Genomic DNA, 55755 nt, shown 5'->3' on the forward strand with positions numbered 1-55755 from the left:
CAATAATGTCGCTGCAGTAGTACCCGCAGGTCCAGCTCCGGCAATAATAACATCGTACTTCTGTTGTTCCACTCAGTATCTCTCTTAAGCTTTTTTAATTCCCTCTACAAGGAAATATACTGTAGAGCGGACTTTAGTCCGCTCTACCACGATTTATTTTTTAGCGACTGGTGAAGTTAAACTTCAAGCAGGCTCGTCCAGATAGGCACTTTTATATTTAACGGCACTATACACGGTTGCTTATGTTGCAAGGCAAGTAACAATGGAATCACCGCCGCTGCTGGTGCTGCTTTTGTAAGCTTAACCCAGTCAGCCTGTAAAGCTTGCTCCTTCTGCTGTGAAACCTGAGGCAGCGTTATCGCCCCTATCGATTGATCAGGCTCTGCGCTCAACACAAATGCACAGGCGAAAGCTATTTTCCCTATAGGCGGCGTCAGATATTGCGGCCATAGTTCATCATAGCAAACCAACAAGCGCTCGCCACTACTTTGTTGCAACTGCGCCCACACTTCTATCAAGCCCATAGCAAAAGTATCATCGGCTGCAGCAATTGCTGTAGCCGGAGCCTGGCACTGATTTAGAATACTCCAGTAACCCGCCGTGGTATTATGCACTGAGTTATGAAACTGGGTCGGAGAAAGCAGTTCATTCTTATCAGGCAGTAAGCGACAAAGCGCATCGGTGACTTGTATCTCGCCACCTAATGATGCAAAAATCGAGGCCAGGTTTTGAGTACCCACATCAGCCTGTACACACGCGAGTTTTGCTGCAGTAATTGCGATGCGCGTAGTGACGCTTGTCCGTCTGCGCATGCCTGCTGGAATCAGGCTTTTATCTATATCACTGCCTTGTAGATTAAAAGCAGCTAATACCTTACTGTCAGGACAACAAACTGCAGCTGATTTAATATATAACTGATTCATCATAGCGCTACTATCACACTGGCATTATTACCGCCAAAGCCAAATGAATTACTCATTGCAATTTGCATGTTTTTTGTCTGTAGGGGGAATTGAATAACCTGACACTGGCATTCGTCATCAAGTTCCTGTAATCCCTGAGTGCCAGGAATAAACTGTTGCTGTAATGCAGTCAGTGCAATAATGGTTTCTAATGCCCCAGCCGCACCTAAGGTATGCCCGGTAATGCCTTTGGTGCCACTACAGGGAACAGAATCACCAAAGACGCTAAATACAGCTCTACCTTCCACGCTATCATTTATTTTAGTAGCTGTGGCATGTAAATTCAGATAATCAATTTTGTCAGCCTTTAAACCTGCCAGTTGTAATGCGTTCTTCATAGCCAATACCGCACCTTTACCTTCGGGGTGCGGGGTACTCATATGATGGGCATCCGAAGATTCACCTACAGCTAATACTTTCATTGCATCAGCATTATCCGCGCCACATTTTTCTAAAACTAATAAACCTGCTGCTTCTCCAATACTAATTCCATTTCGATTTTTATCCATGGGAGTGCATGGCTGATTTGAGACCAACTCCAGACTACGAAAGCCACGCAGAGTTAAGCGGCATAAGGTATCAACACCACCCACTATTACTGCATCACAGAGTCCACCGTTAATTAGGCGTTGCCCGGCGGCAATGGCTTTAGCACCAGAGGAACAGGCTGTAGATATTGCATAACATACGCCCGTTAAGCCTAATTCCAATTGTACAAATCGTGCGGTTGCCTGATAGGCGTGTTCAGTGACAAAATGAAAATCATCGGGCATATCACCTGTTTCTAGTAACACCCCATATGCTGATTCGGTTTCATATAGTCCCGAGGTACTAGTACCAATAATAACGCCGATTCGGTGTGCGCCATACCTATCTTTCGCAGTTTCAACAGCTGCTCGCACACCGCCTTCTGCATCATTTAATGCGGTTAAAGCCACTCTTGCATTACGGCAGTTGTATTCTGCCAGTTGCTCGCGAATATCCAGTAAAGGCTGTTTTATTTCACCGACAAATGCTGGAAACGAGATACTAAATAATGATAAAGGAGCTAACTGTGATTGATTATCAGCTAGGGATTGGTATAACGCTTTATTGCCCATTCCACACGTACTCAAGGCTGAAAAAGCTTTAATTGCTACAGGCTTTATGACGGTAAGATTATTTTTCATTGCTCCCCATAATCAATACTTTCAATATTTTCAGGTTTTTCAAACTAAAGAACCATTCAGCTAGGCCTCAATAATAGCAACATCATATTGAGCTACAAGCTTATCTCTTGTTACTAGCGTAAGTTTTTCAATTTTGGCTTGCGCTATTAACATTCGATCAAAAGGGTCTTTGTGAATATTAGGTAACTTTCCAGCCAGTTGGGCATGTTGAGAATTAATACCCAACTGCGTGAATCGATGCAGATCAATTTCCTCAAGCAAATTATCAGGTATTTCAAGTCTTCCCAGTGATTGCTTAATACTCAATTCCCATACTGTAGCAGAACTAATAAAAATCAGATTTTTACCCTCTAATAATTGCATTACGTGCTGGAACAGAAAGCGTCGAGTTATTTTCTAATGCCCAGATAAGAACATGCGTGTCTAGAAGTAAATTCATTCTACATCTGGAAAAATAGTAGAATTATAAAAAAGATCTATTGAATCATCACTAGACCTGAATTCGTATAATAAGTGCATAACCCTCTGCAAGTATTGGCTAGACTAACACCTGTTGAATTAAGACAAGACATAGGTGTAAAGTAAACAGCTACCAAACAATTTACAGAGGCTACAAATGAGCTATACACACCTATGTCCTGAAGAAAGATATTATATAGAAATTGAATTAAAAAAGGGAACTTCACAGAATAAAATAGCAGAAGCCTTAGAACGAAGCCAAAGCAATATTTCACGCGAGATTAAACGCAATACAGGTCAAAGAGGCTACAGGCATAAACAAGCAGAAGATTTTGCCCAAGAACGACACAAAAACAAGCCTAAAGAGGTTAAATTAACGGATGAAATAAAAGGCATTGTTAATGTTCGCATTGAGGATGACTGGAGTCCTGAGCAGATTGCAGGGCGGTTAAAACAAGAAGGTATAATTAGTCTTCATCATGAAACAATCTACCAGCATATTCTGGCGGACAAAAAGGCAGGGGGTGAACTATACAAGCATCTTCGGCATCAGAACAAAACCTATCGCAAGCGGTATGGGTCAGCCCATAATAGGACAGGAATCCCTAATAGAGTCGATATAGATGAGCGTCCTGAAGAGGTCAACAACCGTAAGCGTATAGGTGATTGGGAGGCAGATACAATCATTGGGAAAAATCACAAAGGGGCGATTGTAACGTTGGATGAGCGAGTCTCTAAATTACGGTTGGCCTTCCCTTTAGCGGGGAAAAAGGCTCAATATGTATTAGACGCAACTATTTTAATGCTTGATCCTATAAAAAGCTTTGTTAAAACAATTACTTTTGATAACGGGAAAGAGTTTACCCTGCATGAAAAAATAGCAGAAGCACTAGGCTGTGATACGTATTTTGCGACTCCCTACAGCTCTTGGGAAAGAGGGCAAAATGAGAACGCTAATGGCTTATTAAGACAGTATTTCCCTAAAGTAATGGAGTTGATTGATGTTACGATAAAAGAGGTTTTTATAGCCGTTGATAAGCTAAATAGTCGCCCTAAAAAGTGTCTCAATTACAAAACACCTTATGAGGTATTTGAAGAGCTGACTGGGATAGATATGAAAAATTTATTGGGTTATGTACTTATGACTTGAATTCAGGAGACTCATCAAAATCATCCATTACTTTTACCTTCCCCTCCCAGCTTCCGCCTAGTGTTCGAGGAGTTAGGTTATCCTTATACGCAGAAAGAATAGCAACGGGATTGCCTGCTTTACCTATAATAATAGGCTCTTTGGTTTCTTGAACAATTTTTATCAGCTTAGACAAACTGGCCTTTGCATCAGAAATATTAGTAATTTGCATGTCAGACTTTTGTTTTTAACTCATTCGAATATTTATTCTAGTCTGGTCTGGTCTTTTATGCCAATACTTGAATCTCAAATAAATAAGATGCCTAAATTCTTCTATGAAACATCTACTACTATTTCTTTTATCAATAAACACGTGCTATTTTATTAGGCACTTGGAAATAAATAATCGTCCAAAATTTGAGCCGGATTAGTTGTTTCCAGGAGCCTTAGTCTTAATCAAAATCGGACACAATAAAAACCCCAATATCACCCCACAACTAACCACCTTTGCCAAGGTCTGTAACATCGAGGTCTGGGCAAAAATCAGACAACCAAAGACCAGAGCACTGGTCAGCATAGAAGCTGCCATCGCCTGATAGGTTAAGGTCAAATGGCCACTGCGATTTTCCTGATAAAAAATCCCATAATCGACACAGATAGCCACCGCTAATAAAACCCCGACTAAATGTAAAAAGCTGATTGCCTCTCCCGTCCAGGCCCAGAGAGCCAGAATCATTAAGGCTGATAAAACAGCCGGTGATAAGGTTTGTACGGTTTTAATAATGCTTTTATAACGCAGCCATAATAATAATGTGATCAACGCCAGACCTGATAACAGCGTAATTTCGGCACGACGCTGATAGTCTACCGCCATACGATTGAGCCTATCGCGCTGACTAAAATATTGCACATGCGGTAAATCAGCTAAAGCACTTTGAATGGCTTCTGGCTGGTGTTCGCTCAACCAGATGGTTAATAAGGCTCGCTGCCCTGTTACAATGATTTGATTACTGACTAACCTGGCGATAGGAGATTGCAAAACCTGCTGTAAGCTTAATATGTTACTCTGGGTATAATCCAGTTCGCCTAATCGACTAATGGATAAACCCGCATCGTGCAATGCATTACGCCAATACTGACGTTGCCGATCATTTAAAGCAGATAATAAATAATGCTGATTTTCTAATTGCTGCTGCCCGGACAAAAGCCAGGGATAAAGCCCAAAATAATCCTCCACATCGCCCGATGCTTTTAGCTCATCCAGACGCCGATAAACCTGCTCAGCGCTTTGTAGAGTCTGTTCTACTGTCACAGCACTGACGAGTACAAAGCGCCCCGGTTCCATATTCACCATACGCTGGCGAATTTTTTTATCAGTGACTTTTAAGAAATCCAGTTCCGGGGTTAATTGCTGTAAGTCCTGCATCCACTGTAAGCGGTCTAATTGTACTGCACCTGCAGCGGACAATAACACGACCACAGTTAATAGAATTAAGCGGTAACGCTGACAAAAGCGAGTCCAGAAAACGATAAACCGAAAGGGCTGAATGGTTTTTGCTTCCCCGGTCATCAATAGCGGAAATAAATAACGGGTCAATAATAACGAGGCAATGATGCCAGTCGAAGTATACACAGCCACTTGCTGAAATCCAGGATAACCAGATAGACCCAATGCTATATAACCAATCAGCGTGGTCACACCGCCCATAAGCAAGCTAGGAAAAATACGCTTTATCACCGTAAGCCTCTGCGCCTGTGCCAAGCATTGCGCATGGACAATTGCATGAATCGGATAATCTATGCAGATCCCGATTAAGGTCGAGCCTATTGCGATAGTCATGCCATGCACCGAACCAAACGCCAGGTTAGTGACTAATACCGCCAGCGTCATCACCATCATCAGCAGAGAAAATACCCAGAATAATACCTGGAATGAGCGAAACAGAAGCAGAAATAACAACATCAATACCAGGGTAGAAAAAATACTGATAAATTTAATATCCGCTTCTATCATAGTCTGGGTCGCGACGGCGAACAGCGGCACGCCGGTCATTTCCAGCTGATAGTCAGTATTGTGCGCTGCAGCGGTAAAAGCCTGCTTGATTTGCTGCTGAATTTTTAACTGTGCTGGCACATCCATGCCTGACATTTGGGTTTCTAATATAAAATTAGCAAACTGGGAGGATTTTGATTGTTGCTTTTGAAATTGCGCAGCAAAGGACTTAAATCCGCTCAGGGATAATAATAACGGATCCTGCACAGCTATTTTCTTTATCAGCCGCGCCTGCGGAGAAAGCAGCGCCTGCTTTAAGCCAGCTGCTCGTTCAGCCAGAGCTTGCTCAGTTAATATGTCAGCTAATGCCTGTTCTGGATATAGACTGTATAAATGCGCCCCGTGTTGGGCATATAAATCGGATAAGGCACCCCAGGCACCTTTTTCTTCATCTGTCATCCAGACATCAACTACACCAGAAATGGTCTTTATCTGCCGTAACCAGGCCAGAATAAATCCCTGGGATACCTGTTTATTCTCACCCGCATCAATTGACAAAATATAACGTCGGGATAAAGTGCCGGATTGTATTTCACTGGCTAGTAAAATTTCTTCGGCATTATCGCCCGCAATAACAAAAGCAGAAATATCTGTTTTAAATTGTGTCGTATAAAAAGCCAGGGCAATCAGCAAAGGCAAACACAGAAAGAAAACTAATGCAGGAATCGAGCGACGCACAGCTAATGGCTTTTGAGTGACTGCAATAATTCCTGCAAGTGTTGTCGAATTGCTTGCCCCTGCTGAGGCTGGTTTAAAACATACGAACTACGGTCACCGTCGGGCAAAGTTACGACCATTTTACTTGCCGCCTGCTCGCTGATTCCCTGCATAATAATTTTAAGTGGCTGCTCGTCTGGCTCATGCTTCTTTGCTGTCATTTCTAGCTTCCAGGATAACTCCGAAGAGCTAAATTTTAGCTGATAAAGCTGGCGCAAAGCAGCAAGATTACCCGTCAGCATGGCTTTGAATGCTACCAGGCTCGCCATCATCGGATTACTTTCATCTAACTGAGTGTGGTGGTAGGTTCGTGTGCTTGGCTTATGGTAAATCAGCTGATTTCCATCAGCCGCCATGAGTTCAATTTCTGGTTTTAATTGCTGTTTCAGCATGCTATCAGGAAGCGCAGCGTACAAAAAACCGCTGCCCTGCCAGTCGGCATCAAATAAGCCCATAGTACGCGTTTCCTGGTACGCTATTTGCACCGCCGGTTCTGGCTTCATGCGCTGCATAACGCTTTCTATACTGTCATCAGCCAGACACACTAGCGACAAACAGTATAAAAACAAGGTGCATACTTTTTTTGTCATTATTTAACTCGCTTGCACATCCAGCCAGATTTTGCGCCCATTAACAACCATATTCCTGGCGGAATCTTTAAATCCTGGAATTTGGTCAAAGGGCAGATCTTGCGACCGAAAATAAATATGGCGCCAAAAATATTCCGCAACCATCAGTAATACGGATAACAGAAAAATCAGTACGCCGGTAAAAACCGCCCACCACTCTACAGGTGCAAACAGCGCCAGTACAACACAAGTGACGACATTGAAAGCAAAAAAACCTGCCCAAACCAGCGTTAGATTACGACAGTAATTAACCAATATTAAGGGCATGGGCTGATCAGGAAAGTCAAGCCGCGCAAAGCGCTCTACTAATGACGGGCCTTTACCTTTTAATAAAGTTTTACCAAAAAACAACATTAAAGTCAGTTGAATAATGATAGGAATCAGCTTTGCGACTAGTTCCTGATAAAAAATAGTCCCCACCAACAAGCTTAATACAATCACCAGCTTTTGTACTCGCACGGGTGTTTTTCGTGTTTTTACCGCCTGATAAAAATATATGCCGGCAATCACAGCATGCGCAAACCACACACCTCCTTCCTGCACTCCCCTGTAGACCAGGAAAGGATAGAGCAAAACGACAACACTAATAATGATGCGCAGTATGATTTGCATGAGGAAACTATTTGCTTCTATTTTCCGCTACAAACTTAGCCAGCGAATTGACTGAAGCAAAAATCTCCTGATTACGATCATCTTCCGAGGTAATTTTAACCCCATATTTCCGATCTAACAGCACAACGATTTCCAACGCATCTATTGAATCCAGCCCTAAACCTTCGCCAAACAGTGGCTCGTCAGGAATAATTTCCTCAGGTGTAACATCTTCTAAATGCAAACCATCAATAAATAATGTTTTTAATTCCGCTACTAATTCTTGAGACATACTTCCTTTTCCAGACTAAAAATAAATAGCGGGTATTTTACCTTATTTTCCCTAAGAGATCGTTAATGAAATAATTTTCAGATGGGAAATTGGCTTTAGCAGTAGACTGGGATGGGGCTTGTGCCGCAGCGTGTTACGTTAATGGATAGAGTTGTTAGTATACTTTTTATTTAACGTTAAAGTTCATTTAGGCAACTTTCCAAAACTATGCAGCACTGGAGTAATCCCAGCATTATTGTTGCTGGATTTCGTACTTCAACCCAGCCTACGCATACTCTTATTGCGCATCAGTAATTTTGGCAGGCGCAATAAAAAATCGCATAATAAGCGAATATGCATACCTGTCAGCAGCATATTATCCCGGCCATATTTAAACCGACTAACGCCACCTTCCTGTTTAGAAATATAGCGTACCGGGGTAGCGATATTAACCACTGGCACGCCGCGCCAAGCCATACGTACCGCCACCTCAGGTTCAAAATCAAAGCGCCTGGCCCAACGGGTTGAATGCATGACCGCAACTAAATCTGCAATAGGATAGACACGCATTCCGAACAAAGAATCATGGATACCCCAGTTCATGGTTTCCAGATTAACCCACCAGTTTGAAATTTGTCGTCCTTTAACACGTATCATAGGCGCTGAATCATCAAATAGCGGTTCACCTAAAACCATAAATTCAGGGTTTTCAACTGAAGCCTGCATGTACTGCCTGATGAAGCTGGCCGGGTGCTGATAATCCGCGTCCATAGTGAGTATATGTGTATAACCTTGCTGCTGTGCCTGGATAATGCCTGCTAACACTGCAGCACCTTTACCGCTGTTTTCACTATACTTTATGACTCGCAAGGTACCAGAATACTGTATTTGCAACGGCTGCAACAGGGCATCACTACCGTCATCACTACCATCAATAATCACCCAGACGGGCAACCACTGTTGTAGTGCCTCAGTTACCGTATCTTTTAATAAAGCCCCAGTGTTGTAACTGGGAATTAACAGCAGATGAGTCGCTGACACCTTATGTTTATCCTTCATACTAAAGCTATGATTTTCTACGCAATGAGTGTGGTTTGGAAAGTTCATCATGATAAATTCCCTCCAATCGATGAACAAACTCTTGTGCAGACTCGTTAGCTCGAATAACAACCGGCTCACCGACATGAACACTCATTCTTAAGGGAAAAACCGGCTTTTTATACAGTGGCCAGCCCTTTTCAAAGAATCGGGAGTTGCTACGAATATAAACCGGAATGATAGGCACAGAAGTTTGTTTCGCCAGCAAGGCTACACCGCCTTGTATCTGGTTCATCCATTGCGCATCGGTTTTTGTTCGCGTCCCTTCAGGAAACATGAGTAACTGATTATTTTTTAATAAGCACTGCCTGGCCAGCTTTATCATTTGGCTAATTGAGTTTACCGGGATATAGCCAGCGAGGCGTCCCGCCTGCCCTCCAAATAACGGGTTTTTCAAGATACTCTCTTTCATGATAATGATAAGTTTTGGCACTTGAGCCACAATAAAAACTACATCCCATAAAGCGATATGATTGGGGGCGACAATCATTGCTCCCTGCCTTTCTGCCAGTGCTTTTAATTGCTCATCCTCCAGAATAAGTAAACCAGTTATTTTCAATATAAAAATAAACAACTGAAAGTCTTTTTGTATCAGCAAACGCCCAATCGCTAGTGCGTACTTTGGCGGCAGTATTAGGTACAACAAAGTTCCTAACAGAGAAACAAATATCGATGTTACTGCCCAATATATGAGCATAAAACAGTAAGCAACCCAATCCCAACAATACTTAATCACAAACACTCCTGCTCTGAGTCACGGGCATAGAATGGTGCTTTACTCATCCAAATCATAATAGTCAAAAACAAGGCCAGCATACTAATACTAAAAACAATCAATGTACTATCAAAATCCAGTAACCATAAGGAAGTACCTAACTCTAAACAAATTAATGCGATTAACAAATAGCGTATCTTCAGGTAATGCATACGACTACAAAAATAAGCCCCCAAGGGTGCACCCACAACGACAACAGGAACCGCAGATAACCAATAGGCTTGCACCTGGGGGTTGATGCCATCCAAAAAATACATTTGCAACAAAATCCCAAAAACTGAACTAATTGCCATCAAAATAACCGATGTAGATGTAGCGATGCTTTCGCTGATACGAAATAATAAAACCAGTACCGAAAAGCAAAGCATATCAATACCACTGCCCACCAAACCCGACACCGTTCCACCGGCCACACCTACCAATAGCAATATACCCACTTCCCCTAAATTTATTTCCGGCATGCTGATATGATTAAGCCGGAAACTAATGCTTAAGCGAATCAGCGTAAATGCCAGACTAACCGCCATCACAGTAAATAGCATACGAATAATATCAGATGCCAAAACAGGTGCTAATAAGACAGACCCTATAAATAACCCAACAACCCCGCCCAGGCTCACCCAGACTATCACTCGCCATAACACCTGAACGCGCATCATTATTATAGCAATGGAAGCGGCAACCATACCCACACTTTGTATCGCCAGAGAAAAAACTTTTGCATCCCCCGGGGCGATATGTAACATTTTGGTAAACACAGGAAAAGCAATCGCGCCACCGCCTTCACTGGTAGCACCAGCAATAATGGAGCCAAATATCATGGTCACTGAGATTTGCCAATAATCTTGAAAAATTCGCCAGTGTTCGGGGTAGGTATAAACAAGCCATGCAGCCCAAACGACAGACGCAAATAGTAAGCTTACTAAATAAGGAGAGAACGCTTTTTTTACTGCCATATGATGTTGAGTGGTTACATTGTATACAAGCAAGAGCGCTATGATAGAGAAGGTCAGGAAAAATGCAACCATCAGACTGGCAATGCATCATAAGTGATCTATATTTGTTCTCTGGGCAGAACTAGACAGATATTTTAAATCGATTACTCCCAGATCACCTCGGTAACTGAATCGAGACAAGCAAACAATTCATAGCGCGTATAAAACCTTAGCCATGAAATACAATATTATGCCTGGGAAGCCTAGCAAATGATAATGGAAAAATCTGAATGTGCATCAATAGATAAGGCACTTGAACCCCTGAGCAATGCAAAAAAAGTATTTATGGTTATATCAGAATGGGATATATTATGATTTATCTAAAATAAAATCCCACAAAATCTCTAGCAGGGTAAGAGATGGTTTCGCTTCAGTTCTTACCATGTATCATGGTTTTGCTAACATTAAATACACCTTCTACTAATGCTTAATAAAGAGATGTCCAAACTCAACACTCTAAAATATTTTTGTCGTAGTAATCATTTCCCCATTTTGACGAGCGCAAATTATACCCGGGTTGGTTGAAAAACATGATGTTTGCGTTATTTCTAATGTGACTGGTGATGTAAACACAGTGTCTGTCGTAGCCTGAAGAACACCAACCACAGTTTGTAATGATACTCTATTATCATTCCGTTTTCCTAACCAGGCTCCCCAAGTTAATAATGTCTCCTTGCAACACGATAAGAACCAATTGACCATTATTCTCATGAATACTCAGGTACCCGATATCAACATTTTGATATTGTGCTGCCCATATACCATCATAAATTCCAGCCGCTGCAATAGGAAAATTCACTACAACTCGATGTTCAAGTTTTTTAACTGATTGATTTTATTGATAATTTTACTGACAAAGAAAGCATCAACATCATTGTAAATCAATCACTTATAAAACAAAGCCGGAAAAATTTACTTTTCTTAGCCCAGTTATAGCTGAAAACTTGAACATCGAGTACAAGCAAAACAACCATTAATATTTTTTCATATTTTTATCCACATCACTTAAAAATGAAATTGAGTGAGATTCCCTCTTCACAGTGTCAACCTGTACCGAAGGAACCGTCTTAAAAAGTGACGGTTCACTACTCAACTGAAGTTTCCCAATTATTGAGTAGCTGAAATACACAATGCTGGTGTATCGAGGTTTATTTTAGGTGGTTTTGCCATGTTTATCATCAGTGTTCCCATTGAAAGAAGAAGTACCTAAACAAAGCAGCCTATAACCTACCTGAAGGTAGCACCACTCGAATATTTCCATCTTTTTGATTTTAATCACTTATAACAGCAAATAGACACTCTGTAGGCACCGTAAAAAAACAACAAATAATTTCAAATAAAGCTTGCAATTGCCGAAGAAATTTTCTAAAAATTTCCGTTTTAATCACCTCATAAACGGATATCACCCATGCTTAAAGACCTACCACTCTCTGAACATATTCACCAACACTGCAATGAAAGTATGGAACGTGCCCTGTTAGCAGAGCGTCATCCTTTGTGGTCTCGTTCATGCCCAGAGTTGAAGGATATCGACTTTATTCGCCTTGGGTTATTACGCTGTATCAGTGTAGTCGATAGTGGTCGCCATTTCTTCCAAACCAATGAACAGATTTATGGCCAGCTGCTTCCCCACTCAACGTATTTTAAATCACTGAAGTCGCATAGACGAACAAGTATGCTTGAGGCATTTGAACAGCAGAGCTATCATCTTCACGCTGAAACACTGCTATCGCAAGGCATTGATTATCTTAAAGCATTCCCAGAACTTGACGAATACACCATAGAAGCAGCGGATGGACATTTTATTGATCATGCCTGCCATACTGAAAAAAACAGCAAGGGGAAAGTTTATGCGGCCGGGGGGATTTACGCGTTGAATCTCAGAAGTGGGTTGCTCAGATTTCTTTGTCTGGTGACAAACGGAACTCAGAGACATCAAGAAATACCTGTGTTACGAGATCATATTGAAAAGCAAAACAAGGGAAATAACAGCTCTCAGAAACATCTCTATGTCTACGATAAAGCCGTCACCGACGCTGAAAATCATGGAAACGTAGCTTAGCGAAGTGGTGATTTTTAGTCCCTGATAGGCGACAGGGCAATTCGCTGATTCGACGTGTACTAGCCGCACGCGAGAGGAGCAAGAATTGCATTCCGAATAGCCGTCCAGCCAGTGAGGTAGTAATGACGAAGCGGCTTTTGTGCGTAGTCGTTGCGGACGCAGGGCGTTCAGGGCATCTCCCATCCGCTGCGTAGGTGAACGAATTATGGCGACAGGAGTCCCGGAATTTCGTGAGGTAGCATGGCGCGCCTGAAAATCACTTAAAAAACATCATGTTTTAAGCTGACAGTCAAGTATTACTAGTTTAATCCAGCTATTTCCATGCTAGAATACAATGCTTACTAACGACCTAATCAGCTAAGCTAATAATTATTAGCTATAGACTTTCACTCGATGTTCAAGTTTTCAGCTATAACTGGGCTAAGAAAAGTAAATTTTTCCGGCTTTGTTTTATAAGTGATTGATTTACAATGATGTTGATGCTTTCTTTGTCAGTAGAATTATCAATAAAATCAATCAGTTAAAAAACTTGAACATCGAGTTTCAGAAAATTAATTTCCGAACAAACAAAAACGACAGAGGGGAAACTGGCTTATAATTTTCGTCCCAACACTAACGGAAACAGTCAAAAATGGTATCCCTCACTTTTTCAAAGTCAATTGTAGACCGACTAAAAAAAAATATGGCGACAGCTCTCAAGCTAAGTAATATTTGTTTATATCGATTAACTCAAGCTCTACTCTGGTTCAGTGAATGCATGGGAATCAAAGAAATAGCACGCCTAATGTGAGTCTGTGAAAAAACCATTATAAATTGGCTGAAAACATTCATGCATAAAGGTGTCGGTTGGTTAATAGGGCAACACTATCAAGGATGTGGTCGGAAGTCAAAGTTAACTAAAGACCAGAAAAATAGATTGGTTGAGTTGATAAAGAAAGGCCCAGAAGACAATGGATTTCATTGTGGAATATGGAATACTGCGATGATTGCCGAGCTTATTTGGTTAAAATTTGAAGTTCGTTATAACTTGAACTATTTATCAAGCCTAATGAAAAAACTGGGCTTCAGTTATCAAAAAGCTCGTTTTGTGACTGATCGCCAAGAAGAAGAAAAGTACGAGCTTGAAAGAAAAACGTGGCTGGAAGAAACATTGCCTGCCATTATGGAAAAGGCGGTAGAAGAAAAGAGTGTCGTTTTATTCGGTGATGAGGTGTCATTTGCTATGTGGGGTTCATTGGCACGAACCTGGGCTCCAATAGGAGAGCAACCCACAGTGAAAACATCAGGGATTCGAAAAGGGTTGAAAATGTTTGGTACGATCGAACTCGAAGGAGGGAGTTTTCAATACCGAGAATCATTGGCTTATGAGATAAAACCAAAGTCACTTAGACTTTTAAAAGAAGCTGGGCTGCCTCAAGAATTTTTAGCTATTCTTAAAAGCTTAAAAAATGAGAAATATCCAACACAGAAGCTTTTTATGGAAGCGATATATTCTATTGCCGACAACGTCTTAATCGAGAGTTATAAGCCAATGATATTACAACACGCTGAAACATCTGGGCGTTTTAATGGTGAAAGCTATGTTGAGTTTTTAACACAATTGCTGGCTTATTATAAAGGCAAGATTATTCTAATTGAAGATGGTGCCCCGTATCATGGAAGCGGTGTTATTAAGGAATTTAAGTTAGCTAATGTAGATCGTTTGACAGTAGAACGTCTCCCTGCGTTCTCGCCGGATTTTAATCCGATTGAGAAATTATGGAAAAATACGAAACGCGATTCGACTCATATGAAGTATTTTAAGACTTTTGAAGATCTTCATGATTCAGTTGTGCAAACTTTTAACACTTATATGTATGATGCCAGTAAAGTGATTTGTGTTATGCAAAAATTGCGGGAAGATTTCGTTGTTACCGCCTAAGTTTAAGCTCTCCAAATTTGGAAATTATTTATCTGAGAAACTATACATGAAAAAAAATAGTCTTTTCATTCGTTTCAAATGCTATTGCCTAAGGGGAATTAAGTAGGGGTTTGCTATAAACATGGCAAAACCACCTAAAATAAACCTCGATACACCAGCATTGTGTATTTCAGCTACTCAATAATTGGGAAACTTCAGTTATATGAAACAACTAAACTTATTTCCCTTATTGTTGGTGTTGTTTGTTACTGCCTGCGCTAATACTGGCTTTAGTTAATACAACTGCTGTTGAAAATCAATCTGTTAGCTATACCGGAACGGGCACATTAAATATTGCCCCGGTTATTTTTGCCAAGGATTTGCAAGTAAGAGAGGCGGTACGTAAGGAATGTCAGCTATTAACTAAATTACCTGGTTTTGTGCAAAGCTATGCGCAAGATCAATACGCGAGTATAAATTTAGATGCAAAGAGATCAACAAACGCTGAAAATCATGGAAACGTAGCTTAGCGAAGTGGTGATTTTTAGTCCCTGATAGGCGACAGGGCAATTTGCTGATTCGACGTGTGCTAGCAGCACGCGAGAGGAGCAAGAATTGCATTCCGAATAGCCGTCCAGCCAGTGAGGTAGTAATGACGAAGCGTCTTTTGTGCGTAGTCGTTGCGGACGCAGGGCGTTCAGGGCAGTGGGTAACAATCAAAGGTTCCTTGCTCAGAAAAGGAAAAAAGACACGTACATTTACTGCCAATCGAGGCTTTATGGGAGCCTATAAAGGCACTTGCGCATTATTAGGGCGTTGCACTAAGGCATTAGGCAAAGATATTGCTGAATGGCTTAATAATCCAGTCGGTGGAGCTTCTTTAGGCGATATGTGATGATCGAGAGATAAATATAATAATGGCAGATTTACTACCTGAAAAATGTACCGTACTAGTTATCGGCGGTGGCCCTGCCGGAAGTAGTGCTGCAACACAGTTGGCAAAAAGAGGTATTGATGTCGTGTTGCTGGAGCGCGCAAAATTCCCACGTAACCAGGTCGGTGAAAGCCTGATTCCGCATTTCTGGAAATTCACCGATCAACTGGGTGTTACTGAAAAAATTCAGCAACAAGGGTTTCTTAGTAAAGCAGGTGGTATTACCGTCTGGAATAATAAAATTCATCAGATTCTGTTTTCAGATTATGGCTATACCCGGCCAGGTTTGCATATCGAGCGGGATGTTTTTGACCAGCTCTTGCTTGAGCATTCTGAGCAGCAAGGTGCGCAGGTTTTTAACCAGGTGGTGGTTAAAAAAGTTGATCTATCCCAATCTCAACCTATTGTTGCCTATACCGATACCCGTGGCACTTCAAATCAACAAGGCACGATACAATGTCAATATCTAATTGATGCTAGTGGACATAGTTCTTTATTAGCACATCAGTTAGAAACTCGGCAAACCATTAGTTCGGAAATGAACTTCTTGTCTCTTTGGGGCTATTTCAAAAGTTCGCGCTTTGTCGGTGTCGATCGTCAAAGTCACTCTCATGCAGAATTAAAGACGATGGCTCCCGTGACTTTTGTGATGACACATGATGATGGCTGGTTATGGCATATTATTTTGCGTGAGAAAACCAGCGTTGGTCTGATCGTACATACCGATAAATTAACCGGTATGAATAAGATCCAGCGTGAAGCATATTTTATACACAGTTGCGCGCGGATACCTTACTTAAAGGATTTATTAAGAGATGCCGAGTTTATTGCGGGTTCTTTGCAGTATCGTCCTGATTATTCCTATTATGCCAGCCAGGCCTGTAGGGAAAATTATTATTGCATCGGTGATGCGGCGGGCTTTGTAGATCCTATATTTTCGCACGGGGTACAGAATGCTTTTTATAATGCGGCAGTGGCTTCTCTGGCTATTAGCGAATCGTTAAAAAATACGAAAAAAGCGGCGCGTTTTGCAGCTTTATGTGAAAACCGTATGCAGCAGTTTTATAGCTTTTCCAGGGCGCTTTCTCTGGGAGATTTTGGTTGTAATGGAGTGCATAGGGATCTGGTTAAATCATTGATGAAATCAATGCCACCGCTGGAATTAGAGTTGATGCTGGTGGCTTCTGAAATGACCAATCGTTCGGAAAATTTCAAGCAGCTTGCTCGTGAAGCAGGTGTCTGGGAGCAATTTTCAGAACAGTTTGAACAGCAAAAAAAGGGCGTGATAGCAGAGCTTAATTTTTAATTACTGAAGTTTCCCAATTATTGAGTAGCTGAAATACACAATGCTGGTGTATCGAGGTTTATTTTAGGTGGTTTTGCCATGTTTATAGCAAACCCCTACTTAATTCCCCTTAGGCAATAGCATTTGAAACGAATGAAAAGACTATTTTTTTTCATATAGTTGTAGCATAGTTTCAATTTTACCATAAATAATTATTGGGAAACTTCAGTCGCTGTCAGCCCCGGACGGGCTGATAGTCTCCAGAAGGCGCAGGGAAATTTGCCAATCCGAAGTGCGCGATAGCGCGCGAGGGAGGCTAAAATTTTATCCCGAATAGCCGTAGAGCCATTTGTGGTAGCCATGACTGAGCTGCTTTGTGCTCAGTCTGTGGCGGACGCAGGGCGGCTGGAGCATCTCCTATTCGCTGCGTAGGTGAACGAATTACGGCGACAGGAGTCCCGGAATTTCGTGAGGTAGCATGGCGCGCCTGTTAAAAAACACTTACGACTAAAAGACGGTCAACTATAATGATCCCCAAAAACTAGACCAGCATTTAAGATAGAATCTTGCCCTCAAAACTGAGGATTAAGAAATGACCATAAATCGGAAGAAGCATAGTATGCAAACCAAAGTAAAAGTGGTATTAGACGTACTAAAAGGGGAAAAGACAAGAGCTGAAATTACCGCGAAATATGGTATTCATGCAACACAAATCAACAATTGGAAAAAAGCTGTATTAGAGGTTATTCCTGAAGCATTCTCGACTAAAAGGAAACAACAGGATAATGACCAGCAGGCTTTAGTTGACGATCTGTACAAGCAGATAGGGCAACTGGAAGTAGAGAATGATTTTCTAAAAAAAATCTATGACTCTTCCACTTGCGACTCGAAAAATGTGGATAGAGCCAGGTCATTCAGAGTTAAGTATCAGAAAGCAGTGTTGCTTGTTGAGCATCAACAGGTCAAGTTTATATTACCGACCCGTTGGCATAGATGACTATACCCTGATGCTGATGCATGAATTGGATAAACAATATACCGAAACACCCTTTTACGGTGTCTTGAAAATGACGGAGCATTTGAGATCTCAAGGGCACCAGGTCAATCCGAAGCGAGTGAGACGGTTACTAAGGCAGATGGGGCTGGAAGCGGTATATCCAAAGCCAAGACTAAGTCATGGCAACTCAGAGCATAAGATCTATCCTTATTTACTGAGGAACCTGCAGATCGAGCGATGCAATCAGGTCTGGAGTACGGATATTACCTACATCCGCATGAAGCATGCGCTGAAAATCATGGAAACGGAGCTTAGCGAAGTGGTGATTTTTAGTCCCTGAAAGGCGACAGGGCAATTCGCTGATTCGACGTGTGCTAGCAGCACGCGAGAGGAGCAAGAATTGCATTCCGAATAGCCGTCCAGCCAGTGAGGTAGTAATGACGAAGCGGCTTTTGTGCGTAGTCGTTGCGGACGCAGGGCGTTCAGGGCATCTCCCATCCGCTGCGTAGGTGAACGAATTATGGCGACAGGAGTCCCGGAATTTCGTGAGGTAGCATGGCGCGCCTGGTTTTGTCTATCTGATGGCCATTATTGACTGGCATAGCCAATATGTACTTAATTGGGCGTTAAGTACGACAATGGACGCAGACTTTGCATAGCAGCCCTTAATGAAACACTAAGTTCATCACAGTGTGAAATCTTTAATACGGACCAGGGAAGTCAATTCACAACGAATCGATTTACAGGGTCCTTATTGGAGAAAGGAATCCGTGTTAGCATGAATGGCAGAGGCCGCGCATTGGATAATATTTTTGTTGAACGATTGTGGCGATCAGTCAAGTATGAAAAGGTCTATCTGAATGACTTTCAGGCAGTGAATGAAGCATATTTAGGGCTGAAAGACTATTTTGAATTTTACAATCACAGGCGAATTCATCAGTCCTTGGACTATCGAACGCCAGCGGAGGTTTATTATAAAAAAAACGGTCTATACGTGAGAGTCCCTGCAGGCGGACTCCATGTGGACAAAGCGTGAATTTCCTACGGAACGTGTGGATAAGCTGATGGAAAACGATAAAGCCGTTTCCCACGAACTTACCCGCACTAATTCACCCTTTGACCACATTTCACCGCAGTCGGCAAAGAGTAGTATCAAAACGCCTGCGGCGCAATAATAACAAATTATTAATATAAAAAGGGAAGGGCTATCTTAACTATTTAATAAATTGGTCTGGACAATGGGGAGTATTATAATATTCTGTAATTTTGTATCAGCAGATATTAAAGGCACTTTATTAACTGAAGTTTCCCAATAATTATTTATGGTAAAATTGAAACTATGCTACAACTATATGAAAAAAACAGTCTTTTCATTCGTTTCAAATGCTATTGCCTAAGGGGAATTAAGTAGGGGTTTGCTATAAACATGGCAAAACCACCTAAAATAAACCTCGATACACCAGCATTGTGTGTTTCAGCTACTCAATAATTGGGAAACTTCAGTTTATTAACTATTGCAGTTGATGCGATTAATCGATTAGAGGGGGCTTTATGGATAAATATATTTTCCTGTGACATAGTCGCAATTTTGGGTGTCACTGGCAGCACATTGAGTGACATAGCTTGGGTGATATCATCCATATACTGCCCGGCAGGAACGTCATCTCTTAAGCGCCCCGCTTTGAATAACATCGCTATTTCCCAAAAAGAAATATCAGAACATGCCAGAGACTTTGTTGCTAATGAGTTTTCTACTGCTTGCGCTGCTTTTGAAGATAAGCGATTGGGTGCGTCCTGCCAAAAAATCAAAATATGGGTATCACAAATTGTCAGCATCGGCACTCCACTCGTTGTCTAGTGGCTGCAGAATATCGCCAACTATCATGGTGCCGCGCAGTGCATTCAGCCTTTTTTTTGCTGCATCCACTTGATTAATTTCTGGAATAATTCTGGCAATGGTTTTTCCGTGGCTGGTAATTTGAATTTGTTCGCCATTGCTAACTTTCTTCAAAAATCAGGCAGATGAGCTCTTAAGTCAGTAATTTTAACTTGTAGCATAATGGAGCGTCTTTCTGTACATAAATTATGTACAATTATAAGCAGTGGGTAAGCAATAGCAAATAGTTTAATTTTTTATTTGGCCCTTAAACCCCGTCCCAGTGCCAATTAATGCCGCAATGATATTCTTCTGTATTTCCGAAGAACCAGAAAATAATCTGCTGGCCATGGCATCCTGAACCAGTGTCGTCATTTTACTTTCCGCGATCAAGCCCTCAGCTCCCATGATGTGAGCGGCATCCAGGCTGGATTGTAAAAATGCTTCACTGGCAAATAATTTGGTCTGCGCACTGGCTAGGCTAATACGCTTGCCTGAGTCTTTTAATCTGGCGCATTCATTAACCCAGAGTAAGCAGCTTTCCTGGCGGCACTTCATATCGGCAATTTTATGGCTGATAGCCTGATTAGCACCTAAATGAGCACCATTTACATAACGATGCCTAGAGTGTTGAATTACTTGCTCTAGTTGCCATTGCATAATGCCAATAATCCCAGCGAATATAAACGCTCTTTCTAGCTCGAGAGCATTTTGGATCATCATGCCACCTACACCGGTTTTGCCTAGCTGACGACCGATTGGAATCTGACAGCTGCTTAGGATAATATCGCCCATCGTAGCAGTAGTACAGCCTGCTACATTAGGCTTGTCGGTAAAGTCTGCGCCTGAATCTGTTTGTTTAACCAGGAATGCAGAAAGTTTACCCTCTAGTTTTGCATAGATCAGCAATACATCGGCAATCGGAGTGTTGGTGATAAAGCGCTTATGCCCATTGAGCACAAAGCCTGAGTCTGTTTGTAATGCTATAGTTTCTATAGCATTAACGTCTGAGCCAGCCTGAGGTTCAGTAATGGCATGACCGCCGATCATATCACCCGAGAGTAGTGCAGGGAGCCAGTTTTGTTGCTGCTCTTCTGTGCCATACAATATTAATGGGAAGATTGAGCCCCAGAGATGTGCATTAATGGACAGGATTAAGCCAGTATCCTGGCACTGCTTGCCTAATTGTAAGTGCGCGTTAACCAGTTCCTGAAATCCATCTCCTTGTCCGCCTAGCTGAGCGCTAATGGCATGTTTTAGAAGGTTTTGTTGTGCGCAGAATTGTAAGCGCTGTTTCGATGCGAGAATATTGCTGCTAGGCGGGAGTTGCTGGTATTGGGTCATAAGGGAGTAAGTAGTGCGGACTTTAGTCCGCTAGAGCCTTTAATATAGTCGAGAGCAAAGCACTGAAACTATCGCATAGCTGGCTACGTAACGGTTTCAGCAACGTAGCTATTAGCAAAAACTCAGCCGCTAGAAAGCCACAGTCGTGACCGTGCGAAGTATAACTACCCAGATAATTGTACTTATTATGTCATGTTAACAAGGATATTAAGATTTTCTTAATCCTCTCGCTGGAAATCATGGAAACGGAGCTTAGCGAAGTGGTGATTTTTAGTCCCTGATAGGCGACAGGGCAATTCGCTGATTCGACGTGTGCTAGCAGCGCACGAGAGGAGCAAGAATTGCATTCCGAATAGCCGTTCAGCCAGTGAGGTAGCAATGACGAAGCGGCTTTTGTGCGTAGTCGTTGCGGACGCAGGGCGTTCAGGGCATCTCCCATCCGCTGCGTAGGTGAACGAATTATGGCGACAGGAGTCCCGGAATTTCGTGAGGTAGCATGGCGCGCCTGCTATTGGTGTTTGTAAAAGGGAATAACTTGCTTAATGAAACAATACGAAATTCAACCTCATTTCTTAACCTATCTTCGTGACATATACAGTCAATTTCCCATTATTTCAATGAGTTAAATTTTTCAATCGGCCCCAGTTGGCACTACAGGTTTCATATCAACGATCGTTTTAACTTTTCCAATCGGGTCGGGGTTAATATTCAACGCAGTGTATATTTGTTTTTGTCTGGTTTCTGCTTTGCTTGTGGTTCGCAGGTGAATGATTGTATCGTTATCCGTGGGTAAAGTAATGGTCATGCGTTGCTGGGTCGACATCCTGTTGCGAATGCTTTCCCAGCTTAGATGGGTGTCCTGCAATCTAAGTTGATAACGCAGTACATGTACCAGGTGGTAAGCTAATAATGTGATGAATAGGTGTCCGGTAACCCGCTCTTCTTTTTTGTGATACTCGATGTTCAAGTTTTTGATATTGAGAAGGTAAAACCAGGTATTCTGAGGTTGTTGTAATTTTATCGGTGTAAGCCCATGTTAATGAATGCCCCAGCCACCTTTATCCAGAGCTATATTGACGATTTAAATGATGCGCTCAATCAGCTAAAACCCGGAGCCGCTTTGACACGGATTCAAGCCGTTTGGTTGGGCACTTGTTTAACGGGCATACTGCTAATGAACTCTGTTTGCTGGGCTAAGTTTGAGCGAGCAAGCCTTGGAGATTGCAAAGTAGCCGCATTATCCTGGGTGTTTCGTAAAGCAAGTATACCCTGGGACTGGTTGCTACGGGTGAGTGTGGTCTTAATTTTAAAACGTTATGGCATTACTGAAGGTGTGTTGGCCTTTGATGAATCAGACCGAGCACGATCTAAGTCTACAAAACGTATTTATAACTCGATGTTCAAGTTTTTCCATCCCATTGCCATCAAACTCTTACCTTCACCCAGTAGAACAATACTTTAATGATGCTGTTGGCCCTAAGCGCCCTAAATCTCTGCCAATCATATGTTTTCCTGATGGCAGCAGTTGAAACACATCCTTTATTAATTCACCTAACTCTTTCAGCTTATCACCAGGATCTGGAAACTCTAGCAATGACGTGATGAACTCAAGCAGTACATCCATTTGAGACTTGCGCTGTAAGCTTCCTACGGTATACGCAGGTAGTTTGCTTTCAATGCGGGCTATTTGCTCTGGGTGAAGGAGGAGGCAATGGTCAAACAAAAGACTCAGAATCAGGCCACGGCTTGATCCCTCTTCATCTAATTGTTTGGCCTCACGCCCCCATCCTTCATAAAGCTTCCAGTCCTCAAAGAAAACCTCAATCAGCCATCTCAACGTATAGGCTTGAATAATATCTTGTGTGCGCCAAGTCAGGTCTGTCGCCACTAAATAGCGATAGTCGTTTTCACCGTCATATTTTAAGGCAATGACAAAGCGTTTTTTACTGTGTGAACTCACCTTTAATCGTGCACTGCTGACAGTCACTTTAATCTCTTTTCCGCCACGTACACGTATTATCTGATCAATGCCTTTGTTAATCGAATTAAAGTAGCTCTCGACTGACCTTATTCTACCTCTATATTCAATATTTTGGTTTTTACGTAATTGGCTAATCACCTGCGAGCCTCCAGATTCTTTAGCGGCTTCGTCCATAAAGGCTTTTTCACCATACAGCGCATCAGCCAGTACGCCTTTAATTTTAATCAGGCTATGCGCAACTTTAAACTCTTTTAATAAGCCTAATGCAATCTCTGTTTTGGTCGGGTAGGCACTGTCACGTTCAGGCTTAATAGGCCGATCTTTTTTTGCTATACCGCTCTTTTTCAACCGTTTATCTTCTTTATCCCACTGCTTTAAGGCTGGATCCGGCATATAAAAGAAAAAACCGACAGGCACTGTAATGGATGAGGTAACTAGCAGCAATAATACTATCGTTTGTCCATTAACATACCCGCCGGAGCCTTTGTGTTTCTGCTTGTAAACCTTATAAATACGTTTTGTAGACTTAGATCGTGCTCGGTCTGATTCATCAAAGGCCAACACACCTTCAGTAATGCCATAACGTTTTAAAATTAAGACCACACTCACCCGTAGCAACCAGTCCCAGGGTATACTTGCTTTACGAAACACCCAGGATAATGCGGCTACTTTGCAATCTCCAAGGCTTGCTCGCTCAAACTTAGCCCAGCAAACAGAGTTCATTAGCAGTATGCACGTTAAACAAGTGCCCAACCAAGCGGCTTGAATCCGTGTCAAAGCGGCTCCGGGTTTTAGCTGATTGAGCGCATCATTTAAATCGTCAATATAGCTTTGGATAAAGGTGGCTGGGGCATTCATTAACATGGGCTTACACCGATAAAATTACAACAACCTCAGAATACCTGATTTTACCTTCTCAATATCAAAAACTTGAACATCGAGTTTTAAGAATAGCTAAAAATTCTTGAGGCAGCCCAGCTTCTTTTAAAAGTCTAAGTGACTTTGGTTTTATCTCATAAGCCAATGATTCTCGGTATTGAAAACTCCCTCCTTCGAGTTCGATCGTACCAAACATTTTCAACCCTTTTCGAATCCCTGATGTTTTCACTGTGGGTTGCTCTCCTATTGGAGCCCAGGTTCGTGCCAATGAACCCCACATAGCAAATGACACCTCATCACCGAATAAAACGACACTCTTTTCTTCCAGCCACGTTTTTCTTTCAAGCTCGTACTTTTCTTCTTCTTGGCGATCAGTCACAAAACGAGCTTTTTGATAACTGAAGCCCAGTTTTTTCATTAGGCTTGATAAATAGTTCAAGTTATAACGAACTTCAAATTTTAACCAAATAAGCTCGGCAATCATCGCAGTATTCCATATTCCACAATGAAATCCATTGTCTTCTGGGCCTTTCTTTATCAACTCAACCAATCTATTTTTCTGGTCTTTAGTTAACTTTGACTTCCGACCACGTCCTTGATAGTGTTGCCCTATTAACCAACCGACACCTTTATGCATGAATGTTTTCAGCCAATTTATAATGGTTTTTTCACAGACTCCCATTAGGCGTGCTATTTCTTTGATTCCCATGCATTCACTGAACCAGAGTAGAGCTTGAGTTAATCGATATAAACGAATATTACTTAGCTTGAGAGCTGTCGCCATATTTTTTTTAGTCGGTCTACAATTGACTTTGAAAAAGTGAGGGATACCATTTTTGACTGTTTCCGTTAGTGTTGGGACGAAAATTATAAGCCAGTTTCCCCTCTGTCGTTTTTGTTTGTTCGGAAATTAATTTTCTGAAAGTCTATATGTATACAAACACATTAAATAACGAGTATAATTAATAGATTAATATTCTTTCGGCTGTAGGTGGCGGAAAGAGATAAGCATTGCATAGGCAGTGCTTTTTATTTTATATCTCCGAGAAAAGATTGTATGCCTGTAATTACCTTGCCTGATGGCTCTAAACGTGAATTTGATAACGCTGTGACTGTAATGGACGTCGCGCAGTCTATCGGTTCCGGTTTAGCAAAAGCGACTTTGGCAGGGCGCGTTAATGGCGTTTTAGTTGATGCGAGCACTGTTATTGATAATGATGCCGGACTACAAATTATTACCGCTAAAGATGATGAAGGTGTTCAGGTTATTCGTCATTCCACAGCGCATTTACTTGCTCAGGCAGTAAAAAGAATATTTCCGGAAGCGCAGGTAACGATTGGCCCGGTTATAGAAAATGGCTTTTATTATGACTTTTCTTATGCGCGTCCTTTTACACCTGAAGACATCAAGAAAATAGAAAAGGAAATGCAGCGTCTAGTAGCTAGTAACCTGGAAATTACCAGGTCTGTAGTTTCGCGAGATGAAGCAGTTAAGTTTTTTCGTGATTTAGGCGAAAATTATAAGGCTGAAATTATCGAGTCTATTCCTAGTAATGAAGATTTGTCGTTGTATACGCAGGGTGATTTCACTGATCTTTGTCGCGGGCCGCATGTGCCTAACACCAGTAAGTTAAAAGCCTTTAAACTAATGAAAATTGCCGGTGCCTATTGGCGTGGTAATTCAGATAATGAAATGTTGCAGCGTATCTATGGGACAGCATGGAGTGACAAGAAGGAACTAAAAGATTATTTATACCGACTTGAAGAAGCGGAAAAGCGGGATCACCGCAAGCTGGCTAAAACTTTAAACCTATTCCATACCCAGGAAGAAGCGCCAGGCATGGTATTCTGGCATGAAAAAGGCTGGACTATTTACCAGCAGGTAGAGCATTATATTCGCGAGAAATTGCGCACTCATGGCTATGGAGAAGTAAGGACACCGCAACTTGTAGATCGTAGCTTATGGGAAAAATCAGGGCACTGGGATAAGTTCGGTGACATGATTTTTACTACGCATTCTGAACATCGAGATTATGCGATTAAGCCGATGAACTGCCCATGCCATGTGCAGATTTATAACCAGGGCTTAAAGAGCTATAAAGATTTACCACTACGAATGGCAGAATTTGGTTCATGTCATCGTAATGAGCCTTCTGGTACTTTGCATGGCTTAATGCGTGTGCGCAACTTTGTACAAGATGACGCACATATATTCTGTGCTGAAAATCAGATACAGGAAGAAGTGTCGACTTTTATAGGCTTATTATTTGAAGTCTATAAAGATTTTGGCTTTGAAGATGTGTTGATTAAATTATCTACGCGCCCTGACAAGCGCGTGGGTGCAGATGAAGTCTGGGATAAAGCTGAAAATTCTTTAGAATTAGCTCTGAATAATAAAGGCCTGGACTGGGAGTTGCAGCCGGGTGAAGGAGCATTCTATGGGCCAAAGATCGAATTTTCATTGAAAGACTGCCTGGAACGTGTTTGGCAGTGCGGCACGATTCAGGTTGATTTCTCTATGCCGGGGCGCCTGGATGCTAGTTTTATTGCCGAAGATGGTTCTAAACAAGTACCCGTGATGTTGCACCGGGCTATATTAGGTTCACTGGAGCGCTTTATCGGTATTTTGATAGAGCAACATGCGGGTACCATGCCTTTGTGGCTATCTCCAGATCAAGTTGTAGTATTAAATATTGCCAGCCGCCACGATAAATATGCGCAAAAAGTTTATGCTGAATTGGAAAAACAAGGCTTTAGAGCAAAAATTGACTTGAGAAATGAGAAGATAGGCTTTAAAATTCGCGAGCATTCTATGCAACGAGTCACTTATCTTGTCATTATTGGTGATAAAGAGTTGGACGAGCAAACTGTGACGGTAAGATCGCAGAAAGGCGATGACTTGGGTAGTGTTTCAGTGGCTGATTTTATCCAGCGACTGCAGCAAGAGATAGAACTGAAAAAGTAATTTAGTAACTGGAGGAATAGGGTATCGCTTCTAAAAAAGATGCAACACGTTTAAATGATGCAATTACTGCAAGACGTGTTAGATTGTCAGGTTTACCTGAAGGGGAAGGTGGCATTATGTCACTGGCGGATGCAAAGCGTTTAGCTTCTGATGCTAATATGGATTTAGTTGAAGTTTCACCTAACGCAGATCCTCCAGTTTGTAAAATTATGGACTACGGAAAATTTTTATTCGACCAGAATAAAAAGATTACCATGGCCAAGAAAAAGCAAAAGCAGATTCAGGTTAAGGAAATTAAGTTCAGGCCAGGTACAGACATTGGTGATTACAATGTCAAACTGCGTAATTTGATCAAATTTTTAGGCGAAGGAAATAAGACCAAGATTACCGTGCGTTTTCGAGGTAGAGAAATGGCGCATAGGGAAATAGGCATGAACTTGCTAAAGCGGGTGGAAAAAGACCTTGAAGAATTAGCGACTGTAGAGCAATTTCCTAAAATGGAAGGCCGCCAGATGGTGATGGTGTTAGGGCCTAAAAAGAAAAAATAGACTATCTATCAACGTAGGTTGGGTTAGGTTTTTGAGCCTAGCGAAAAAATGTAACTCGACAATATGCTTCGCGTGGAGATGCAAAGTCTATTTTAAAATGCTGAGTTACGTTATCGCGCTACGTTTGATAAGCTAACCCAGCCTACAAGATATTCAATAAAACAAAATTTTGCTACTGTAGGAATGGTAGTGTTATCAATTCAGTCGGGCCAGTGCATTTTGCCTTGCTGGGTTTTTATATCAGGGACGTGTTATTTTTATATTATATCGGAGAAAATAAATGCCAAAAATGAAAAGCCATAGTGGTGCTGCAAAACGCTTTAAGCGTAACGCAAGCGGCGGTTTTAAATGTGGGGCGTCACATCGTCGTCACATATTGACTAAAAAATCGACTAAAAGAAAAAGACAGTTGCGCAAAGCGGCTACTCTTCATCAATCAGATGTGCGCATGACTGCGCGTATGTTACCGTACAGCTAATCTAGGAGAAGAGAATGGCCAGAGTAAAACGCGGCGTAACTGCCAGAGCACGACATAAGAAAATTTTAAAGCAGGCAAAAGGATATTACGGCGCTCGTAGTCGTGTATATCGCGTTGCCAAACAAGCGGTAATTAAGGCAGGTCAATATGCCTACCGTGACCGTAAAGCAAAAAAACGTACTTTTCGTGCCTTATGGATTGTACGTATCAATGCGGCAGCAAGATTGTGTGATATATCTTACAGTCGTTTGATTAATGGTTTAACCAAAGCAAATGTTGCAATCGACCGTAAAGTACTAGCTGATATCGCAGTACGCGATATGGATGCTTTTGCTGAAATTGCAAAAATTGCAAAAGCAAACCAGAGCCCACTATAAAGAATAACTTTTGTTATTCCTTTAGGGAAGGTTAGAAAAAGGGCTGAAAAGCCCTTTTTTTTGCTAAGGAATGTGCATGAAATAAAGGGGATATAGGTATGGATTCTTTCGTGCCTGCTTATAAGTCTTTACACAATAAAGATTTTGAGGCGATAAGTTCTAATTATTTCGTGCATATTTTCACCTTCTTACTATCACCTAAATATAAATGAAAGAGCCGTGTCAGCGACCCTCGAAGAAATTCTAGCACAAGCTTTACAAGAGCTTGCAGCAGCTAATGATTTACAGGCATTAGATCAAATCCGTGTGCAATATCTGGGTAAAAAAGGTGCATTCACCTTGCAAATGAAGCAGCTCGGAAAATTAGATCCAGACCAGAGACGTACTGCGGGGCAGTCGATCAATACGGTTAAAGCCAATTTTCAACAAACACTTGAACAGCGCAAAAGCGCTTTACAGCAAGCGGAGCTTGATGCCCGTCTGGCAAGTGAAACCATTGATGTGACTCTTCCAGGTAGAGGTCAGTCTGTTGCTGGATTGCACCCAGTCACACTGACTTTAAGACGTATTGCAAAGATATTTGCCAGTGTCGGCTTTAAAGTAGAAGAAGGGCCGGAAATTGAAGATGATTATCACAATTTTGCGGCGCTGAATATTCCCTCGCATCACCCTGCGCGGGCAATGCACGATACCTTTTATTTTGATGCACATACCTTATTAAGAACACATACTTCACCGGTACAAGTACGTGCTATGGAAAAGTATCAGCCGCCTCTGAAAGTGATTGCACCGGGTCGGGTTTATCGCTGTGATTCAGATGTCACGCATACGCCTATGTTTCATCAGGTAGAGGGCTTTCTAGTCGATGAAAATGTCAGCTTTGCTGATTTAAAAGGTGTGGTCTATGAATTTTTAAGAGCCTTCTTTGAAAAAGACATACAGGTTCGTTTCAGGCCTTCTTATTTTCCATTTACCGAGCCTTCTGCTGAAGTGGATATCGAATGTGTAATGTGTGATGGTAACGGCTGTCGCGTCTGTAGTCATACCGGCTGGCTGGAAGTCATGGGTTGCGGCATGATTCACCCTGAAGTGTTTAAGTCAGTGAATATCGATACTGAGGAATTTACTGGCTTTGCATTTGGTATGGGAGTCGAGCGACTCGCTATGTTGCGTTATGGCATCAATGATTTAAGACTGTTTTTTGAAAATGATCTTAAATTTCTTGAGCAATTTAATTAAGGGAGAGGGCGATAATGCAATTTAGTGAAGCTTGGTTAAGAGAATTAGTAAATCCTGCACTAGACACACAAGCACTGGTTGAGCAAATTACCATGGCAGGTCTGGAGGTAGACTCGGTTAATCCTGCGGCAGCTGATTTTAGTGGTGTTGTCGTTGGACAGGTCGTATCAGTTGTTGCGCATCCAGATGCGGATAAATTACGAATTTGCAAAGTAGAAGTGGGTGAAAGTGAACCTCTGCAAATCGTCTGTGGCGCAAGCAATGTGGGTGAAGGTTTAAAAATACCAGCGGCATTAATTGGTGCAGTCTTGCCGGGTGATTTTAAAGTTAAAAAATCAAAATTACGCGGCGAGTTGTCCTTTGGCATGCTTTGTTCAGAAAAAGAACTAGGTCTTGCAGCAGATGCTGATGGTTTGATGGAATTAGCTGAAGATGCGCCAGTAGGTACTGATATCCGTGACTACTTAGCGCTGAATGATCAGATAATTGAGGTTGATCTAACACCGAATAGAGCAGACTGCTTAAGTGTTGAAGGTGTGGCCAGGGAAGTGGCGCTATTGAATGATATGCAGTTTATCGTGCCTGCAGTGGAAGCTGTTGCGGTTGAGCATCAAGAGACACTCAGTGTTAAAGTCAGTGCGCCGGAAGCATGTCCACGTTATTTAGGCCGCTTGATTAAAGGTGTTAACCCTACGGCTGAACCCCCCGTATGGATGCAGGAGCGCTTGCGCCGTTCTGGCTTGAGAAGTCTAGGACCTGTAGTGGATGTCACTAATTATGTGCTGCTGGAAATGGGGCAGCCTTTGCATGCTTTTGATGCAGCGAAATTATCTGGTGGTATTGAAGTGCGCATGGCGCATGCTGATGAAACCTTGAATTTATTAAATGATCAGGAAATTAAAGCGAATACTGCAACGCTGGTGATTGCCGATGCTGATAAAGCACTGGCTTTGGCGGGCGTTATGGGTGGTAGCGAATCGGCTGTTTCCGATAGCACTAAAGATATATTCCTGGGGTGTGCATTTTTTAACCCCAGCTTTATGATGGGTAAAGCACGTTATTACGGCCTGCATACGGATTCTTCGCATCGCTTTGAGCGTGGTGTCGATGCCGAGTTGCAAATCAGGGCAATCGAACGTGCTACCCGGTTAGTCATCGAAATAGCTGGTGGAAGTGCAGGCGTAATAACAGCAGCCGTAGCTGAAGAGTATCTGCCGCAGCGTCCAGCGGTGACCTTGCGAGAGCAAAGAATCAAACGTATTTTAGGTGTAGCTCTGGCTGCAGCGGAAGTTGAAGGTATATTGCAGCGCCTGGGAATGGCTGTTGTAAAAGATGCCGAAGGCTGGCAGGTAACGCCACCTGGCTTTCGCTTTGATATCGGCATAGAAGCTGACTTAATCGAAGAGTTAGGTCGAGTGTTTGGTTATAATAATTTACCGCAAAGCAGCTTGTTAATGCGCTCAGCTTTAAGTCAGGCTCCTGAAGCCGTTCTGGAAATAGACCAGATAAAAGACTTACTGGTAGGCCGTGATTATCAGGAAGCCATTACCTACAGCTTTGTGGATGAAGAACTGCAAAAAATGCTGGTACCGGATGATACCTATATAAAATTACAGAATCCGATTTCATCGGAACTGGCTGTAATGCGCACCACACTATGGTGCGGTCTGTTACAAGCTGCGGCTTATAATACCAAGCGGCAACATACTCGAGTGCGTTTATTTGAAGCAGGTCAGCGGTTTTTAGGTACCGATGTAGCACAACAAGAAAAAATGCTGGCTGGTATTGCGCAGGGCACAGCAATCCCTGAACAATGGGGAGAAAAAGCGCGTAAAGTTGATTTCTACGATGTTAAAGCAGATGTAGAAGCAATCTGCGCATTAACCGGAAAAGAAGTGCAATTTATCGCAGCTAAACATAGTGCTTTGCATCCCGGGCAAAGTGCAGAAATTAAGACTAAAGACGGACAGTCTTTAGGCTCGGTAGGCATGTTGCACCCGACACTGGAAAAACAGCTAGGCTTTGATAATAATGTTTTTTTATTCGAGCTATCTCAGGCAGTATTATTAGAAAAAAATGTACCTGCTTTTAATAGCTTATCTAAATTCCCATCAGTGCGTCGTGATTTAGCACTATTATTAGAAGAGCAAGTGTCTTTTCAGCAAGTTAAAAGCTGCATCGATGACTGCCAGGAAAAATTAATTCAGGAGGTCAAGGTATTTGATATATACCGTGGACAGGGCGTAGAGCAAGGGTATAAAAGTATTGCGCTAGCATTAATTATGCAAGATGCAACACAAACTCTTACAGATTCTGAAATTGATGCTATAGTTAACAGGGTGTTAGACGCTTTATCTAACAAATTAAGTGCAAAATTGAGAGATTAGAATAAATGGCAGTAACTAAAGCAGATTTCGCTGAAAAATTATTTGATGAAATTGGTCTAAATAAGCGCGAAGCGAAAGAAATGGTTGAGCTTTTTTTTGAAGAAATTAAGAATTCATTAGAGCATGGAGAGCAGGTAAAAATCTCAGGCTTTGGAAAGTTTGAATTAAGAGATAAAAATAGTCGCCCAGGAAGAAACCCCAAGACAGGTGAAGAGATCCCTATATCAGCACGCAGGGTCGTCACCTTTAGAACCGGACAGAAGTTAAAAACGCGAGTAGAAGCCTATGTTGGAGCCAAGTAATAATAACGAATTACCCGCCATCCCTGCAAAACGCTATTTTGCAATTGGAGAAGTCAGTGACTTATGTGGGGTCAAGCCTCATGTCTTAAGATACTGGGAACAGGAATTTGAGCAGCTAGAACCTGTAAAACGACGCGGTAACAGGCGTTACTATCAACGTAATGATGTCATGTTAATTCGCCAGATCAGAGCACTGCTATATGAGCAAGGTTATACAATAGGTGGCGCCAGAGCTCATCTGCAGAGCGATAATGCAAAAGATGATTCGGGTCGCACCAAGCAGGTGATTCACCAAATGATTGGTGAGCTAGAAGATATTCTGGAAATCCTGAAATAAACATTGCTAAGCCGAGTAGTTGCTATATACTACACCGGCTTATCTATATGGCTAGCACTCGTTAGTCATTCTAAAATAGTTAAAAGTTCAATATGTCGGGGCGTAGCGCAGTTTGGTAGCGCACCATACTGGGGGTGTGGGGGTCGTGGGTTCGAATCCCGCCGTCCCGACCAATTGAATCAAAGATTCATATAAACTGAAGTTTCCCAATTATTGAGTAGCTGAAATACACAATGCTGGTGTATCGAGGTTTATTTTAGGTGGTTTTGCCATGTTTATAGCAAACCCCTACTTAATTCCCCCGCTGAAAATCATGGAAACGGAGCTTAGCTAAGTGGTGATTTTTAGTCCCTGATAGGCGACAGGGCAATTCGCTGATTCGACGTGTGCTAGCAGCACGCGAGAGGAGCAAGAATTGCATTCCGAATAGCCGTCCAGCCAGTGAGGTAGTAATAACGAAGCGGCTTTTGTGCGTAGTCGTTGCGGACGCAGGGCGTTCAGGGTATCTCCCATCCGCTGCGTAGGTGAACGAATTATGGCGACAGGAGTCCCGGAATTTCGTGAGGCAGAATGGCGCGCCTGTTAGGCAATAGCATTTGAAACGAATGAAAAGACTATTTTTTTCATATAGTTGTAGCATAGTTTCAATTTTACCATAAATAATTATTGGGAAACTTCAGCATATAAAAATTGCAAGTTGTTTATACCTTAAAATAGTATTAGCTGAAAAAACCAATTGGATAGGGTGCTTAAAAACCACTTTCTAATCTATCGATAATCCCTGCATTATGAAAATCCTGCTCTTGTTTTTTATCACCTTTACTGTCAGTGCAACTGAATATGGTAATGCTACCGTTAGTGAAGTCAGGACTATTTATGATGGCGATTCGTTTCGTGCTGATATTAATGACTGGGCTGATATTATCGGTAAGAGCGTGCCTATTCGTATTTTAGGAGTTGATACGCCTGAAATGCGCGGTAAATGTGAGCAAGAGAAGTTTATTGCCCGCCAGGCCAAACAGCATGCCGTTGCATTATTACGCGCAGGCAGAGTGATTGAATTAACTAATATCCAGCGTGGTAAATACTTTAGAATTCTGGCCAATGTAATTATTGATGGTGAAAGCTTAGGAGATAGCCTGCTTTCTAATGGACTAGCCAGGGCTTATGACGGCGGAAAGCGTGCCGGATGGTGTTGAATTGTATTGATCCTGCTAATTTGACTGTTGCAACACAGTTTTGATAGTGTGGCAAACGATTAAACACTAGCTCGAAGGTGGTTCGATCTCGCCTAGTGAGCCAAATATAACAGGGGCTGTAGAGAAATCTAAGGCCTTTTTGTATGCCCATCGCGCTCGTAAAAATGGCATAATCATTGCACCTGAACCAGTATTCCAAAGGAGCTTCTGTAGGCTACTGTTCATAGCCCGACCTTGCCCCATATCATCAGTGTTCCCATTGAAAGAAGAAGTACCTAAACAAAGCAGCCTATAACCTACCTGAAGGTAGCACCACTCGAATATTTCCATCTTTTTGATTTTAATCACTTATAACAGCAAATAGACACTCTGTAGGCACCGTAAAAAACAACAAATAATTTCAAATAAAGCTTGCATTTGCCGAAAAAATTTTTCTAAAAATTTCCGTTTTAATCACCTCATAAACGGATATCACCCATGCTTAAAGATCTACCACTCTCTGAACATATTCACCAACACTGCAATGAAAGTATGGAACGTGCCCTGTTAGCAGAGCGTCATCCGCTGAAAATCATGGAAACGGAGCTTAGCGAAGTGGTGATTTTTAGTCCCTGATACTCGATGTTCAAGTTTTTCCATCCCATTGCCATCAAACTCTCACCTTCACCCAGCAGAACAATACGTTAACCCATCTTCGTCACTATTGATGATGTAGTTGTTATAAATCAATTGGTTGAAATTTTAAAAAGTAGCCAGTTGGCACTACCGCTGTCAGCCCCGGACCGGCTGATAGTCTCCAGAAGGCGCAGGGAAATTTGCCAATCCGAAGTGCGCGATAGCGCGCGAGGGAGGCTAAAATTTTATCCCGAATAGCCGTAGAGCCATTTGTGGTAGCCATGACTGAGCTGCTTTGTGCTCAGTCTGTGGCGGACGCAGGGCGGCTGGAGCATCTCCTATTCGCTGCGTAGGTGAACGAATTACGGCGACAGGAGTCCCGGAATTTCGTGAGGTAGCATGGCGCGCCTGAGATTTTGTGTTTTTGTATAAAACGTTGGATTTTTTAGAGTATTTTTGTCGCATGTAAATTACACTCAAATAATGATGATTTTTTTGACAAAAGTCAATGAATTTATCGACAAAAATAATATAAATGGCACTACAAAACTTTCAAAAAAAACACCATTGATTTTAAAGAGAATTTTTCGACAAAAAATCGCTTAAACCGATGAATCAATGGCTTAGAAAGATGAAAGTGACGAAGATGGGTTAGCGAAGTGGTGATTTTTAGTCCCTGATACTCGATGTTCAAGTTTTTCCATCCCATTGCCATCAAACTCTTACCTTCACCCAGTAGAACAATACTTTAATGATGCTGTTGGCCCTAAGCGCCCTAAATCTCTGCCAATCATATTTTTTCCTGATGGCATCAGTTGAAACACATCCTTTATTAATTCACCTAACTCTTTCAGCTTATCACCAGGATCTGGAAACTCTAGCAATGACGTGATGAACTCAAGCAGTACATCTATTTGAGACTTGCGCTGTAAGCTTCCTACGGTATACGCAGGTAGTTTGCTTTCAATGCGGGCTATTTGCTCTGGGTGAAGGAGAAGGCAATGGTCAAACAAAAGACTCAGAATCAGGCCACGGCTTGATCCCTCTTCATCTAATTGTTTGGCCTCACGCCCCCATCCTTCATAAAGCTTCCAGTCCTCAAAGAAAACCTCAATCAGCCATCTCAACGTATAGGCTTGAATAATATCTTGTGTGCGCCAAGTCAGGTCTGTCGCCACTAAATAGCGATAGTCGTTTTCACCGTCATATTTTAAGGCAATGACAAAGCGTTTTTTACTGTGAGAACTCACCTTTAATCGTGCACTGCTGACAGTCACTTTAATCTCTTTGCCGCCACGTACACGTATTATCTGATCAATGCCTTTGTTAATCGAATTAAAGTAGCTCTCGACTGACCTTATTCTACCTCTATATTCAATATTTTGGTTTTTACGTAATTGGCTAATCACCTGCGAGCCTCCAGATTCTTTAGCGGCTTCGTCCATAAAGGCTTTTCACCATACAGCGCATCAGCCAGTACGCCTTTAATTTTAATCAGGCTATGCGCAACTTTAAACTCTTTTAATAAGCCTAATGCAATCTCTGTTTTGGTCGGGTAGGCACTGTCACGTTCAGGCTTAATAGGCCGATCTTTTTTTGCTATACCGCTCTTTTTCAACCGTTTATCTTCTTTATCCCACTGCTTTAAGGCTGGATCCGGCATATAAAAGAAAAAACCGACAGGCACTGTAATGGATGAGGTAACTAGCAGCAATAATACTATCGTTTGTCCATTAACATACCCGCCGGAGCCTTTGTGTTTCTGCTTGTAAACCTTATAAATACGTTTTGTAGACTTAGATCGTGCTCGGTCTGATTCATCAAAGGCCAACACACCTTCAGTAATGCCATAACGTTTTAAAATTAAGACCACACTCACCCGTAGCAACCAGTCCCAGGGTATACTTGCTTTACGAAACACCCAGGATAATGCGGCTACTTTGCAATCTCCAAGGCTTGCTCGCTCAAACTTAGCCCAGCAAACAGAGTTCATTAGCAGTATGCACGTTAAACAAGTGCCCAACCAAGCGGCTTGAATCCGTGTCAAAGCGGCTCCGGGTTTTAGCTGATTGAGCGCATCATTTAAATCGTCAATATAGCTTTGGATAAAGGTGGCTGGGGCATTCATTAACATGGGCTTACACCGATAAAATTACAACAACCTCAGAATACCTGATTTTACCTTCTCAATATCAAAAACTTGAACATCGAGTGATAGGCGACAGGGCAATTCGCTGATTCGACGTGTGCTAGCAGCACGCGAGAGGAGCAAGAATTGCATTCCGAATAGCCGTCCAGCCAGTGAGGTAGTAATGACGAAGCGGCTTTTGTGCGTAGTCGTTGCGGACGCAGGGCGTTCAGGGCATCTCCCATCCGCTGCGTAGGTGAACGAATTATGGCGACAGGAGTCCCGGAATTTCGTGAGGTAGCATGGCGCGCCTGATTTCAATGCTAAAAGAAAATTCAATTGCGACTCTGGTTGAGTCTATCCCTTTTGACTCCCGCCATGAGATCAATACAGGGGATGAAGCATACAGTGCGTACGAAAACAAGGGCATCAAATTTAACGTGGTGGATTACCGTGATCCAGAAACCGGAAAACTTCACCGGTTTGTGACAACCTTGCCAATGACTATTAACCCTGGAGCCATTGCCATGCTATATTTCAAACGATGGACGATTGAAAAGACATTCAATAACACTAAAAGTAATTTCAAGGAAACTAAAGCTTGGCCTTCCAATACCCGCTCACTTGAAAATCAAATGCGCCTGACTGCAATGAGCTATAATTTAATGCGCGTGTTTGAAGAGATTTCAAAAACACAACAGCCAGAATTGATTCATCCATCGGATAAAAAATATAGCGAGGCTCTGGAGATTAGGTAGCAACAGGCCCAAAAACGAGATCGTTTTGTGAATCCATTATTTTTCCAGGCAAGAATATCTCGTATCAGCTCGTATACCATTCGAGCAGTTCAAAACGCAATAATAACAGGAATGTCTTTACAGTGCTTTATGAGCTCTCTTGTGGCGAGGTTAGTTTCACGGCCTCAATTGATAGGGGAACACTGATGTTTCTTTTAGAACTTTTTAATTTGATATTACCTTTGTTTTTTTAATCGTTTTCTCAGCAATTCCTTTTACTTTAGTGAGATCATTAACGTGTTTAAAAGGGCCGTTTTCTCTCGATAATCCACAATATTTAGGGTCATATCTGCCTCTATGATGTCCGTAGTATTGAATTACTGGTAGACTTTCCTTATGTAGCAAAAAGAATGGCTAAGTATAACTGCCATAAAGCCCATGTTTTAATCCGGAGGGTATAGGGCAATAGTAAATTCAAAGTGGTTAAGGAGCTTTTGAACGAGCCTGAAAATTAGTTTTGTTATGTCATGTAATGATGAATAAATTGCCATTTCCGTTAATGCTAATGTTTTCTAATTTTTAGTGGCACGAATTATGCTTTTTTTGTGGCACAATAGCCTATTTATGAGCTAAAATAAAAATATGCTGATTGATTTTCTTGCTTTGTCGCTGGGCTTGGTTGTGCTGGTGTATGCGGCAGACTGGTTTGTGGATGGTGCATCGGCCATAGCCCGAAATTTTGGTGTTTCACCTTTGTTGATTGGGTTGACTATCGTTGGACTAGGTACGTCTGCCCCTGAAATCATGGTTTCATTTCTGGCTTCTTTTCAAGGGAATGCGGGGCTGGCAGTAGGTAATGCCATTGGTTCTAATATAGCCAATATGGGTTTGATTCTTGGTGCGACAGCATTGATTTCTCCGCTGGCATTTCACTCGGGATTACTGAAGCGCGAGTTACCAGTTTTAATGTTAATCAGCACCGCCTGTTATGTTTTAGCTATTGATGGCTTGAGTGTGGTTGATGGCGTATTAATGTTACTGGGGCTAGTGGCTTTTTTATATTGGCTGATACGCACAGCTATGACGGAACGAAAAAATGACATTTTGGCTCAAGAAGTTGAAGCAGAGGTGCCGGAAACTATGTCTAATAATAAGGCGTGGTTATTTTTTTGGCTGGGTTTAATTGGCTTGCTAATCAGTTCTAAGGTTTTGGTTTGGGCAGCTGTGAATATCGCGCAAGCTATGGGTGTCAGTGATTTGGTAATAGGCCTGACCATTGTCGCTTTAGGCACCAGTCTACCAGAGTTGGCGGCATCGATTGGCAGTGTACTCAAAGGTGAGGATGACCTGGCGGTAGGTAATGTGATTGGTTCAAATGTGTATAATCTGCTGGCGGTTTTTTCCTTGCCCGCATTGATAGCACCGGGGCCGATAGATGCAATGGTTATCAGTCGTGATTTTTCGGTATTGCTGGCTTTTACCGCAGTGTTATTTATTTTTGGAGTAGGGCTTTCCAAAGCGGGTAATATTAATCGCTGGGAAGGCGGGGGCTTGCTGGCCGCATATTTATTTTATCAGTGGACGATTTATCAGAGTGTAGTTTAAATAACGCTATGAATGACACCCAGTTGATTCAAACCGCACAAGAAGTCATTACCCTGGAAGCGCAGGCTGTGAATGGCCTGTTGGCAAAGCTTGATGATAATTTTGTGCAAGCCTGTCATATTGTTGCTGCCTGTAAAGGGCGGGTTGTGGTTACGGGGATGGGTAAGTCCGGACATATTGCCGGCAAAATTGCGGCTACGCTTGCAAGTACGGGAACCCCCGCTTTTTTTGTACATCCAGGTGAAGCGAGTCATGGTGATCTTGGCATGATCACGCGGCAAGATGTGGTGCTGGCTTTATCCAATTCTGGTGAGACAGCGGAGATTTTAACTCTGCTGCCTATTATAAAGCGCTTGGCTGTGCCGATGATTGCGATGACTGGCAGAGCAGGGTCTACGCTGGGGAAATTTGCTTCTGCGCATTTAAGTAATGCGGTAGAGCAGGAGGCATGTTCTTTAGGTTTAGCTCCAACTGCAAGCACAACAGCGGCATTAGTGATGGGCGATGCGCTGGCAGTAACTATGATGATCTTACGTGGTTTTACGCGTGATGATTTTGCGTTGTCGCACCCTGGGGGAAGCCTGGGTAGGCGTTTGCTAGTAATGGTTCGGGACATTATGCATACCGGCGAGCAGTTGCCAGTAGTGCAGCAAGAAGCCAGTATTATGGGGGCCTTAGCGGAAATGACTGCTAAGAAACTGGGTATGACAGCAGTTGTTGATCAAAATGGACAATTGACGGGTATTTTTACAGATGGTGATGTGCGCCGCCTACTGGAAAAAGCCATCGATATTAAGCAGACATCTCTACTGGAAGTTATGACGCTTAATTGTCAGGTAATCGATCAGGATGTGCTGGCGGCAGAAGCAATGCAGGTTATGGAGCAAAAGAAAATTAACGCTTTGATCGTTGTCGATGCAGATAAGCAGGTGACAGGTGCGTTGAATATGCACGATTTAATTCATGCGGGAATAGTCTAAAATGCAAGACAGGGTTGAAAAAGCAAAAAATATTAGACTGTTAATTTTAGATGTAGATGGCGTTTTAACTGATGCTAAGCTGTTTTTTGATGAGCAGGGCAGAGAATATAAAGCCTTTAATGCGCGTGATGGCCTGGGGATCAAATTATTGCAAAAATCCGGGATACAGGTTGCAGTTATTTCAGGCAGGGCTTCTAAGCCAGTTGCTTTACGTATGCAAATGCTGGGGATTGATTTAGTCTATCTGGGGCAAACAGATAAAGGTGAGGCTTTTAAGGAAATAATCGCTAAAGCAGGGTGTACGCCTGATCAGGTCGCGCATGTGGGGGATGATTTGATAGACCTGCCGGTGTTAATCCAGGTGGGGCTGGCCATTGCCGTGCAGGATGCGAGTGAACTTATTTTACCTTATGTAGACTGGCAAACATGCTTGCCAGGTGGGCAGGGTGCGGTGCGCGAAGTCTGTGATTTTATCCTGCAGGCACAGGGCAAAATGGATGCTATAGTTGAGTCTTTTAAAAAAATATAATGTTTGCTGAACAATATAAAAACTTTTTTTTCCTGTTATTGATTTTCCTGATTTCCATGTGGGCGGTAAATTACTCGCCCGAGCACAAAGTAGCTCCGCAGCCGATAGCAATGGAACACAATGCCGAGCATTTTGCTGTAGGCTATAGTAAAACCCAAATGAATCAATTCGGATTAGCGGATAGTACACTGACTGCTGATTTTACAGCTAATTACAGTGATAATATAGGCACTGAGCTGATTAATCCCAGGATGACGGTTTTTAAACAAAATGCGCCCCCCTGGATAGTGCGTTCTAAAACAGGGCATATATCTCCGGGCGGTAATCAGATATTTATGAATGGCCCGGTTTTTATCGATCGGGATGCAGCAGAAAATGTGCGTGAGGTGAATATAAAAACCTCTAACTTGCGGGTTTTTCCCAGCCGGAATTATGCTGAGACGGATGACTGGGCGGAATTAGTGAGTGGTCTGGACAGGATCTCTGGTGTGGGGATGACGTTATTTTATGAGGACCCTCTGTATATAAAATTATTGAACGATGTTAAGGGCTTGCATGAGTATTATTAAATGGCTATTGCCAGCGATTATGTCGGTAGGTATTGTCTATAGTCCCTGGGCTATTGCTTTGGAGGACGATGCGCGGCAACCTGTGAGCATAGAATCAAATTCTGGTTTTTACGATGATAAAAAAGGGCTTAGTATCTATACCGGAGAAGTAGTGGTTATTCAGGGTAGTATGCGTATGGATGCTGATAAGGTCGTGGTGTATATGCAGAACGGGGAAATACAGAAGTTGGTTGCCACAGGTAAGCCAGTTAAATTTAAGCAAACACCCGAAGAGGGCGAAGAAGATGTGCACGGGAATTCCTTAATGGCTGAGTATTACCCTGAGACGCAATTATTGGTCATGATCAAAGAAGCGGTGGTCTGGCAGGGAAAGAACAGTACGGCTAGTGAAAGAATAGAATATGATCGAATCAGTAAAGTAGTTAAGGCAGGTGATACGGCTTCGGATAATAAGCGGGTACATGTGATATTGCAGCCGAAGAGTGACGATGGTAAGCAGTAATGGCAATTTTGGCAGCAAAAAATATTGGTAAAGTATATGCTAATCGCTCTGTGGTAAATGATGTTTCTCTGCATGTAGAGAGTAATGAAATTGTTGGTTTGCTCGGGCCAAATGGTGCTGGGAAAACCACTAGTTTTTATATGCTGGTAGGCCTGGTGCACGCTGATAGCGGGCATATTTATTATGATCAGCAGGAGATTACTAGTTACCCCATGCATATACGTGCAAAACTGGGTATCGGTTATTTACCACAGGAAGCGTCGGTATTTAGAAAGCTGAGTGTTAGTGATAATTTACGTGCAGTACTGGAATTAAGAAAGGGACTAAGTAAGGGACAGATTGAGCTGATTATTGATGAGTTACTGGATGAGTTTAGTATTTCGCATATTCGTAATAATATAGGCATGGGGCTATCTGGTGGTGAGCGGCGTAGAGTCGAAATTGCAAGGGCACTTGCTACCGATCCTGAATTTATTTTGCTGGATGAGCCCTTTGCCGGGGTGGATCCAATTTCTGTGATTGAGATCCAGAAAATTATTGCTCATTTAAAAGACAGAAATATTGGCGTGTTAATTACCGAACATAATGTGCGTGAAACTTTAGGTATTTGTGATCGCGCCTATATATTAAATGCAGGTCAGGTGATTGCCGAAGGAGCATCTGATGAAATCGTTGCGAATGAAGAGGTCAGGCGTGTTTATCTAGGTGAGAATTTTAGCCTGTGATTATCCTGAAAACCGCAGTTGACCGTTAATAAGAACCTGTTAGTCACTGAGTATTAAACATAATGAGCGTAAATGCATGTTATCTGATGGGCGAATATACCCCACTTTACGGTTTTGTGAAGAATTCTGCGCACGAAAAACAATGGAGCAGCTCTTGTCAAGGGCTACGAGCATTGCCTGCGAGCTGTACCTTGTCTTTCGCACTCAGGTTTCCTACAAAATCAGTGCTCAACTGCAGTTTCTAGGGGAATGTTAAGGTTCTTTTATTGTCGCCTGTTTGCTAAGAGGGGTTAAATGAAACAGTCATTGCAGCTCCGTATGGGGCAACAATTATCGATGACGCCTCAATTGCAGCAGGCAATCAAGTTGTTGCAGTTGTCTACCCTGGATTTACAGCAGGAAATCCAGCAAGCGCTGGATTCAAATATGATGCTGGAAGTAGTGGAAGATGAAAGCACATCTTTAAATGAGCAGATGGTGGTTGAAAATAAAGTAGATATCACCGATCGTATGAGTAGCGAAGGATCGCAAACGGATATGCCCGATGAACTGCCTACGGACAGCTCCTGGGGAGATGTTTTTGATTCTGTGCAAATGAGTGCAACATCGGCCCCCGCTGGTGATATGCCTGACTTTGAAGCACAGCGTAGTAAGGCTGTCAGTTTGCAGGATCATTTAGACTGGCAGATGGAAATGGTTTCGTTTGCTGACAGGGATCGAGCCATGGTGATGGCGGTTATTGATGCAGTGAATGATGAAGGTTATTTAAGTATTACTTATGCGGATATTTATCAGGGTTTAAGCGAGCAAATTGAAGACCTGGAAGAGGATGAATTTTATGCAGTATTGCATCGGGTACAGCAATTTGACCCTCCGGGAGTCGCGGCGGAAAGTTTACAGGACTGTTTAAGTATTCAGTTAGGGCAATTGCCTGAGGATACTCCCTTTAGATCGGAAGCTATAGACTTAGTTAAGCATTATCTGGATTTATTAGCCGCCCAGGATATTGCTAAGCTAATAAAGCGGCTGCTTATTTCCGAGCATAAACTGACCGAAACCATTGCCCTGATTCGCTCGCTGGAGCCTATGCCAGGGCGAGCTATTGCAACGGGTGAAACGGAGTATGTTGTTCCGGATTTATTTGTCACTAAGGTAAATGGTCATTGGCAGGTTGAATTGAACCCGAATATTGCGCCGAGGCTTAGAGTCAATCCTTTTTATTCCAGCATGATAAAGCGGGCGGACAATAGCAAGGATAATGTGAGTATGAAAGAGCACTTGCAGGAAGCGCGCTGGTTTATAAAAAGCTTACATGGTCGTAATGATACTTTGTTGCGCGTGGGGCGAAGTATTATTGCCCGGCAGACAGAATTCCTTGAACATGGTGCAATTGCGATGAAGCCGATGGTATTAAGAGATATTGCCGAGGAACTGGAGTTACATGAGTCCACTATCTCCCGTGTGACGACGCAGAAATATATGCACTTACCGAATGGTGTTATCGAGTTTAAGTATTTCTTTTCCAGTCATGTTTCAACGGCAGGGGGCGGTGAGTGCTCAGCTACGGCAATTCGGGCTTTTATCAAGGAATTAGTCAATAATGAAAATCCGGTAAAACCGCTTAGTGATAGTAAAATGGCGGAATTACTCAAAGAAAAGGGGATAAATGTTGCGCGGCGTACCATTGCAAAATATCGTGAAGCAATATCTATTCCATCATCAAGTCAAAGAAAGCGACTTTTGTAAGAAAGTTGTATAATGGCTATCATTTTTTTTAATGTTAACAGGAGTTAAATTTATGCAAGTTAGCGTAACAGGTCGTCACGTAGAAGTAACCACAGCTATGAAGCAGCATGTGGAAGAGAAAATTAGTAAAATCATGCGTCACTTTGACCATGTAACTGACATACATGTGATTTTGACAGTAGAAAAACTAGAGCAAAAAGCAGAAGCCACAGTGCAGATTAGCGGTGCTAAATTATTCGCTGAAGATACTCAGGAAGATATGTATGCCGCTATTGACAATATGGTTGATAAGCTAGACCGCCAAATTATCAAGCATAAAGAAAAAGTCCAGTCGCATCGCTAATGACTAGTGGCAAGACAACGAAGAAATGGGTTTTATTTCTTCGTTGTCTGACGCCATTACGAGTGTATAAATACTAACTCATGAAGCTACTGATACTAACCGGACTATCTGGTTCGGGCAAGAGTATTGCATTGGATACCCTGGAGGACTGTGGTTTTTATTGCGTCGATAATATGCCCATTAAATTACTCGATGACTTTGTCAGTCAGGTTATGCTACAGGATCAGGCGACATACAGTAAAATCGCGATTGGGATTGATGCCCGAAATCAGAGTGAGAGCTTGTATGCCTTTGTCGATAAAATCGCGATGATCCGTGAGCAAAATATTGATTGTGATGTTATTTTTATGCAGGCCGAGGAGAGTGTTTTATTAAAACGCTATAGCGAAACCAGGCGCCGTCACCCTTTAACTAATGTGCATTTGTCTTTAAAAGAGGCAATTAAGATTGAGAAGGATATTTTAAAGGAAGTTGCAAAAGATGCAGATCTGGTGGTGGATACCAGTCGCACGCATTATCACCAGTTAAGGCAATTAATCAGGGATTATGTACAGGAAGGCGAAGCGCAAAAGATTGTCATACAGACTCAGTCATTTGGCTTCAAGCATGGTATCCCTCTGGATGCAGATTTTGTGTTTGATGCGCGCTGTCTGCCTAATCCATACTGGAATCCGGAGCTAAGAGGCTATACCGGTAAAGACCAGGTCGTGATTGATTTCTTAAAGTCAGAAACATTGGTGATAGAGTTTTTTGATGATATTTCGTCTTTGCTCGAAAACTGGATTCCCCGCTTTGAACAGGAAAACCGCAGTTATTTAACGGCTGCTATTGGCTGTACAGGCGGGCAGCACCGCTCAGTATTTTTAGTCGATTGTCTTGCACGATATTTCCGGGGCAAGGCATTTAATGTTATTGTCAGACATCGGGAGTTGCAATAACCCACAAATTCTCATATGCTTTCGCTAGCCACAACTTAAACGAGATAAAGATATATGTCAGCAACTAGACCACAAGATCATTCGGATTTAAACTTACAGCAAATTATTACTGACCTGGATAATGGCGCACTCTATGATGCTCGTGGACATTTACATAGTTTATACCCTACTGAAATAGCCTTGCTGCTTAGATCTTTGCCGATAGATTATCGCTATAAGCTTTGGAGTATTATGGCGCCTGAGGCAATGGGCGAGACGCTTGCAGCACTGCATGGAGAGGTGCGGACTGGGCTTATTGAGCGGACCTCTGTTGCAGACCTAGTAGCGGCGGCAAATCAGTTAGAACCTCGGGAAATGGCTGATCTAGTTGCTGATTTTTCTGCCGAAGTCAGAGAAAAGGTGCTCAAAAAAGCAGGCGACAGCCGCCTGGAAGCGGCTTTATCTTATGAGGGGGATACGGCAGGTAGGTTAATGAGTCCGTATTTTGTGCCTATACACGGCGATGTAACGGTAGATGAAACGCTAGACTATTTACGCGAGCAGAAAAATATGCCGGCTAATCTGGATAGCCTGGTTGTTGTTGCCAAGAATAATCGTTATCTAGGGAAGTTATCAGTACCAACAATTTTAACCAGTGATCCCAACGCTAAGGTTTCAACGTTGATGACGCGTACTGAAGCTATTCCAATCAATATGCATGTTGCGGAAGTTGCAACTATTTTTGAGCAAAGAAATATATTATCTGCTTCAGTCGTTGATGAGCATGAAGTGGTTGTTGGTCGAATTACTATTGAAGATGTACTCGAGGTTGTTAGAGAAGAGGTTGATCATGCCATGCTAACTTCTGCTGGCCTGGATGAAGAGCATGATTTATTTGCCCCGGTGATGGTGAGTGCCAAGCGCCGTGCGGTATGGTTAGGCGTGAATCTATTTACCGCATTTTTAGCCTCCTGGGTGATTGGTTTATTTGAAGCTACTATTGATCAAATTGTTGCCCTGGCAGTATTGATGCCAGTGGTTGCAAGTATGGGCGGAATCGCAGGTAGCCAGACATTAACACTGGTGATCCGTGGTCTGGCACTGCACCAGATTAGCTCCTCCAACGCGATGGCTTTCTTGTTTAAGGAATTGTCCATCGGTGCTGTGAATGGAATTGTCTGGTCTATTGTTGTCGCGATGATCGCAGCTGCTTGGTTCTCTAATGTGCCTCTAGGAATGATGCTAGGTGGTGCAATGATTATTAATTTAAGCTGTGCTGCCATAGCTGGTGTTATGATTCCCTTGTTTTTACACAAAAGGGGAATCGATCCAGCGCTGGCCGGCGGGGTTTTTCTAACGACGGTTACCGATGTGATCGGTTTTATGTCATTTTTAGGCCTGGCGACAATTTTTCTATTGGCGTAATTTAATTTAACTATGAGGAAAGAGTAATGAGTATTAAAAAATCACCTTTGGCAATTGCAGTAGGAACAACCTTGTTTTCGGGGTTAGCGACAACAAGTGTTCAAGCAGAAGGATTTGAAAATGCAGGCAATAATCCTTTCGCGATGACCGAGCTAGCGAGTGGCTATATGCTGGTTGCAAAAGCGGATAAAGATGGCGACGTAGCCAAGAAAATGAAAGATGGTAATTGTGGTGAAGGTAAGTGTGGTGCGGGAATGATGGAGAAAGCTGATTTGGAAAAAACAGCAGAAGGTAAATGTGCTGGTAATATGCCTAAAGCAAAAAAGCCCGATATGAAAGATATGGAAGGTAAATGCGGGGAAGGGAAATGTGGTGATAGCATGAAGTAAGGTAACTCGCAACAAATAACCCACCACCTTGCTTGTCTTTTTGTTCGTCTTCTGCGTTGTAGAAATAGTTACGTAGTCTGCTATGCGCCGTGTCTACGCCTTGAAGGCGAACAAAAATCCTGCGCAATATTGGTAGGTTATTTATTGCGTGTTACCTAAAATCATATTTAGCTAGGATTAGCCTGGTAAATAAGGTTATTTCAGACCCATAAAGTGCTTGCCGCTTTATGGGTTTTTTATTGCCTGATGGTTTACCCTGAAAATGGCAAGTATGAGGGAAGACTTCAAAAGCAATATTAGCAAAAAATGATTTATCAACTACCTAGAAATTACATTAAGAAAAAAAACCAAACAATTGAAAAATATTATTCTTTTCTTATATGAAATATTTTCTATCAGTTTGATCGGTGGATTTTATCTAAGCCATTGTCAAAAAAGGGAATTTATTTAAAATCATGCTTGACTCAGCGATGCTAGAAAACTATAGTCTATTTAAAAGTGGTGAAAAGTGGTGAAAAGTGGTTTTTTTAGAAAAAAAGGGCTAGGTAAGGAAAATAATGTTTCGTGGTGTCACAGCAATCAATTTAGATGCAAAAGGACGTTTTGCAATTCCTACCCGATTTCGGGAAGAATTGCAGGAATGTTGTGAGCGTCAGTTAGTTGTGACCGTTGCCGTAAACGAAAAATGTATCGGCGAAGCAGGTTGTTTATGGCTTTACCCTCTGCCTGAATGGGAAAAACTGGAGTTAACTGTGAGTAAATTACCGACCCTAAATAAAATGGCTGGAAAATTACGCCGCTTCCTTATAGGTAATTCCACTGAAACTGAAATGGATGCACAGGGGCGATTGTTACTTTCTGAAAAGCTAAGAAAATTTGCTGGCATGGGAAAAAAAATAATCCTGGTCGGGCAGTTAAACAAATTTGAAATATGGAATGAAGATGCCTGGAATGCTAAAGAGAATGAGTGGCTACAAGGCGATGACGATGACGGTCCGGATGAACTGGAAGGCCTGTCTTTTTAATAAGAAATAGATCATGCATTTACCAGTATTATTTAATGAAGCCCTGCATGAGATAGCAATAAAACCAGCTGGAATCTACATAGACTGCACTTTTGGGCGTGGTGGACATAGCAGAGGAATACTTGAGAAGTTAGGGACAAAGGGGCAGTTGCTGGCATTAGACAGGGATCTGGATGCAATACAGTCCGAAGTTGGACAGGAATTAATAAAGGATCCGCGCTTTCAATTAGAGCATTGTTGTTTTTCACAATTGCAGCAAGTTGTCGAAAAACGTGACTGGCAAGGTAAAGTGGATGGCATACTTATGGATTTTGGCGTTTCATCACCGCAATTAGATAATGCTCAGCGCGGCTTTAGCTTTATGCGCGATGGACCATTGGATATGCGTATGGATTGTAGCTCCGGTCTGTCTGCAGCAGAGTGGCTGGCTAGCGTATCTGAAGAGGATTTAGTCAGAGTGTTATTTGATTATGGTGAAGAGCGGTTTGCACGGCGCATTGCGCGAGCAGTGGTCACGCAGCGCGTAGAAAAGCCATTAGTAACAACGCAGCAATTTGTTGACTTACTGATTGAGGCCATACCGTTTAAGGAAAAGCACAAGCATCCTGCGACTCGTAGTTTCCAAGCAGTCAGGATTGCTGTAAACCGTGAGCTGGAGGAAATTACAACAGTACTGGATCAGGCAGTTAATGTCCTATCTAGTGGAGGCTTAATGGCTGTAATATCATTTCATTCGCTGGAAGACAGGATTGTAAAGCGCTTTATTAGAGATGAATCCAGAGGCAAGTATACATCTAGTAAATTACCGCAGCAGCCCGAAGAATTGGCAGCGATAAGGTTAATCAAGCGGGGTAAGGCAATTAAAGCCAGTCAGCAAGAATTAGCAGAAAACCCCAGGGCACGTAGTGCAGTGCTGCGCATCGCACAACGTAGATAATATGCTACAGAAACTTATCATCGTGGGTTTGCTGTTTGTCTTAGTAGGATCCGGTTTGGGGGTTATTTTTAGTAAACATAAGTCACGCCTGGTTTTTATCGACATACAAAAGACAGAGCAGGAGTTAGACCGCTTACAGATTCGCTGGGAGCGACTGACACTGGAAGAACGTATGTTGGCCGAGCATAATCGCGTGGAAAAGATAGCGAGAAAGAAAATGGATTTAATTGAGTTGGATCGAAAAGCTATTGTCTATATACGCCTTTAACCATGTTGTTAGTACAGCAGCTATTATGACGGATCAATAGATAACTATAATTTATATTTAATTCAGCAGCCTATGAAACACCTTAGCCATCAAACCAAAATAGGTGCTGTACGGGCTGAAAAGAAAATAAATATTAAACCAGTAGATGAATTTTCAGGCAGAAGGAAACTGGTTATTGGACTGATGCTGGTTGCCATGATTGGGCTGGTATATAAAGCAGTGGAACTGCAGATTCTGGACACTCAGTTTTTGCAGAAACAGGCTCGTATTCGCCATGTCAGTACAGTGAAAATTGCAGCTTATAGAGGGCAGATTAAAGATCGAAATGGTGAGAGGCTTGCAGTGAGCGCGCCGGTTGGCTCGATCTGGGTAAATCCACAATATTGCCGAGTGAAAACTGGCAGAAGAGCTAAGCAGGCTTGTGCAGAATTAAATAATTCAGCCAAACTAAAGCAATTGGCCGACTTGTTAGACATCAGCCTGGATAGGGTTAACAGGGCATTTAATCCTGCGTCCAAAAAGCAGTTTGTGTATTTAAAAAGGCGCATTGAACCGTATCTAGCAGAGCAGGTTAAAGCATTAGGCCAGCCAGGCGTCGCGGTAGTAAAGGAGTTTAAGCGATTTTATCCGGCCGGTGAAGTAACTGCGCATTTATTGGGGTTTACCGATATTGATGATCAAGGGCAGGAAGGGCTGGAGTTAATGCATAACTCGACTCTGGAAGGCGTGGCAGGAAGCAAACGAGTCATTCGCGACGGCGCTAGGCGAGTGATTGCAGAATATGATGTAGAAAGTATTAAAGAGCCTGAAGCTGGGCAGGATCTAGTGTTAAGTATCGATGAGCGTCTACAGTATCTGGCTTATAGAGAATTAAAAGCGGGCGTAGTTAAGCATAATGCGGAAGCCGGGGCATTAGTTATTTTAGAGGCGGAAACAGGGAATGTACTGGCAATTGTTAATCAGCCAGCCTTTAATCCGAACTCGCGTAAAGGGCTGAAGATATCGCATTATCGCAACCGCGCAATCACCGATGTGTTTGAACCCGGTTCCACTATGAAACCTTTGGTTGTTGCAGCGGCTTTAGACGGCGGTTTTATAAAAGAAGACCAGTTGTTTACTACTGAAAAATTAAGAATCCAGCGGAAGTGGGTTAAAGATGGCCGCGACTACGGTACCTTAAATTTAACTGGTGTACTAAAAAAATCGAGTAATGTAGCTGCCAGCAAAATTGCTTTATCCATGCCACCTGAATATTTCTGGCGATTTTATCATTCATTAGGTTTTGGTATGGCGCCAGGAATTGGGTTTCCGGGGGAAGCGAGTGGGAGTTTGCCAGAATACTTTGGCTGGAGTGCATTTGAGCAGGCGACACTGTCGTTTGGTTATCGGCTATCGATGTCGGCATTGCAGTTAGCTCGAGCTTATACCGCACTGGCCGATGACGGCTTATTGCATTCGGTGAGTTTACTGCAGCGGGATCAGGATGAATATGCTGAACGAGTAATTTCTGCCGAAACTGCAGTAAAAGTGAGGGCCATGATTGAGCAGGTGGTGAAAAAAGATGGTACGGCTTATAAAGCACGGGTAGAAGGTTACCGGGTTGCGGGTAAGACGGGAACCGTTAGAAAGGTGAAGAATGGAGCATACAGTAATGATTACCTATCGGTATTTGTGGGCATGGCTCCCGCCAGTGATCCGAAATTAATTATTGCGGTGATGGTTGACTCCCCTCATGGCGGACAGTATTACGGTGGATTAGTTGCAGCGCCCATCTTTTCTAAAGTCATGGGTGGTGCATTAAGAGTGTTGGGGGTTGCGCCTGATGAAGAGCAAAGTATGTCAGTATTATTAACTCAATAACGATATGAAATTATCGGAATTATTAACCGGCCTAACATCATGCGTTAAGCATGATGCAGAAGTATGCCATATTGCACTGGATAGTCGTGAGATTAGTGTGGGCGGTGTATTCTTTGCTGTTGCAGGTGCTGCACAACATGGTCTGTTATATGCGGATCAGGTGCGGCGGCAAGGCGCAGTGGCTATTGTGTATGATCCTGCGCAACAAGGTAGTTCGCTAGCAAAAAATATAACCGGATTGCCACTTATTGCAATTGACAACTTAAACGAGAAACTGGGTAGTATAGCTGCCCGTTTTTATGCCTGGCCTGCACAACATTTGCATATTATTGGCATTACCGGAACGAATGGTAAAACATCTTGCAGCCAGTTTTTAGCCCAGGCTATGGATGACTGTGGGGTTATCGGAACGCTAGGTTGGGGGCGTTATACTGATTTAAATAGTACGCTTAATACCACGCCTGATGCATTTGCAATACAGAAAATACTCGCTTATTTCTATCAGCATGGCATGCAGAATGTTGCTATGGAAGTCTCTTCTCACGGTTTGGAGCAGGGGCGTGTGAATGCGCTGGCATTTCGTGGCGCAATTTTTAATAATCTAAGCCGAGATCATCTGGACTATCATGGCAATATGGAAAATTACTTCCAGAGTAAATTACGCTTGCTCAAATGGCCAGGCTTAAGCTTTGTCGTGGTTAATCTCGATGATGCTTATGCAGAACGTGTTATCGCAGCAGTGGCTGATGGTGTCCGAATTATAAGTTACAGTCTGCAGGGCAGGGTGCATGAGCAGAATTCAAGTATAACGGGGACTAATATCAGCTATACGCTTGCAGGAATAGCCTGTGATATAGACTGGCAGGGACAGCAAGCAAGACTGGAAGCAGGATTATTAGGTGATTTTAATTTACAGAATATATTAGCTGTTTTAGCGGTACTACTGGAGATGGACACTTCCTTAAGTGATAGTTTAGCTGCAATACAGTCAATCAAACCGGTTATAGGTCGTATGGAATGCTTTACGGGCACTGGAAAGCCGTTGGTAGTGGTGGACTATGCACATACCCCTGATGCACTGGATAAAGTTTTAAGCACTTTAAGGCAGCATTGTGGGGCGCAGTTAAGTGTTGTTTTTGGTTGTGGTGGTGATCGTGATAAAGGCAAGCGCAAAGAGATGGGTGTTATAGCTGAGCGCCTGGCTGATCGCTTGATAGTGACTGATGATAATCCACGCTTTGAAGACGGTCAGGCTATTATCAAGCAGATTATCGGTGGTCTGAATATGGATAAAGTGAGCGTAATTAAGAATAGAAAAGCCGCGATAGAACAAGGCATTTCGATGAGTTCAAAGCGCGATATCCTTTTAGTTGCGGGTAAAGGTCATGAAGATTACCAGGAGATCAAAGGAGTTAAATACCCCTTTAGTGACCGCGAAATCGTACAGGAGTTAATGGCCGCATGATCAGCATGACTCTAAATGAAATAAGCGCAATCCTGCACGGGCAGCTATTAGGTATGGCTGTAACGGTTACGGGCGTCAGTATTGATACACGAACTCTATCTCCGAGTGATGTCTACCTGGCAATTAGTGGTGAGCAATTTGATGGGCATGATTTTATCGATCAGGCGCAACAAAATGGCGCTATTGCAGTCATAGTAGCCAGAAAAATGCAGACCGATCTGCCACAGATTATAGTCAAAGATACCCGAATCGCCCTGGCGGAATTAGCAGGTGCATTAAGAGCAAAGCTGCCACTAAAAGTCTGTGCCATTACCGGTAGTAACGGTAAGACCACGGTAAAGGAAATGATTGCTGCAATTCTGGCGGTAAATTCCCAGGTATTGTTTACTCAGGGCAATTTTAATAATGATATAGGCGTGCCATTAACGCTATTGCGCTTAGCTGAAAAACACCAGTATGCGGTAATAGAAATGGGCGCCAATCATCCTGGTGAAATCACCTACACTAGCCGCTACGCAAAACCAGATGTAGTGGTGATTAATAATGTGGGGGCGGCGCATATAGAAGGCTTTGGCAGCATAAATGGTGTGGCAAAGGCAAAGGCCGAAATCATTCAGTCATTATCGGCAGATGGCGTTGCGATATTAAATGCCGATGATAAGTTTTATTCTATGTGGTACGACCTTGCCGGCGACAGAAAGGTTGTATCCTTTGGCCTGGCAGGCACGGCAGATGTTTGTGCGCAACAGATCAGTACAGCAGTGCAGGGGCAGCAATTTAGTACCCATTTTGATTTAGTGACGGCAGATGGACAAGTCGCTATTAGTCTGGCATTGGCGGGGGCACATAATGTGAAAAATGCGCTGGCAGCAAGTGCCGCGTGTATCGCATTAGGCATCAGACTGGAGCAAATTCAAGCGGGGCTAGCCCGTGTTAAAGCGGTCAACGACCGCTTGCAACTATTTACATCCGGCTCAGGAATAAAGCTTATTAATGATACCTATAATGCTAACCCGTCTTCTTTAACCGTTGCACTGGAAGTTCTAACGCAATGCCCGGGAGAGTCATGGCTAGCACTGGGTGCATTTGGCGAATTAGGCGCACAAAGCGCACAAATACACAGTGAAATGGGCAGGCAGATTAAGCAGGCAGGCATACAGCGATTGTTTGCTACTGGGGAGATGGCAGAGAATACGGTGCAGGAATTTGGTGCTGGCGCTGAATATTTCCATGCGCAAGGCGAGCTGATTAAAGCACTAAAACAACAAATAAGCCCAGAGCAAACACTTTTGGTTAAAGGTTCCAGAGCCCAGAAAATGGAAGTTGTGGTTGATGCATTATTAGGCATTACGGGAAGGTAGCCATGTTGCTGTATTTTTTTAATTATTTAACTGAATTTGAATCAGGCTTTAGAGTATTCCAGTACTTAACCTTGCGGGCAATACTCAGTGCATTGACCGCCCTAATGATTTCGTTTGTTGTGGGGCCGACCATGATCCGGCGCTTAAGCAATAAAAATATTGGTCAGAGTGTGCGCGATGATGGGCCGGAGAGTCACTTTGAGAAAGCAGGTACGCCGACCATGGGCGGTACTTTAATATTGGTAGGGATTACAGTGAGTACGCTGCTCTGGGCTAATCTGGAAAATAGTTATGTCTGGGTGGCGTTATTAGTCACTATGAGCTATGGCATTGTCGGTTTTATTGATGATTATAAAAAAGTAAAGCGAGGCAATAGTGATGGCTTATCTGCCCGGACTAAATATTTCTGGCAGTCGGTGATCGCGCTAACGGCTGCAATTTATCTGTTTAAAACAGCACAGCTAGCGACAGAAACACAGTTTATTGTGCCCTTTTTTAAAGAGGTGGTTATCGATATGGGTTGGGCGTATGTAGTGTTGACCTACTTTGTTATTGTTGGTACCAGCAATGCGGTAAATCTAACTGATGGTCTGGATGGTCTGGCCATTCTACCTACGGTGATGGTTGCCGGGGCACTAGCTATTTTTGCCTACCTGACCGGGAACTCAATTTTTGCAGAATATCTAGCCATACCCTATGTGCCAAAAGCCGGTGAGTTAATCGTATTTTGTGCTGCGCTGGTCGGTGCGGGACTGGGTTTTCTGTGGTTTAACGCTTACCCTGCAATGGTGTTTATGGGGGATGTCGGCGCACTGGCATTAGGCGCAGCACTGGGTGTTGTTGCCGTACTGGTCAGACAGGAGATAGTGCTGCTGATTATGGGCGGCGTGTTTGTGATGGAAACAGTCTCGGTGATTATGCAGGTTGCCTCATTTAAGTTAACCGGTAAGCGAATTTTTAGAATGGCACCGATTCATCATCACTTTGAATTAAAAGGCTGGCCTGAGCCGCGAGTTATCGTCAGGTTCTGGATTATTACCTTTATCCTGGTTTTAATCGGTTTGGCAACATTGAAGTTGAGATAACAGATGAAAAATGACGATATTTTGACAGCACTGGATAAGCAATTCTCCTTAAATAAGGAGAATTCCAAAATTGTGATTGTGGGACTAGGTATCACGGGTTTGTCTGTCGCTTATTATTTGCGTCGCCTCGGTCTGAATTTTGCGATTGTGGATAGTAGAAACAAGCCGCCGTTTAATGATGAGTTGCTGGCCGAGATGTCCGAGGTTGCAGTTTTTACTGGCGGATTTGATCCGGCGGTGTTTGATGTTGCAACACATATCATTGTTAGCCCGGGTATTTCCATGCAAGAGCCCGTGATTGAGGAAGCACTTGCAAAAGGTGTACGTACTATAAGTGATATCGATTTATTCGCCTGTTCAGTCAGCGAGCCTGTGGTTGCAATTACTGGCTCTAATGGCAAAAGCACTGTCACAACCATGCTGGGCGATATGGCAAGAAAGGCAGGTAGGCATGTTGCTGTAGGTGGCAACCTAGGCACGCCCGCTTTGGATTTACTGAGCGATGATGCAGAGTTATATATCCTGGAATTATCCAGTTTTCAACTAGAGCGCACCAGCCAGTTAGATGCAGTGGCTGCAACTGTACTCAATATTTCCGCGGATCAC

The 55755-nt window shown here is 42.6% G+C and carries 68 protein-coding genes, 1 tRNA gene and 3 pseudogenes (2 of these 72 running past the window's edge); 44 read left to right on the forward strand and 28 right to left on the reverse strand.

What is annotated here, in order from left to right:
- The 4 genes from K6984_RS07485 to K6984_RS07500 form a co-directional block, all read right to left on the reverse strand.
- Positions 1-72 carry the start of an NAD(P)/FAD-dependent oxidoreductase gene (locus K6984_RS07485; protein WP_221894953.1) on the reverse strand. 1119 nt of this gene lie to the left of the window's left edge, so the window shows 72 of its 1191 coding nt (coding positions 1-72); its start codon is at positions 70-72; its stop codon lies off the left edge, out of view.
- A 104-nt stretch (positions 73-176) separates the two neighbouring features.
- Positions 177-926 carry a beta-ketoacyl synthase chain length factor gene (locus K6984_RS07490; RefSeq protein ID WP_221894954.1) on the reverse strand — a complete coding sequence of 250 codons (750 nt, stop codon included), beginning with the start codon at positions 924-926 and terminating at the stop codon, positions 177-179.
- The gene (locus tag K6984_RS07495) at positions 923-2131 is read right to left on the reverse strand and encodes a beta-ketoacyl-ACP synthase (protein ID WP_221894955.1); all 1209 of its coding nucleotides are present in this window, start codon (positions 2129-2131) and stop codon (positions 923-925) included. Before K6984_RS07495 ends, K6984_RS07490 begins: the two co-directional genes overlap by 4 nt.
- 60 nt (positions 2132-2191) lie before the next feature.
- Positions 2192-2494: a type II toxin-antitoxin system VapC family toxin gene (locus tag K6984_RS07500; protein WP_230987975.1), complete on the reverse strand. Its 303-nt coding sequence runs from the start codon at positions 2492-2494 to the stop codon at positions 2192-2194.
- A gap of 253 nt (positions 2495-2747) precedes the next feature.
- Between K6984_RS07500 and K6984_RS07505 the strand changes: the two genes are divergently transcribed.
- Complete coding sequence (locus K6984_RS07505) at positions 2748-3740, forward strand: IS30 family transposase (RefSeq protein WP_221894956.1); 993 nt, start codon at positions 2748-2750, stop codon at positions 3738-3740.
- Here the strand turns inward: K6984_RS07505 and K6984_RS07510 are convergent.
- From K6984_RS07510 to K6984_RS07545, 8 genes are all read right to left on the reverse strand, one after another.
- Entirely contained in the window at positions 3730-3951 is a 222-nt protein-coding gene (locus tag K6984_RS07510) for a type II toxin-antitoxin system Phd/YefM family antitoxin (protein ID WP_221894957.1), read from the reverse strand. The genes K6984_RS07505 and K6984_RS07510 overlap by 11 nt on opposite strands.
- Positions 3952-4146: 195 nt before the next feature.
- Positions 4147-6450 carry an MMPL family transporter gene (locus tag K6984_RS07515; protein ID WP_221894958.1) on the reverse strand — a complete coding sequence of 768 codons (2304 nt, stop codon included), beginning with the start codon at positions 6448-6450 and terminating at the stop codon, positions 4147-4149.
- 2 nt (positions 6451-6452) lie between these two features.
- The gene (locus tag K6984_RS07520; protein WP_221894959.1) at positions 6453-7079 is read right to left on the reverse strand and encodes a LolA family protein; all 627 of its coding nucleotides are present in this window, start codon (positions 7077-7079) and stop codon (positions 6453-6455) included.
- A gap of 3 nt (positions 7080-7082) precedes the next feature.
- Positions 7083-7730 (reverse strand): COG4648 family protein, encoded by a 648-nt coding sequence (locus K6984_RS07525; RefSeq protein WP_221894960.1) that lies wholly within the window; start codon positions 7728-7730, stop codon positions 7083-7085.
- A gap of 7 nt (positions 7731-7737) precedes the next feature.
- The gene (locus K6984_RS07530; protein WP_221894961.1) at positions 7738-8001 is read right to left on the reverse strand and encodes a phosphopantetheine-binding protein; all 264 of its coding nucleotides are present in this window, start codon (positions 7999-8001) and stop codon (positions 7738-7740) included.
- Positions 8002-8256: 255 nt separating this feature from the next.
- Positions 8257-9039 (reverse strand): glycosyltransferase family 2 protein, encoded by a 783-nt coding sequence (locus K6984_RS07535; RefSeq protein ID WP_221894962.1) that lies wholly within the window; start codon positions 9037-9039, stop codon positions 8257-8259.
- A 7-nt stretch (positions 9040-9046) separates the two neighbouring features.
- Complete coding sequence (locus K6984_RS07540) at positions 9047-9814, reverse strand: lysophospholipid acyltransferase family protein (protein ID WP_221894963.1); 768 nt, start codon at positions 9812-9814, stop codon at positions 9047-9049.
- Positions 9811-10842, reverse strand: coding sequence for a sulfite exporter TauE/SafE family protein (locus K6984_RS07545; protein WP_221894964.1), 1032 nt, complete (start codon positions 10840-10842; stop codon positions 9811-9813). The genes K6984_RS07540 and K6984_RS07545 overlap by 4 nt, the downstream gene beginning before the upstream one ends.
- A 1414-nt stretch (positions 10843-12256) precedes the next feature.
- On the opposite strand from K6984_RS07545, the gene K6984_RS07550 reads away from it, so the two are divergent.
- On the forward strand, positions 12257-12910 hold the full coding sequence (locus K6984_RS07550; protein ID WP_221894965.1) for a hypothetical protein: 654 nt from the start codon (positions 12257-12259) through the stop codon (positions 12908-12910).
- Here K6984_RS07550 and K6984_RS07555 read toward each other — a convergent pair.
- Entirely contained in the window at positions 12800-13093 is a 294-nt protein-coding gene (locus K6984_RS07555) for a hypothetical protein (protein WP_221894966.1), read from the reverse strand. The two genes, K6984_RS07550 and K6984_RS07555, sit on opposite strands and share 111 nt — an antisense overlap.
- Positions 13094-13541: 448 nt before the next feature.
- Between K6984_RS07555 and K6984_RS07560 the strand changes: the two genes are divergently transcribed.
- Positions 13542-13700, forward strand: coding sequence for a hypothetical protein (locus tag K6984_RS07560; protein ID WP_221893723.1), 159 nt, complete (start codon positions 13542-13544; stop codon positions 13698-13700).
- A 39-nt stretch (positions 13701-13739) separates the two neighbouring features.
- Entirely contained in the window at positions 13740-14831 is a 1092-nt protein-coding gene (locus tag K6984_RS07565) for a transposase (protein WP_221894967.1), read from the forward strand.
- Between the two features lie 473 nt (positions 14832-15304).
- Here the strand turns inward: K6984_RS07565 and K6984_RS07570 are convergent, their stop codons facing one another.
- Positions 15305-15526: a hypothetical protein gene (locus tag K6984_RS07570; protein WP_221894968.1), complete on the reverse strand. Its 222-nt coding sequence runs from the start codon at positions 15524-15526 to the stop codon at positions 15305-15307.
- 11 nt (positions 15527-15537) lie between these two features.
- Between K6984_RS07570 and K6984_RS07575 the strand changes: the two genes are divergently transcribed.
- On the forward strand, positions 15538-15705 hold the full coding sequence (locus K6984_RS07575; protein WP_221894969.1) for a hypothetical protein: 168 nt from the start codon (positions 15538-15540) through the stop codon (positions 15703-15705).
- Positions 15706-15727: 22 nt separating this feature from the next.
- Positions 15728-17050: an NAD(P)/FAD-dependent oxidoreductase gene (locus K6984_RS07580; protein WP_221894970.1), complete on the forward strand. Its 1323-nt coding sequence runs from the start codon at positions 15728-15730 to the stop codon at positions 17048-17050.
- 191 nt (positions 17051-17241) lie between these two features.
- On the opposite strand, the gene K6984_RS07585 is transcribed toward K6984_RS07580, so the two are convergent.
- Positions 17242-17391 carry a hypothetical protein gene (locus K6984_RS07585; protein WP_221894971.1) on the reverse strand — a complete coding sequence of 50 codons (150 nt, stop codon included), beginning with the start codon at positions 17389-17391 and terminating at the stop codon, positions 17242-17244.
- Between the two features lie 257 nt (positions 17392-17648).
- On the opposite strand from K6984_RS07585, the gene K6984_RS07590 reads away from it, so the two are divergent.
- The 4 genes and pseudogenes from K6984_RS07590 to K6984_RS30765 form a co-directional block, all read left to right on the forward strand.
- A complete protein-coding gene (locus K6984_RS07590; protein WP_221894972.1) occupies positions 17649-18026 on the forward strand; it encodes a hypothetical protein in 378 nt (125 codons plus the stop codon).
- 67 nt (positions 18027-18093) lie between these two features.
- Positions 18094-18358, forward strand: a pseudogene (locus K6984_RS36055) (IS3 family transposase); the annotation flags it as partial.
- Between the two features lie 122 nt (positions 18359-18480).
- A complete protein-coding gene (locus K6984_RS07605; protein ID WP_221894975.1) occupies positions 18481-18621 on the forward strand; it encodes a hypothetical protein in 141 nt (46 codons plus the stop codon).
- Positions 18593-19062 (forward strand): annotated as a pseudogene (locus K6984_RS30765) (transposase); the annotation flags it as partial. The gene K6984_RS07605 and the pseudogene K6984_RS30765, both read left to right, overlap by 29 nt.
- 446 nt (positions 19063-19508) lie before the next feature.
- Here K6984_RS30765 and K6984_RS07615 read toward each other — a convergent pair.
- The 4 genes from K6984_RS07615 to K6984_RS07630 form a co-directional block, all read right to left on the reverse strand.
- Positions 19509-19862, reverse strand: a complete 354-nt coding sequence (locus tag K6984_RS07615) for a type II toxin-antitoxin system VapC family toxin (protein ID WP_221894977.1) — start codon at positions 19860-19862, stop codon at positions 19509-19511.
- Positions 19846-20037, reverse strand: a complete 192-nt coding sequence (locus K6984_RS07620; RefSeq protein WP_230987976.1) for a type II toxin-antitoxin system Phd/YefM family antitoxin — start codon at positions 20035-20037, stop codon at positions 19846-19848. The genes K6984_RS07615 and K6984_RS07620 overlap by 17 nt, the downstream gene beginning before the upstream one ends.
- Before the next feature lie 114 nt (positions 20038-20151).
- A complete protein-coding gene (locus K6984_RS07625) occupies positions 20152-21246 on the reverse strand; it encodes an acyl-CoA dehydrogenase family protein (RefSeq protein ID WP_221894978.1) in 1095 nt (364 codons plus the stop codon).
- A 190-nt stretch (positions 21247-21436) separates the two neighbouring features.
- The gene (locus tag K6984_RS07630; protein ID WP_221894979.1) at positions 21437-21685 is read right to left on the reverse strand and encodes a hypothetical protein; all 249 of its coding nucleotides are present in this window, start codon (positions 21683-21685) and stop codon (positions 21437-21439) included.
- Here K6984_RS07630 and K6984_RS32885 point away from each other — a divergent pair.
- Positions 21642-21770 (forward strand): hypothetical protein, encoded by a 129-nt coding sequence (locus K6984_RS32885; RefSeq protein WP_263458678.1) that lies wholly within the window; start codon positions 21642-21644, stop codon positions 21768-21770. The genes K6984_RS07630 and K6984_RS32885 overlap by 44 nt on opposite strands.
- Before the next feature lie 107 nt (positions 21771-21877).
- On the opposite strand, the pseudogene K6984_RS07635 reads toward K6984_RS32885, so the two are convergent.
- Positions 21878-22207: pseudogene (locus K6984_RS07635) on the reverse strand (IS1634 family transposase); the annotation flags it as partial.
- Positions 22208-22279: 72 nt separating this feature from the next.
- On the opposite strand from K6984_RS07635, the gene K6984_RS07640 reads away from it, so the two are divergent.
- Positions 22280-22708, forward strand: coding sequence for a hypothetical protein (locus K6984_RS07640; protein ID WP_221894981.1), 429 nt, complete (start codon positions 22280-22282; stop codon positions 22706-22708).
- On the opposite strand, the gene K6984_RS07645 is transcribed toward K6984_RS07640, so the two are convergent.
- Both K6984_RS07645 and K6984_RS07650 read right to left on the reverse strand, forming a co-directional pair.
- Entirely contained in the window at positions 22685-24091 is a 1407-nt protein-coding gene (locus tag K6984_RS07645; RefSeq protein WP_221894982.1) for a transposase, read from the reverse strand. The two genes, K6984_RS07640 and K6984_RS07645, sit on opposite strands and share 24 nt — an antisense overlap.
- 58 nt (positions 24092-24149) lie before the next feature.
- A complete protein-coding gene (locus tag K6984_RS07650) occupies positions 24150-24890 on the reverse strand; it encodes an IS630 family transposase (protein WP_221894983.1) in 741 nt (246 codons plus the stop codon).
- A 273-nt stretch (positions 24891-25163) separates the two neighbouring features.
- On the opposite strand from K6984_RS07650, the gene thrS reads away from it, so the two are divergent.
- The 9 genes from thrS (at position 25164) to K6984_RS07695 (ending at position 32912) form a co-directional block, all read left to right on the forward strand.
- Positions 25164-27071, forward strand: a complete 1908-nt coding sequence (gene thrS, locus K6984_RS07655; RefSeq protein ID WP_221895142.1) for a threonine--tRNA ligase — start codon at positions 25164-25166, stop codon at positions 27069-27071.
- A gap of 23 nt (positions 27072-27094) precedes the next feature.
- Entirely contained in the window at positions 27095-27619 is a 525-nt protein-coding gene (infC, locus tag K6984_RS07660) for a translation initiation factor IF-3 (RefSeq protein WP_221895143.1), read from the forward strand.
- A 280-nt stretch (positions 27620-27899) separates the two neighbouring features.
- Positions 27900-28097 (forward strand): 50S ribosomal protein L35, encoded by a 198-nt coding sequence (gene rpmI / locus K6984_RS07665; protein ID WP_221894984.1) that lies wholly within the window; start codon positions 27900-27902, stop codon positions 28095-28097.
- A gap of 14 nt (positions 28098-28111) precedes the next feature.
- Entirely contained in the window at positions 28112-28474 is a 363-nt protein-coding gene (gene rplT / locus K6984_RS07670; RefSeq protein WP_221894985.1) for a 50S ribosomal protein L20, read from the forward strand.
- Between the two features lie 219 nt (positions 28475-28693).
- Entirely contained in the window at positions 28694-29713 is a 1020-nt protein-coding gene (gene pheS, locus K6984_RS07675) for a phenylalanine--tRNA ligase subunit alpha (protein ID WP_221894986.1), read from the forward strand.
- A gap of 14 nt (positions 29714-29727) precedes the next feature.
- Positions 29728-32100: a phenylalanine--tRNA ligase subunit beta gene (gene pheT / locus K6984_RS07680; protein ID WP_221894987.1), complete on the forward strand. Its 2373-nt coding sequence runs from the start codon at positions 29728-29730 to the stop codon at positions 32098-32100.
- Between the two features lie 5 nt (positions 32101-32105).
- Positions 32106-32402 carry an integration host factor subunit alpha gene (gene ihfA / locus K6984_RS07685; protein WP_221894988.1) on the forward strand — a complete coding sequence of 99 codons (297 nt, stop codon included), beginning with the start codon at positions 32106-32108 and terminating at the stop codon, positions 32400-32402.
- Entirely contained in the window at positions 32386-32739 is a 354-nt protein-coding gene (locus K6984_RS07690; RefSeq protein WP_221894989.1) for a MerR family transcriptional regulator, read from the forward strand. Before ihfA ends, K6984_RS07690 begins: the two co-directional genes overlap by 17 nt.
- A 96-nt stretch (positions 32740-32835) precedes the next feature.
- A tRNA-Pro gene (locus K6984_RS07695) sits at positions 32836-32912 on the forward strand.
- A 157-nt stretch (positions 32913-33069) separates the two neighbouring features.
- Here K6984_RS07695 and K6984_RS07700 read toward each other — a convergent pair.
- Positions 33070-33252 (reverse strand): hypothetical protein, encoded by a 183-nt coding sequence (locus tag K6984_RS07700; protein WP_221894990.1) that lies wholly within the window; start codon positions 33250-33252, stop codon positions 33070-33072.
- A gap of 275 nt (positions 33253-33527) precedes the next feature.
- Between K6984_RS07700 and K6984_RS07705 the strand changes: the two genes are divergently transcribed.
- Both K6984_RS07705 and K6984_RS07710 read left to right on the forward strand, forming a co-directional pair.
- A complete protein-coding gene (locus K6984_RS07705) occupies positions 33528-33938 on the forward strand; it encodes a thermonuclease family protein (protein ID WP_221894991.1) in 411 nt (136 codons plus the stop codon).
- Between the two features lie 477 nt (positions 33939-34415).
- The gene (locus tag K6984_RS07710; protein WP_221894992.1) at positions 34416-34553 is read left to right on the forward strand and encodes a hypothetical protein; all 138 of its coding nucleotides are present in this window, start codon (positions 34416-34418) and stop codon (positions 34551-34553) included.
- A gap of 103 nt (positions 34554-34656) precedes the next feature.
- Here K6984_RS07710 and K6984_RS07715 read toward each other — a convergent pair whose 3' ends face one another.
- The 5 genes from K6984_RS07715 to K6984_RS07730 all read right to left on the reverse strand — a co-directional run bounded on the left by K6984_RS07715 (position 34657) and on the right by K6984_RS07730 (position 36926).
- Positions 34657-34836 (reverse strand): hypothetical protein, encoded by a 180-nt coding sequence (locus K6984_RS07715; RefSeq protein WP_221894993.1) that lies wholly within the window; start codon positions 34834-34836, stop codon positions 34657-34659.
- 258 nt (positions 34837-35094) lie between these two features.
- Positions 35095-35271, reverse strand: a complete 177-nt coding sequence (locus K6984_RS07720; protein ID WP_221894994.1) for a hypothetical protein — start codon at positions 35269-35271, stop codon at positions 35095-35097.
- A gap of 10 nt (positions 35272-35281) precedes the next feature.
- Positions 35282-35998 carry a hypothetical protein gene (locus K6984_RS30775; protein WP_230987978.1) on the reverse strand — a complete coding sequence of 239 codons (717 nt, stop codon included), beginning with the start codon at positions 35996-35998 and terminating at the stop codon, positions 35282-35284.
- Positions 35959-36687, reverse strand: coding sequence for a transposase (locus K6984_RS30780; protein WP_230987979.1), 729 nt, complete (start codon positions 36685-36687; stop codon positions 35959-35961). Before K6984_RS30780 ends, K6984_RS30775 begins: the two co-directional genes overlap by 40 nt.
- Positions 36688-36731: 44 nt before the next feature.
- A complete protein-coding gene (locus tag K6984_RS07730; protein ID WP_221894995.1) occupies positions 36732-36926 on the reverse strand; it encodes a hypothetical protein in 195 nt (64 codons plus the stop codon).
- 57 nt (positions 36927-36983) lie between these two features.
- Here K6984_RS07730 and K6984_RS07735 point away from each other — a divergent pair, with 57 nt between their 5' ends.
- From K6984_RS07735 to murD, 21 genes are all read left to right on the forward strand, one after another.
- Positions 36984-37439 carry a transposase gene (locus tag K6984_RS07735; RefSeq protein WP_221894996.1) on the forward strand — a complete coding sequence of 152 codons (456 nt, stop codon included), beginning with the start codon at positions 36984-36986 and terminating at the stop codon, positions 37437-37439.
- Between the two features lie 27 nt (positions 37440-37466).
- The gene (locus tag K6984_RS07740) at positions 37467-37625 is read left to right on the forward strand and encodes a hypothetical protein (protein ID WP_221893805.1); all 159 of its coding nucleotides are present in this window, start codon (positions 37467-37469) and stop codon (positions 37623-37625) included.
- A 435-nt stretch (positions 37626-38060) separates the two neighbouring features.
- A complete protein-coding gene (locus K6984_RS07745) occupies positions 38061-39023 on the forward strand; it encodes a calcium/sodium antiporter (protein WP_221894997.1) in 963 nt (320 codons plus the stop codon).
- Positions 39024-39031: 8 nt separating this feature from the next.
- Positions 39032-40003: a KpsF/GutQ family sugar-phosphate isomerase gene (locus K6984_RS07750; RefSeq protein ID WP_221895144.1), complete on the forward strand. Its 972-nt coding sequence runs from the start codon at positions 39032-39034 to the stop codon at positions 40001-40003.
- A 1-nt stretch (position 40004) separates the two neighbouring features.
- Positions 40005-40532: a KdsC family phosphatase gene (locus K6984_RS07755; protein WP_221894998.1), complete on the forward strand. Its 528-nt coding sequence runs from the start codon at positions 40005-40007 to the stop codon at positions 40530-40532.
- Positions 40532-41101, forward strand: coding sequence for an LPS export ABC transporter periplasmic protein LptC (gene lptC / locus K6984_RS07760; protein ID WP_221894999.1), 570 nt, complete (start codon positions 40532-40534; stop codon positions 41099-41101). The genes K6984_RS07755 and lptC overlap by 1 nt, the downstream gene beginning before the upstream one ends.
- Positions 41088-41603, forward strand: a complete 516-nt coding sequence (gene lptA / locus K6984_RS07765; protein WP_221895000.1) for a lipopolysaccharide transport periplasmic protein LptA — start codon at positions 41088-41090, stop codon at positions 41601-41603. The genes lptC and lptA overlap by 14 nt, the downstream gene beginning before the upstream one ends.
- Entirely contained in the window at positions 41603-42328 is a 726-nt protein-coding gene (gene lptB, locus K6984_RS07770; protein WP_221895001.1) for an LPS export ABC transporter ATP-binding protein, read from the forward strand. The genes lptA and lptB overlap by 1 nt, the downstream gene beginning before the upstream one ends.
- A gap of 294 nt (positions 42329-42622) precedes the next feature.
- A complete protein-coding gene (locus tag K6984_RS07775) occupies positions 42623-44074 on the forward strand; it encodes an RNA polymerase factor sigma-54 (RefSeq protein ID WP_221895002.1) in 1452 nt (483 codons plus the stop codon).
- Between the two features lie 52 nt (positions 44075-44126).
- On the forward strand, positions 44127-44417 hold the full coding sequence (hpf, locus tag K6984_RS07780) for a ribosome hibernation-promoting factor, HPF/YfiA family (protein ID WP_221895145.1): 291 nt from the start codon (positions 44127-44129) through the stop codon (positions 44415-44417).
- An 80-nt stretch (positions 44418-44497) separates the two neighbouring features.
- Positions 44498-45355: an RNase adapter RapZ gene (rapZ, locus tag K6984_RS07785; RefSeq protein WP_221895003.1), complete on the forward strand. Its 858-nt coding sequence runs from the start codon at positions 44498-44500 to the stop codon at positions 45353-45355.
- Positions 45356-45409: 54 nt separating this feature from the next.
- Positions 45410-46759 carry a magnesium transporter gene (gene mgtE, locus K6984_RS07790; RefSeq protein ID WP_221895004.1) on the forward strand — a complete coding sequence of 450 codons (1350 nt, stop codon included), beginning with the start codon at positions 45410-45412 and terminating at the stop codon, positions 46757-46759.
- A 26-nt stretch (positions 46760-46785) separates the two neighbouring features.
- A complete protein-coding gene (locus K6984_RS07795) occupies positions 46786-47148 on the forward strand; it encodes an HvfA family oxazolone/thioamide-modified RiPP metallophore (protein WP_221895005.1) in 363 nt (120 codons plus the stop codon).
- 557 nt (positions 47149-47705) lie between these two features.
- A complete protein-coding gene (gene mraZ, locus K6984_RS07800; RefSeq protein WP_221895006.1) occupies positions 47706-48173 on the forward strand; it encodes a division/cell wall cluster transcriptional repressor MraZ in 468 nt (155 codons plus the stop codon).
- Between the two features lie 13 nt (positions 48174-48186).
- Entirely contained in the window at positions 48187-49110 is a 924-nt protein-coding gene (gene rsmH, locus K6984_RS07805; protein ID WP_221895007.1) for a 16S rRNA (cytosine(1402)-N(4))-methyltransferase RsmH, read from the forward strand.
- Position 49111: 1 nt separating this feature from the next.
- On the forward strand, positions 49112-49378 hold the full coding sequence (gene ftsL / locus K6984_RS07810; protein WP_221895008.1) for a cell division protein FtsL: 267 nt from the start codon (positions 49112-49114) through the stop codon (positions 49376-49378).
- 72 nt (positions 49379-49450) lie between these two features.
- Positions 49451-51238, forward strand: a complete 1788-nt coding sequence (locus K6984_RS07815) for a peptidoglycan D,D-transpeptidase FtsI family protein (RefSeq protein ID WP_221895009.1) — start codon at positions 49451-49453, stop codon at positions 51236-51238.
- Between the two features lie 4 nt (positions 51239-51242).
- On the forward strand, positions 51243-52703 hold the full coding sequence (locus K6984_RS07820) for a UDP-N-acetylmuramoyl-L-alanyl-D-glutamate--2,6-diaminopimelate ligase (protein ID WP_221895010.1): 1461 nt from the start codon (positions 51243-51245) through the stop codon (positions 52701-52703).
- A 53-nt stretch (positions 52704-52756) separates the two neighbouring features.
- A complete protein-coding gene (locus K6984_RS07825) occupies positions 52757-54064 on the forward strand; it encodes a UDP-N-acetylmuramoyl-tripeptide--D-alanyl-D-alanine ligase (protein ID WP_230987980.1) in 1308 nt (435 codons plus the stop codon).
- A gap of 2 nt (positions 54065-54066) precedes the next feature.
- A complete protein-coding gene (gene mraY, locus K6984_RS07830) occupies positions 54067-55149 on the forward strand; it encodes a phospho-N-acetylmuramoyl-pentapeptide-transferase (RefSeq protein WP_221895011.1) in 1083 nt (360 codons plus the stop codon).
- A 3-nt stretch (positions 55150-55152) separates the two neighbouring features.
- Positions 55153-55755: the 5' end (the start) of a UDP-N-acetylmuramoyl-L-alanine--D-glutamate ligase gene (gene murD, locus K6984_RS07835; RefSeq protein ID WP_221895012.1), read on the forward strand. It continues 780 nt past the right edge of the window; only the first 603 of its 1383 coding nucleotides appear in the window; the start codon lies at positions 55153-55155; its stop codon lies off the right edge, out of view.

The sequence above is a fragment of the Bathymodiolus japonicus methanotrophic gill symbiont genome (genome assembly GCF_019721995.1).
Classification (GTDB): Bacteria; Pseudomonadota; Gammaproteobacteria; order Methylococcales; family Methylomonadaceae; genus Methyloprofundus.

Coding starts and splice junctions, on each gene's coding strand:
- K6984_RS07490 (WP_221894954.1), bottom strand. CDS start 926: ATGATGAATCAGTTATATATTAAATCAGCTGCAGTTTGTTGTCCTGAC.
- K6984_RS07495 (WP_221894955.1), bottom strand. CDS start 2,131: ATGAAAAATAATCTTACCGTCATAAAGCCTGTAGCAATTAAAGCTTTT.
- K6984_RS07500 (WP_230987975.1), bottom strand. CDS start 2,494: ATGCAATTATTAGAGGGTAAAAATCTGATTTTTATTAGTTCTGCTACA.
- K6984_RS07505 (WP_221894956.1), top strand. CDS start 2,748: ATGAGCTATACACACCTATGTCCTGAAGAAAGATATTATATAGAAATT.
- K6984_RS07510 (WP_221894957.1), bottom strand. CDS start 3,951: ATGCAAATTACTAATATTTCTGATGCAAAGGCCAGTTTGTCTAAGCTG.
- K6984_RS07520 (WP_221894959.1), bottom strand. CDS start 7,079: ATGACAAAAAAAGTATGCACCTTGTTTTTATACTGTTTGTCGCTAGTG.
- K6984_RS07525 (WP_221894960.1), bottom strand. CDS start 7,730: ATGCAAATCATACTGCGCATCATTATTAGTGTTGTCGTTTTGCTCTAT.
- K6984_RS07530 (WP_221894961.1), bottom strand. CDS start 8,001: ATGTCTCAAGAATTAGTAGCGGAATTAAAAACATTATTTATTGATGGT.
- K6984_RS07535 (WP_221894962.1), bottom strand. CDS start 9,039: ATGAAGGATAAACATAAGGTGTCAGCGACTCATCTGCTGTTAATTCCC.
- K6984_RS07550 (WP_221894965.1), top strand. CDS start 12,257: ATGCTTAAAGACCTACCACTCTCTGAACATATTCACCAACACTGCAAT.
- K6984_RS07555 (WP_221894966.1), bottom strand. CDS start 13,093: ATGGGAGATGCCCTGAACGCCCTGCGTCCGCAACGACTACGCACAAAA.
- K6984_RS07560 (WP_221893723.1), top strand. CDS start 13,542: ATGGTATCCCTCACTTTTTCAAAGTCAATTGTAGACCGACTAAAAAAA.
- K6984_RS07565 (WP_221894967.1), top strand. CDS start 13,740: ATGCATAAAGGTGTCGGTTGGTTAATAGGGCAACACTATCAAGGATGT.
- K6984_RS07580 (WP_221894970.1), top strand. CDS start 15,728: ATGGCAGATTTACTACCTGAAAAATGTACCGTACTAGTTATCGGCGGT.
- K6984_RS07585 (WP_221894971.1), bottom strand. CDS start 17,391: ATGGCTACCACAAATGGCTCTACGGCTATTCGGGATAAAATTTTAGCC.
- K6984_RS07590 (WP_221894972.1), top strand. CDS start 17,649: ATGCAAACCAAAGTAAAAGTGGTATTAGACGTACTAAAAGGGGAAAAG.
- K6984_RS07615 (WP_221894977.1), bottom strand. CDS start 19,862: ATGCTGACAATTTGTGATACCCATATTTTGATTTTTTGGCAGGACGCA.
- K6984_RS07625 (WP_221894978.1), bottom strand. CDS start 21,246: ATGACCCAATACCAGCAACTCCCGCCTAGCAGCAATATTCTCGCATCG.
- K6984_RS07630 (WP_221894979.1), bottom strand. CDS start 21,685: ATGGGAGATGCCCTGAACGCCCTGCGTCCGCAACGACTACGCACAAAA.
- K6984_RS07640 (WP_221894981.1), top strand. CDS start 22,280: ATGTTAATGAATGCCCCAGCCACCTTTATCCAGAGCTATATTGACGAT.
- K6984_RS07645 (WP_221894982.1), bottom strand. CDS start 24,091: ATGTTAATGAATGCCCCAGCCACCTTTATCCAAAGCTATATTGACGAT.
- K6984_RS07650 (WP_221894983.1), bottom strand. CDS start 24,890: ATGGCGACAGCTCTCAAGCTAAGTAATATTCGTTTATATCGATTAACT.
- thrS (WP_221895142.1), top strand. CDS start 25,164: ATGCCTGTAATTACCTTGCCTGATGGCTCTAAACGTGAATTTGATAAC.
- rpmI (WP_221894984.1), top strand. CDS start 27,900: ATGCCAAAAATGAAAAGCCATAGTGGTGCTGCAAAACGCTTTAAGCGT.
- rplT (WP_221894985.1), top strand. CDS start 28,112: ATGGCCAGAGTAAAACGCGGCGTAACTGCCAGAGCACGACATAAGAAA.
- pheT (WP_221894987.1), top strand. CDS start 29,728: ATGCAATTTAGTGAAGCTTGGTTAAGAGAATTAGTAAATCCTGCACTA.
- ihfA (WP_221894988.1), top strand. CDS start 32,106: ATGGCAGTAACTAAAGCAGATTTCGCTGAAAAATTATTTGATGAAATT.
- K6984_RS07690 (WP_221894989.1), top strand. CDS start 32,386: ATGTTGGAGCCAAGTAATAATAACGAATTACCCGCCATCCCTGCAAAA.
- K6984_RS07700 (WP_221894990.1), bottom strand. CDS start 33,252: ATGGGAGATACCCTGAACGCCCTGCGTCCGCAACGACTACGCACAAAA.
- K6984_RS07705 (WP_221894991.1), top strand. CDS start 33,528: ATGAAAATCCTGCTCTTGTTTTTTATCACCTTTACTGTCAGTGCAACT.
- K6984_RS07710 (WP_221894992.1), top strand. CDS start 34,416: ATGCTTAAAGATCTACCACTCTCTGAACATATTCACCAACACTGCAAT.
- K6984_RS07715 (WP_221894993.1), bottom strand. CDS start 34,836: ATGGCTACCACAAATGGCTCTACGGCTATTCGGGATAAAATTTTAGCC.
- K6984_RS30775 (WP_230987978.1), bottom strand. CDS start 35,998: ATGGACGAAGCCGCTAAAGAATCTGGAGGCTCGCAGGTGATTAGCCAA.
- K6984_RS30780 (WP_230987979.1), bottom strand. CDS start 36,687: ATGTTAATGAATGCCCCAGCCACCTTTATCCAAAGCTATATTGACGAT.
- K6984_RS07730 (WP_221894995.1), bottom strand. CDS start 36,926: ATGGGAGATGCCCTGAACGCCCTGCGTCCGCAACGACTACGCACAAAA.
- K6984_RS07735 (WP_221894996.1), top strand. CDS start 36,984: ATGGCGCGCCTGATTTCAATGCTAAAAGAAAATTCAATTGCGACTCTG.
- K6984_RS07745 (WP_221894997.1), top strand. CDS start 38,061: ATGCTGATTGATTTTCTTGCTTTGTCGCTGGGCTTGGTTGTGCTGGTG.
- K6984_RS07750 (WP_221895144.1), top strand. CDS start 39,032: ATGAATGACACCCAGTTGATTCAAACCGCACAAGAAGTCATTACCCTG.
- K6984_RS07755 (WP_221894998.1), top strand. CDS start 40,005: ATGCAAGACAGGGTTGAAAAAGCAAAAAATATTAGACTGTTAATTTTA.
- lptC (WP_221894999.1), top strand. CDS start 40,532: ATGTTTGCTGAACAATATAAAAACTTTTTTTTCCTGTTATTGATTTTC.
- lptA (WP_221895000.1), top strand. CDS start 41,088: ATGAGTATTATTAAATGGCTATTGCCAGCGATTATGTCGGTAGGTATT.
- lptB (WP_221895001.1), top strand. CDS start 41,603: ATGGCAATTTTGGCAGCAAAAAATATTGGTAAAGTATATGCTAATCGC.
- K6984_RS07775 (WP_221895002.1), top strand. CDS start 42,623: ATGAAACAGTCATTGCAGCTCCGTATGGGGCAACAATTATCGATGACG.
- hpf (WP_221895145.1), top strand. CDS start 44,127: ATGCAAGTTAGCGTAACAGGTCGTCACGTAGAAGTAACCACAGCTATG.
- rapZ (WP_221895003.1), top strand. CDS start 44,498: ATGAAGCTACTGATACTAACCGGACTATCTGGTTCGGGCAAGAGTATT.
- mgtE (WP_221895004.1), top strand. CDS start 45,410: ATGTCAGCAACTAGACCACAAGATCATTCGGATTTAAACTTACAGCAA.
- K6984_RS07795 (WP_221895005.1), top strand. CDS start 46,786: ATGAGTATTAAAAAATCACCTTTGGCAATTGCAGTAGGAACAACCTTG.
- mraZ (WP_221895006.1), top strand. CDS start 47,706: ATGTTTCGTGGTGTCACAGCAATCAATTTAGATGCAAAAGGACGTTTT.
- rsmH (WP_221895007.1), top strand. CDS start 48,187: ATGCATTTACCAGTATTATTTAATGAAGCCCTGCATGAGATAGCAATA.
- ftsL (WP_221895008.1), top strand. CDS start 49,112: ATGCTACAGAAACTTATCATCGTGGGTTTGCTGTTTGTCTTAGTAGGA.
- K6984_RS07815 (WP_221895009.1), top strand. CDS start 49,451: ATGAAACACCTTAGCCATCAAACCAAAATAGGTGCTGTACGGGCTGAA.
- K6984_RS07820 (WP_221895010.1), top strand. CDS start 51,243: ATGAAATTATCGGAATTATTAACCGGCCTAACATCATGCGTTAAGCAT.
- K6984_RS07825 (WP_230987980.1), top strand. CDS start 52,757: ATGGCTGTAACGGTTACGGGCGTCAGTATTGATACACGAACTCTATCT.
- mraY (WP_221895011.1), top strand. CDS start 54,067: ATGTTGCTGTATTTTTTTAATTATTTAACTGAATTTGAATCAGGCTTT.